This is a genomic window from Kribbella koreensis (assembly GCF_039525325.1).
Taxonomy (GTDB): domain Bacteria; phylum Actinomycetota; class Actinomycetes; order Propionibacteriales; family Kribbellaceae; genus Kribbella; species Kribbella koreensis.
On the sequence record NZ_BAAAHK010000011.1, the window covers coordinates 226,739 to 283,857 of the forward strand.

At 67.2% G+C, this 57,119-nt stretch carries 53 protein-coding genes (2 of these 53 running past the window's edge); 27 read left to right on the plus strand and 26 right to left on the minus strand.

Translation table 11 applies throughout. The annotated features are described in order from the left end of the window. The 5 genes from ABD116_RS23040 to ABD116_RS23060 all read right to left on the minus strand — a co-directional run. Nucleotides 1–359 carry the 5' portion of a hypothetical protein gene (locus ABD116_RS23040; protein ID WP_343973799.1) on the minus strand. The gene continues 223 nt to the left of window position 1, outside the view, so 359 of the gene's 582 nt are visible here — the first part of the coding sequence; its start codon is at nt 357–359; its stop codon lies off the left edge, out of view. Next, a complete protein-coding gene (locus tag ABD116_RS23045) occupies nt 356–2,593 on the minus strand; it encodes a type IV secretory system conjugative DNA transfer family protein (protein ID WP_343973802.1) in 2,238 nt (745 codons plus the stop codon). Before ABD116_RS23045 ends, ABD116_RS23040 begins: the two co-directional genes overlap by 4 nt. After that, on the minus strand, nt 2,590–3,105 hold the full coding sequence (locus ABD116_RS23050; protein WP_343973805.1) for a Pycsar system effector family protein: 516 nt from the start codon (nt 3,103–3,105) through the stop codon (nt 2,590–2,592). Before ABD116_RS23050 ends, ABD116_RS23045 begins: the two co-directional genes overlap by 4 nt. Beyond that, the gene (locus ABD116_RS23055) at nt 3,105–3,467 is read right to left on the minus strand and encodes a hypothetical protein (RefSeq protein ID WP_343973808.1); all 363 of its coding nucleotides are present in this window, start codon (nt 3,465–3,467) and stop codon (nt 3,105–3,107) included. The genes ABD116_RS23050 and ABD116_RS23055 overlap by 1 nt, the downstream gene beginning before the upstream one ends. A 107-nt stretch (nt 3,468–3,574) precedes the next feature. Next, the gene (locus ABD116_RS23060) at nt 3,575–3,811 is read right to left on the minus strand and encodes a helix-turn-helix domain-containing protein (protein ID WP_343973811.1); all 237 of its coding nucleotides are present in this window, start codon (nt 3,809–3,811) and stop codon (nt 3,575–3,577) included. Nucleotides 3,812–3,926: 115 nt separating this feature from the next. Between ABD116_RS23060 and ABD116_RS23065 the strand changes: the two genes are divergently transcribed. The 12 genes from ABD116_RS23065 (at nt 3,927) to ABD116_RS23120 (ending at nt 18,165) form a co-directional block, all read left to right on the plus strand. Then, entirely contained in the window at nt 3,927–4,274 is a 348-nt protein-coding gene (locus ABD116_RS23065; RefSeq protein ID WP_343973814.1) for a GntR family transcriptional regulator, read from the plus strand. A 367-nt stretch (nt 4,275–4,641) separates the two neighbouring features. Next, nucleotides 4,642–5,895: an NsdA family TPR-like regulatory protein gene (locus ABD116_RS23070; protein WP_343973817.1), complete on the plus strand. Its 1,254-nt coding sequence runs from the start codon at nt 4,642–4,644 to the stop codon at nt 5,893–5,895. Continuing rightward, nucleotides 5,896–6,759 (plus strand): hypothetical protein, encoded by an 864-nt coding sequence (locus ABD116_RS23075; RefSeq protein ID WP_343973820.1) that lies wholly within the window; start codon nt 5,896–5,898, stop codon nt 6,757–6,759. A gap of 183 nt (nt 6,760–6,942) precedes the next feature. Continuing rightward, nucleotides 6,943–8,502, plus strand: coding sequence for an ATP-dependent nuclease (locus ABD116_RS23080; protein WP_343973823.1), 1,560 nt, complete (start codon nt 6,943–6,945; stop codon nt 8,500–8,502). 756 nt (nt 8,503–9,258) lie between these two features. Next, the gene (locus ABD116_RS23085) at nt 9,259–10,932 is read left to right on the plus strand and encodes a hypothetical protein (RefSeq protein WP_343973826.1); all 1,674 of its coding nucleotides are present in this window, start codon (nt 9,259–9,261) and stop codon (nt 10,930–10,932) included. Nucleotides 10,933–11,463: 531 nt separating this feature from the next. Continuing rightward, the gene (gene smpB / locus ABD116_RS23090) at nt 11,464–11,964 is read left to right on the plus strand and encodes an SsrA-binding protein SmpB (protein ID WP_343973956.1); all 501 of its coding nucleotides are present in this window, start codon (nt 11,464–11,466) and stop codon (nt 11,962–11,964) included. A 145-nt stretch (nt 11,965–12,109) separates the two neighbouring features. Then, nucleotides 12,110–13,276 (plus strand): imelysin family protein, encoded by a 1,167-nt coding sequence (locus ABD116_RS23095; protein ID WP_343973829.1) that lies wholly within the window; start codon nt 12,110–12,112, stop codon nt 13,274–13,276. Next, nucleotides 13,273–14,685 carry an iron uptake transporter deferrochelatase/peroxidase subunit gene (gene efeB / locus ABD116_RS23100; RefSeq protein WP_343973832.1) on the plus strand — a complete coding sequence of 471 codons (1,413 nt, stop codon included), beginning with the start codon at nt 13,273–13,275 and terminating at the stop codon, nt 14,683–14,685. The genes ABD116_RS23095 and efeB overlap by 4 nt, the downstream gene beginning before the upstream one ends. A 24-nt stretch (nt 14,686–14,709) precedes the next feature. Beyond that, on the plus strand, nt 14,710–16,353 hold the full coding sequence (locus ABD116_RS23105; protein ID WP_343973835.1) for a phospholipase C: 1,644 nt from the start codon (nt 14,710–14,712) through the stop codon (nt 16,351–16,353). 85 nt (nt 16,354–16,438) lie between these two features. After that, complete coding sequence (locus ABD116_RS23110) at nt 16,439–17,011, plus strand: hypothetical protein (RefSeq protein WP_343973839.1); 573 nt, start codon at nt 16,439–16,441, stop codon at nt 17,009–17,011. Continuing rightward, nucleotides 17,004–17,360, plus strand: a complete 357-nt coding sequence (locus ABD116_RS23115) for a YciI family protein (protein WP_343973842.1) — start codon at nt 17,004–17,006, stop codon at nt 17,358–17,360. The genes ABD116_RS23110 and ABD116_RS23115 overlap by 8 nt, the downstream gene beginning before the upstream one ends. 88 nt (nt 17,361–17,448) lie before the next feature. Next, a complete protein-coding gene (locus ABD116_RS23120; protein WP_343973845.1) occupies nt 17,449–18,165 on the plus strand; it encodes a hypothetical protein in 717 nt (238 codons plus the stop codon). Nucleotides 18,166–18,224: 59 nt separating this feature from the next. Here ABD116_RS23120 and ABD116_RS23125 read toward each other — a convergent pair whose 3' ends face one another. Then, nucleotides 18,225–18,506, minus strand: coding sequence for a hypothetical protein (locus ABD116_RS23125; RefSeq protein ID WP_343973848.1), 282 nt, complete (start codon nt 18,504–18,506; stop codon nt 18,225–18,227). A gap of 154 nt (nt 18,507–18,660) precedes the next feature. Here ABD116_RS23125 and ABD116_RS23130 point away from each other — a divergent pair, with 154 nt between their 5' ends. Genes ABD116_RS23130 through ABD116_RS23140 form a run of 3 tightly spaced genes read left to right on the plus strand, consistent with a single transcriptional unit; the run spans nt 18,661 to nt 20,499 of the window. Beyond that, on the plus strand, nt 18,661–19,344 hold the full coding sequence (locus tag ABD116_RS23130) for a PadR family transcriptional regulator (protein WP_343973851.1): 684 nt from the start codon (nt 18,661–18,663) through the stop codon (nt 19,342–19,344). Beyond that, the gene (locus ABD116_RS23135; protein WP_343973854.1) at nt 19,341–19,745 is read left to right on the plus strand and encodes a DUF1707 SHOCT-like domain-containing protein; all 405 of its coding nucleotides are present in this window, start codon (nt 19,341–19,343) and stop codon (nt 19,743–19,745) included. Before ABD116_RS23130 ends, ABD116_RS23135 begins: the two co-directional genes overlap by 4 nt. A 25-nt stretch (nt 19,746–19,770) precedes the next feature. Continuing rightward, nucleotides 19,771–20,499, plus strand: a complete 729-nt coding sequence (locus ABD116_RS23140; protein WP_343973856.1) for an LmeA family phospholipid-binding protein — start codon at nt 19,771–19,773, stop codon at nt 20,497–20,499. A 5-nt stretch (nt 20,500–20,504) separates the two neighbouring features. Here the strand turns inward: ABD116_RS23140 and ABD116_RS23145 are convergent, their stop codons facing one another. Beyond that, on the minus strand, nt 20,505–21,440 hold the full coding sequence (locus ABD116_RS23145; RefSeq protein WP_343973858.1) for an alpha/beta fold hydrolase: 936 nt from the start codon (nt 21,438–21,440) through the stop codon (nt 20,505–20,507). Between the two features lie 78 nt (nt 21,441–21,518). Here ABD116_RS23145 and ABD116_RS23150 point away from each other — a divergent pair, with 78 nt between their 5' ends. Then, entirely contained in the window at nt 21,519–24,269 is a 2,751-nt protein-coding gene (locus ABD116_RS23150) for an ATP-binding protein (protein ID WP_343973861.1), read from the plus strand. 49 nt (nt 24,270–24,318) lie between these two features. Then, nucleotides 24,319–24,597: a hypothetical protein gene (locus tag ABD116_RS23155; RefSeq protein WP_343973864.1), complete on the plus strand. Its 279-nt coding sequence runs from the start codon at nt 24,319–24,321 to the stop codon at nt 24,595–24,597. Between the two features lie 10 nt (nt 24,598–24,607). Here ABD116_RS23155 and ABD116_RS23160 read toward each other — a convergent pair whose 3' ends face one another. The 5 genes from ABD116_RS23160 to ABD116_RS23180 all read right to left on the minus strand — a co-directional run bounded on the left by ABD116_RS23160 (nt 24,608) and on the right by ABD116_RS23180 (nt 32,485). Beyond that, the gene (locus tag ABD116_RS23160; protein WP_343973867.1) at nt 24,608–25,615 is read right to left on the minus strand and encodes a DUF2278 family protein; all 1,008 of its coding nucleotides are present in this window, start codon (nt 25,613–25,615) and stop codon (nt 24,608–24,610) included. A 27-nt stretch (nt 25,616–25,642) separates the two neighbouring features. Further along, entirely contained in the window at nt 25,643–26,392 is a 750-nt protein-coding gene (locus tag ABD116_RS23165; protein ID WP_343973869.1) for an SDR family NAD(P)-dependent oxidoreductase, read from the minus strand. A 390-nt stretch (nt 26,393–26,782) separates the two neighbouring features. Then, a complete protein-coding gene (locus ABD116_RS23170; RefSeq protein ID WP_343973871.1) occupies nt 26,783–30,388 on the minus strand; it encodes a CARDB domain-containing protein in 3,606 nt (1,201 codons plus the stop codon). Between the two features lie 110 nt (nt 30,389–30,498). Further along, entirely contained in the window at nt 30,499–31,497 is a 999-nt protein-coding gene (locus ABD116_RS23175; RefSeq protein WP_343973874.1) for a hypothetical protein, read from the minus strand. Nucleotides 31,498–31,657: 160 nt separating this feature from the next. Continuing rightward, complete coding sequence (locus ABD116_RS23180; RefSeq protein WP_343973877.1) at nt 31,658–32,485, minus strand: SAM-dependent methyltransferase; 828 nt, start codon at nt 32,483–32,485, stop codon at nt 31,658–31,660. A 286-nt stretch (nt 32,486–32,771) separates the two neighbouring features. Here ABD116_RS23180 and ABD116_RS23185 point away from each other — a divergent pair, with 286 nt between their 5' ends. From ABD116_RS23185 to ABD116_RS23200, 4 genes are all read left to right on the plus strand, one after another. Continuing rightward, nucleotides 32,772–34,208, plus strand: a complete 1,437-nt coding sequence (locus ABD116_RS23185; protein ID WP_343973879.1) for a polysaccharide lyase 6 family protein — start codon at nt 32,772–32,774, stop codon at nt 34,206–34,208. Nucleotides 34,209–34,275: 67 nt separating this feature from the next. Then, entirely contained in the window at nt 34,276–34,815 is a 540-nt protein-coding gene (locus ABD116_RS23190) for a dihydrofolate reductase family protein (RefSeq protein WP_343973882.1), read from the plus strand. 18 nt (nt 34,816–34,833) lie between these two features. Continuing rightward, a complete protein-coding gene (locus ABD116_RS23195) occupies nt 34,834–35,619 on the plus strand; it encodes a class I SAM-dependent methyltransferase (RefSeq protein ID WP_343973885.1) in 786 nt (261 codons plus the stop codon). A 28-nt stretch (nt 35,620–35,647) separates the two neighbouring features. Beyond that, nucleotides 35,648–36,247, plus strand: a complete 600-nt coding sequence (locus tag ABD116_RS23200) for a TetR/AcrR family transcriptional regulator (RefSeq protein WP_343973888.1) — start codon at nt 35,648–35,650, stop codon at nt 36,245–36,247. Here ABD116_RS23200 and ABD116_RS23205 read toward each other — a convergent pair. Further along, nucleotides 36,216–37,241, minus strand: a complete 1,026-nt coding sequence (locus tag ABD116_RS23205) for a GntR family transcriptional regulator (RefSeq protein WP_343973890.1) — start codon at nt 37,239–37,241, stop codon at nt 36,216–36,218. The two genes, ABD116_RS23200 and ABD116_RS23205, sit on opposite strands and share 32 nt — an antisense overlap. 177 nt (nt 37,242–37,418) lie before the next feature. On the opposite strand from ABD116_RS23205, the gene ABD116_RS23210 reads away from it, so the two are divergent. Continuing rightward, complete coding sequence (locus tag ABD116_RS23210; protein WP_343973892.1) at nt 37,419–39,641, plus strand: polysaccharide lyase 8 family protein; 2,223 nt, start codon at nt 37,419–37,421, stop codon at nt 39,639–39,641. Here ABD116_RS23210 and ABD116_RS23215 read toward each other — a convergent pair. After that, on the minus strand, nt 39,619–39,981 hold the full coding sequence (locus ABD116_RS23215; protein WP_343973895.1) for a YciI family protein: 363 nt from the start codon (nt 39,979–39,981) through the stop codon (nt 39,619–39,621). The genes ABD116_RS23210 and ABD116_RS23215 overlap by 23 nt on opposite strands. Nucleotides 39,982–40,067: 86 nt before the next feature. Between ABD116_RS23215 and ABD116_RS23220 the strand changes: the two genes are divergently transcribed. Continuing rightward, on the plus strand, nt 40,068–40,619 hold the full coding sequence (locus ABD116_RS23220; protein ID WP_343973898.1) for a GNAT family N-acetyltransferase: 552 nt from the start codon (nt 40,068–40,070) through the stop codon (nt 40,617–40,619). On the opposite strand, the gene ABD116_RS23225 is transcribed toward ABD116_RS23220, so the two are convergent. Together ABD116_RS23225 and ABD116_RS23230 are read right to left on the minus strand one after the other, a co-directional pair. After that, entirely contained in the window at nt 40,582–41,361 is a 780-nt protein-coding gene (locus ABD116_RS23225; RefSeq protein WP_343973901.1) for a class I SAM-dependent methyltransferase, read from the minus strand. The two genes, ABD116_RS23220 and ABD116_RS23225, sit on opposite strands and share 38 nt — an antisense overlap. 38 nt (nt 41,362–41,399) lie before the next feature. Next, the gene (locus tag ABD116_RS23230; protein WP_343973904.1) at nt 41,400–42,329 is read right to left on the minus strand and encodes an SDR family oxidoreductase; all 930 of its coding nucleotides are present in this window, start codon (nt 42,327–42,329) and stop codon (nt 41,400–41,402) included. A gap of 97 nt (nt 42,330–42,426) precedes the next feature. On the opposite strand from ABD116_RS23230, the gene ABD116_RS23235 reads away from it, so the two are divergent. After that, entirely contained in the window at nt 42,427–43,095 is a 669-nt protein-coding gene (locus ABD116_RS23235; RefSeq protein WP_343973907.1) for a TetR/AcrR family transcriptional regulator, read from the plus strand. Here ABD116_RS23235 and ABD116_RS23240 read toward each other — a convergent pair. Continuing rightward, nucleotides 43,092–43,463: a nuclear transport factor 2 family protein gene (locus tag ABD116_RS23240; RefSeq protein ID WP_343973910.1), complete on the minus strand. Its 372-nt coding sequence runs from the start codon at nt 43,461–43,463 to the stop codon at nt 43,092–43,094. The two genes, ABD116_RS23235 and ABD116_RS23240, sit on opposite strands and share 4 nt — an antisense overlap. A gap of 245 nt (nt 43,464–43,708) precedes the next feature. Between ABD116_RS23240 and ABD116_RS23245 the strand changes: the two genes are divergently transcribed. Further along, nucleotides 43,709–44,383, plus strand: coding sequence for a helix-turn-helix transcriptional regulator (locus ABD116_RS23245; protein ID WP_343973913.1), 675 nt, complete (start codon nt 43,709–43,711; stop codon nt 44,381–44,383). Between the two features lie 22 nt (nt 44,384–44,405). Here ABD116_RS23245 and ABD116_RS23250 read toward each other — a convergent pair whose 3' ends face one another. The 8 genes from ABD116_RS23250 to ABD116_RS23285 form a co-directional block, all read right to left on the minus strand. Next, nucleotides 44,406–45,257 carry an HAD family acid phosphatase gene (locus ABD116_RS23250; RefSeq protein ID WP_343973917.1) on the minus strand — a complete coding sequence of 284 codons (852 nt, stop codon included), beginning with the start codon at nt 45,255–45,257 and terminating at the stop codon, nt 44,406–44,408. A gap of 59 nt (nt 45,258–45,316) precedes the next feature. Continuing rightward, nucleotides 45,317–45,589 (minus strand): DUF4242 domain-containing protein, encoded by a 273-nt coding sequence (locus tag ABD116_RS23255; protein WP_343973920.1) that lies wholly within the window; start codon nt 45,587–45,589, stop codon nt 45,317–45,319. A gap of 113 nt (nt 45,590–45,702) precedes the next feature. Beyond that, nucleotides 45,703–48,201, minus strand: a complete 2,499-nt coding sequence (locus tag ABD116_RS23260) for a helix-turn-helix transcriptional regulator (RefSeq protein ID WP_343973922.1) — start codon at nt 48,199–48,201, stop codon at nt 45,703–45,705. Further along, nucleotides 48,202–48,705: a GNAT family N-acetyltransferase gene (locus tag ABD116_RS23265; protein WP_343973925.1), complete on the minus strand. Its 504-nt coding sequence runs from the start codon at nt 48,703–48,705 to the stop codon at nt 48,202–48,204. Nucleotides 48,706–48,722: 17 nt separating this feature from the next. After that, nucleotides 48,723–52,334, minus strand: a complete 3,612-nt coding sequence (gene metH / locus ABD116_RS23270) for a methionine synthase (protein ID WP_343973927.1) — start codon at nt 52,332–52,334, stop codon at nt 48,723–48,725. Nucleotides 52,335–52,518: 184 nt separating this feature from the next. Next, nucleotides 52,519–52,932 carry an RpiB/LacA/LacB family sugar-phosphate isomerase gene (locus tag ABD116_RS23275; RefSeq protein WP_343973930.1) on the minus strand — a complete coding sequence of 138 codons (414 nt, stop codon included), beginning with the start codon at nt 52,930–52,932 and terminating at the stop codon, nt 52,519–52,521. A gap of 42 nt (nt 52,933–52,974) precedes the next feature. After that, nucleotides 52,975–53,508, minus strand: coding sequence for a TetR/AcrR family transcriptional regulator (locus ABD116_RS23280; protein ID WP_343973933.1), 534 nt, complete (start codon nt 53,506–53,508; stop codon nt 52,975–52,977). Further along, nucleotides 53,505–54,938, minus strand: a complete 1,434-nt coding sequence (locus ABD116_RS23285) for an MFS transporter (RefSeq protein WP_343973936.1) — start codon at nt 54,936–54,938, stop codon at nt 53,505–53,507. The genes ABD116_RS23280 and ABD116_RS23285 overlap by 4 nt, the downstream gene beginning before the upstream one ends. A 154-nt stretch (nt 54,939–55,092) precedes the next feature. Between ABD116_RS23285 and ABD116_RS23290 the strand changes: the two genes are divergently transcribed. Together ABD116_RS23290 and ABD116_RS23295 are read left to right on the plus strand one after the other, a co-directional pair. Further along, complete coding sequence (locus tag ABD116_RS23290) at nt 55,093–55,524, plus strand: cupin domain-containing protein (protein WP_343973939.1); 432 nt, start codon at nt 55,093–55,095, stop codon at nt 55,522–55,524. Beyond that, on the plus strand, nt 55,524–56,414 hold the full coding sequence (locus ABD116_RS23295; protein WP_343973942.1) for an NAD-dependent epimerase/dehydratase family protein: 891 nt from the start codon (nt 55,524–55,526) through the stop codon (nt 56,412–56,414). The genes ABD116_RS23290 and ABD116_RS23295 overlap by 1 nt, the downstream gene beginning before the upstream one ends. Here the strand turns inward: ABD116_RS23295 and pdxR are convergent. Continuing rightward, a protein-coding gene (gene pdxR, locus ABD116_RS23300; protein ID WP_343973944.1) for a MocR-like pyridoxine biosynthesis transcription factor PdxR crosses the window boundary here: on the minus strand, nt 56,381–57,119 show its 3' portion. Its footprint extends 710 nt past the window's final position; 739 of the gene's 1,449 nt are visible here — the last part of the coding sequence; its start codon lies beyond the right edge, outside the window — the gene reads right to left on this strand; the stop codon is at nt 56,381–56,383. The two genes, ABD116_RS23295 and pdxR, sit on opposite strands and share 34 nt — an antisense overlap.

Sequence of the window (57,119 nt, forward strand, 5' to 3'; positions counted from 1 at the left end):
ACCCCGATCGGGCCGTCGCTGCCGGACGGGGCGTACGCAACGTTGACGCGCTGGTGCAGTTCGAGGCCGGCGCACTCGGCCATGAACACCAGTGCGTAGTCGCGGATGCGCTGCTGGGCGTCGAGGCCGAAGCCGAGCTGCTCGAAGCGCTCCGCGGCCTGCTCGGCCACCGGCAGCGTGAACAAGCCATGCAGATTCTGCACCGCCTGCTCTGCGACCCGGCGGGCAGCGGCCCGTACGGCAGCCAGGTCACGGCGCAGCGTTGCCAGCTGGGCGCGCTGAATCACGATCGTGTTCTCGCGGACTCCGCACGCCGTGCAGTTGGGCGTGGCATGCCGGCCGGTGCGTCGGCGGCTCATCGCTGCACCTGCCGATCCGCTGGCTCCTCGGACGCGACGGAGCGGGCGGTGTCGCGGTCGGCGAGTGCGGCGCGGGCGGTGCGCATCGCGCCGGCCAGCCGTAGCCGTGCCACTAGCTCGCGGGCCGGATCGTGCGAGTCGAGCCAGCCAAGCGCAGTAGCGAACCCGCCACGAACCCACGCGTCGAGCTGCTCGGCGGCAGCGAAACCGCCGTCGCGGAACGCGGCCACAGCGGTGACGAGTCGGCCACCGGCCTTGAGTTCCAGCGCTTCGCCGTGCCGGGTCACCCATTGCACGATCGGCCTGTTGTGGAACCGCTCGCGGCGAAGGTCTTTTCGGGTCCACGCCATCTTGACCCGACCGATCGCGGGCGGCATCCCCCGCCGGATGATCAGGGCCTGACCCGTGCGCAGCTGCGCGACCTGGCCCGGCGTGAGCACCGGCACGTGCCGGTCGCTGATCGACTTGGCGCCGCTGGGGTCGCGCGTCGCGGCGACTTCGAGGCGCTGCCCGCACAGCGTCGACCAGAACTGGAGATCGTCCTCGGCGGCACACCCGGCCATCACGACCTTCGTGGTCACGTTGGTCATCAGCGCATCGGCGGCGGCCTTGCCGAACCGCTCGATCAGCTGCGCCCTGGACTGCACCGAGATGTGCATCGTGATCCCGCGCGACCCGAAGTCACCCGACCACTTGTCCAGCGGGATCAGGCAGATCAGGGCCGCCTCGTCGAGCACCATCGTGAGCTGCGGGTCCAGCCGGCCACCCGGCATCCGGACCGCGATCGCCTTCGCCTGCCGCGCGATGTGCGCGGTCAGCGCGGTCACCAGCGGCGCGGTCTTGCGATCGTCAGAGCCCAGCAGGTAGACCGTTCCCCGCTCGTCCAGCAGCCGCTGGACATCGAACGCGACCCCGCCCGGTGCCGCCGAAGCAGCCGCCGCGGGCACCGACAGCCACGACAACGCGGGCATGATCGTCGTCGAGATCGACGAACGCGTCCGGTCGTTGTTGGTGAAAAACTGAGTGGCCTGCTGCTCAAGCCCGGCCGCCTTCGCGACCCGCAGCTCCCACAACACGTCGTCCTTGCCCGAGTCCGGGTGAGCAACCCACCGCTGCACGTCGTGCATCGAGTAGCCACCCAACGCCGCAGCGTGCAGCAGCGCCGTCAGGGCCTGGCGGGCCAGATCGACCCAGTGCTCGGCGTCCTCGGACTTCGAGCCAGTACCGTCCAGCAGATCCGACGCGCGATCCATCGCGGTGGCCGCCGACTCACAGCCGGACAGCGGGTCGAACGTGATCGTCGAACCCTCATCGGTCAAACCGTCCGGGTCGAACACGTACACCGGGCCACGCTTCGACCGCTGCCCGCGCGTCACGGTCAAGATGTCGGTCTTGGTCGACGTCGCGATCACCGCGCCCGGAGCATCCAGCAGATGGTTCATCACCAGGCCGGTCTTGCCAACTCGAGGACCCGCGAACGTCGCCGTGTGGTCCTCCGCGCTGGAGCGAACCTTGACCCAACCGACGGTCGCGATCGTCGCGCCCAGCTCGGTCAACGGCACGAAGCGCCTGCGCCATGCCGGGACCTCGGCCAGGGACGGGCGGACCTGCTTGGCGTTCTTCCGCAGCATCCGCGCCGACGACGTGCGGTACACGTCGCGACCCGACGCGAGACCATCCGTGACCCGACCCGCGCGCCCCAGCTTGCGCAGCAGACCCCGCGAACTCGACTGCGACCGCAGCCCCCACGTCACCGTCACCGCCAGCACCACGACGGCCATAAACAGCGGCTGCCACCACCGTGCCGACACCGCGACGGAGTCCGGCAGCGCCCGCAGCACCAGGCTGGCGAACACCAGCCACGCGGCCGTCGCGACCCCGGAGCCGAGCCGTCCGTTGACCGCGACCAGGCCCAACGTGACCAACAGCAGAACGCCGCCAGCGATCAACCATCCCGCGGTACCGCCCGGCGCCTTGAGCCGCAGCGCAACCGCGCCGGCCAGCAGCACCCACAGGGGCGTGGCAATCAGAGCGCCGTGCATCAGCCGCCAAAACAGCAACCCGGCGGTCACCAGACCCACGGCACCGGTAGCCGCAGCCCAGTAGCCCACCTCGGTCAGCAACGGAGACCGGTCAAACCACACCGCCGCCACTCCCCCGACCAGCAGCACCATCATCACGCCCGCGAACCGCGGCGCCATCGCACCCTCGGTCGTCGTCGGCCGCCGGTTCATCGCGCACCACCGACCAGCACACCGACCACCGCAAGCGTCACACCCAGCACAGCCGCCAGGAACGACACCCGCAGCCACTGATGCTTGGTCCACGCGATGTCCGCCAACCGCTTCGCGTGATGACAGATCGCCACCAGCGGCTCAACAACGGTGTCGTCGTCGGCCGCAGGCGACAGATGGTTGGCCACGAGTTGCTCGACCGACCGGCGGCGCACCGCGCCGAAGTACAAGAACTCCCCCGGCAGCAACGCATCCGCAGGCCGATACACCCGCGGAATCACCACCAGCAACGCCGAACCCAACGCCACCGCCAAACCAACCAGCGCTACGCCGAACATTGCGCGCGTCACGGCCGGCGCCGCATCCGACTGCGAGACCAGCGTCAACACCACCGCAGCCAGCGCGGTCTCCACCGTCGCCGCGAAACCCGCCTTCGTGTCCGCCCGATCGATCGCCGCAGCCGCTGAGTCATGCAGCCGCCACGCCAACGCGATCGCCGTCTGCTCGCTCATCACGCCTCCCCCGTGACAGGAGCCGCGTAGTCCTCGCCGGTGGGAATAGGGCGGGCCGTGAAACGCAGCTCGACTCGGGGGCCACCAACACGGCGGGCAGCCGAGTAGCCACCACCCGGCTGAAAGGCAGCCGATACCCCGAGCGCGAGCGCGGCGGCCTCCACCTCGCGCATCTCCTCCGAAAACGACTCACCGATCGGAAGACCAACCGCCGACACGAACGGCAGCGACAACTCCGGGTGATCCGCCACGAAAGCGGCCAGCTCGAACAACCCACGGATCAGTTCCGCGCGCTCGGCCTGAACCTCCAACATCCCAAACCGCGGCACCCACTCCGTGCCGCCCTGCCCCTCGTCAGTCATGCTGTAGACCTCTCGAACTCGTACCTGAGTGATGGGAGAACCGGCCCTGTTCTGGTTGGCGCCTGTGCGGGGCCGGTCTTTGATCTGCGGTGCAGCTGCGTGGCGACTCATCCGAGTGCCAGCAGCTCTCGCCAGTCCTTCGCGTCGATGAGCACCCCCCGCTTCAACGCCTCAGCCGCGAGTCCTTCGAGCGCGCCAGCGGGCACGAAGATGCGGCGGCCGACCCGCATGGCCGGAAACTCGCCCTCCCTGATGGCGCGGTAGAGGCTGAGCGAAGAAATCTCAAGCTCGCGAGCCGCGTTCGCGACGGTGAGCCATCGCGGGTTCTCAGTTGACTCCGTCATGCCTACCTTCTTTCGTGAGTTAACTAGACTTGTCTAGTCTAGACTAGCTAAGTAGTTCGCATCAAGAGTTCGGCTAGTCATGGCTAGGTCACCTAGGCCGGACTAGAGTTCACTCATGAAGTTGGATGAGACCGCCTCAGTGCCGGCCTACGAGAAGGTCGCCAATGCGATCCGAGCCGCCATCGCGGACGGCGAGTTGGCGCCCGGCGAGCAGTTGCCGTCCGGTCCAAAGCTTGCTGAGCAATTTGGCGTCGCACTAATGACCGTGCGGCGAGCGATCGAGACGCTCCGCGCTGAAGGGCGCCTCCGCTCATCCCACGGAGTTGGCGTATTCGTTGCGGCTGGCGACGCCAAGGAGAGTGAACTGGACACCCTCCGAGCCGCGGTCGAACAGCTAACGAAGCGTGTCGACCACCTGGAACAAGAGACAGGCGTTGCCAGGCCGAACGCGCAACCAGAGTGACTTCTTGAACTCCGGATTCCTCTTGTCTCCATGAGAACTAGTGAATACTGGTGATCGCGGAGCGGCCATGAACCCAACCGCACTCAACCGCACTTCGATGTATTGGCAGATTTCTGGGGAGGCCAATGGTGACGACGGGCGCCAGCTGGACGGGCGGGCAGGCGACCGCCCTCCGCATCGCTCTGCGGTTGACGGTGGACGAGTTCGCGACACGCCTCGATGGGTTGTCTCCGCGGGGCCTTGCGAAGTGGGAGCACCAACCGGACGTTGAAGCGAGCATGGACACTCAGCGCGATCTCGACTACTTGCTGCGCACGGCAACGCCTGACGAGCAGGCCCGATTTGCGAGTTTGTGGGGAGACCAGCAGTGACGCTGGTCGCCAGCTGGACTGGCGCGCAGGCAAGCGCCCTCCGCGTCGCTCTCCGGCTGACGATGGACGAGCTCGCCGCTCGGATTGGCGGGATGTCCCCGCGGGGCGTCGCGAAGTGGGAGCACCAGCCGGACGTAGTGCCGAGCATGGTCAGCCAGCGCGACCTCGACTACATCCTGAGCGCCGCTTCGCCTGACGAACAGGCGCGATTCGCAATACTGATTCAGGAGCTCGCGCAGCCAGTGCCCCAGAACGGGTTGACCGACCGTCAGGTGGTTCGAGCGACGGACCTCGTCGTTACGCTGACGCCGACCGGCAGCTCGTTCGCCAAACCCACCAGTGACACCCTCTCGTGGTTTGAACAGAACCTTCGCAACCAGTACACGGCTGACAACCTGCTCGGTCCACGTGCGCTCATGCCTCTGATGACCGAGTACGTCGGCACAATCGAGTCGATGCAGCAGAACGCTAACGGTGCCGTTCTCGCCCGACTGCTTCGCATCGGCGCCGGCTATGCCGAGTTCACGGGATGGCTTCACCAGGACGCCGGCGACATACGAGGAGCAACCGCCTGGGCCACTCGCGCACTCGAGTGGGCGCAGGGTGGCATGGACGATCGGATGACATCCTTCGTGATGATGCGGCGAGCGGCTGCGGCTCTGACCGCTCGACACGGGGCCTATGCTGTTCGGTTTGCTCAATCGGCGCAACGATTCGATTCGCCAGAGACCGGCCGTATCCGGATCATCGCGGCCGTGACAGAGGCGCACGGTCACGCGATCGCAGGTGACGGCGGGGAATCCGACCGCGCTCTGGACACTGCGGCCGGGCTACTGGAGAAGTACAACGGCGAGATCCTGGACGGTGATCCGACTGCAGACCGCTACTGCGAACTCGGCTTGTACACAAAGATCGCACGTGCGAAATGTGTTCTCGAGCTTGGCCGAGGCAACGAGGCTGTAGACGCCTTCACGGACGTCATCGGGAGCCTGCCTGCGGACTACCACCGCGACCGCGGGCAGTACCTCGGTTCGCTAGCACAGGCGCACATCCTTGCGGAGCAACCAGAATCGGCAGCTGCGGCTGCCGAGGAAGCCTACGGAATTGCGATCGCGACCGGCTCGACTCGTACCCTCAAAGATCTCCGTCGGACGATGCCCTCCGGGCTGGCTCCGTGGTCCCACATTCCCGGGGTCGGACGATTTTGTGCGATGCTCGCAGCGGTCGAACCAGAGATTGGCGGAAGCTAAGTGTTCTCACTCTCCACGGACGCAGCACCAGGCCGGCCGAACGAGGACTTCGTCGTTGTCACGCCTGACCTGGCCATAGTTGTCGACGGCGCCGGCGTGCCGATGGGCGGCTGCCACCATGGCGTCGCCTGGTATGCGCAGCAGCTCGGTGCGCGCACTCTCGCAGCCCTGGCTGGCCGGCCGGACCTTCCATTGATGGAGGGCCTGCACGAGGCCTTGGTGGCGGTCGCCACGTCGCATGCCGACACCTGCGATCTGACCGACCCCGGAACGCCGTGTGCCGCAGTCGGCATTCTTCGGATCGGTCCAGAGACCGTGGACACGCTCGCGCTGTCGGATGTGACGGTAGTGGTCGAGAACGGGGATGGTCCGCAGGTCACCTGCGATCTCCGGATTGAAGAGATCTCCGGGACTGAGCCGGATGCCGTTGCTGGACTGCTGTTCAACACACCTGAGCACAAAGCAGCCCTGACCGCGCTGGTGAGCAACCAGACTCGCACTCGCAATCGGGCTGATGGCTGGTGGGTTGCCGCCGCCGAGCCAGAAGCCGCCCGTCACGCAGTTGTAAACACGTATGCCCGCGGCGACATCCGCAGACTAGCGATCTTCTCAGACGGCGCTACCCGCCCCGCCGATCAAATGGGCCTCTACACGTGGTCGGAGTACTTGGACCTGCTCGATAATGTCGGCGCGGCCGGCCTCATCGCCCACGTGCGCGAGATCGAAATTGCCGACCCAGACGGCGCTCGTTATCCCCGGACGAAGCGCCACGACGACGCGACCCTCGCGACCTGGCGCGCCAGCCTTTCAACTCGTTCAGAGTCACAGTTGTCATCGCCAGAGTTGATGTGGCAAGCAACTTAGCCTGGGCGTGGTTGCGCTCATCACCGCATGGCTTCTGCTACGCGCCTAACGGCAGAACGCTTTCGAGCCATACACCGCCCTCAACCAGGACGCCGTCGTGATGGAGCACTTCACAGCGCTGAAAGAACCGGCGACGACCGTGACCGCGTCACTTTCGTATGTCGATCCTGAGGAGCCAGCGAAATGTTGATCAACTCCGTGGAGATCCGATCTTTCCGATCGATCAAGGACTCCGGGCTTCTCGAACTCGGCCCGGTAACAGTACTGATCGGGCGAAACAACTCGGGTAAATCAGCGCTACTACGGGCGATCTACCTGGTCCAGTCGGGCGCACACTTTCAGGAGGAGGATCGCCGCCTCCGCGAGAGAGGCGACGTTCAAGTACGACTCGGCCTGGCTCAGCCTTACGCATCGCCAGTGAAAGCCGTATATCGCAACGATGGACCTCCTCCAATCGACCTGGCGCTCGAGGTTACTGTGCCGCCAGCGGGTACGCCCGCTGTCCACGCAACCTGGCTGCAGGGAGCGGCTAGGAACAATATCTCCCCTCTGCCGTCGGCCAGGCCACATCACCTCTTCGTGCCGGTTTTCGCGCGCCGCAAGCCCCTCAGCAGCTACGACAGCAACGTCGACATCGATAAGTCGAGAAGCGTCGCTGTGAATGACCACAACCTGACGGCTTGGATACACTCCCTGACAGGTGACCACCCCGAGAGCCGACGATTTCGCGACCTCGTCGGCCAGGTTCTCGGCAATGAAACGTCCGTGAGTACGTTCCCCACACAGCACGGACAGCAACCGGGCCTAGCTGTCAGCCAGTACGAAGGCATCTCCCTAGACCGCATGGGCGAAGGCATAAGTGGCGTGCTCACTATCCTTGCCGAGTTGGCCAGCCCCGGTCCCCGCGTCCTGCTGATCGAAGAACCCGAGAATGACCTCCATCCCGAAGCCCTCCGAGAGTTGTTGCGCGTCATCATCGAGGCAGTGAATGAGCACGCCTGCCAGGTCATCGTTTCCACGCATAGCGACTTTGTTCTTCGTACCCTCGGCTCCACTCCTGGCGCAATAATCTACAAGAGCAGCCTGTCGCTGCACCCGGGCGACGGTCTGCCGACCACCGAATACACTCGCCTCCGCAGCGCCATCGAACGACGCGATGCGTTGGCGGACCTCGGTTACGACGTCACCGACCCCGTCGGCTGGCTGATCTTCGAAGAGAGCACGGCCGAGCGGTTCTTCCGGGAGGTCCTGATACCCTTTTTTGTTCCCCAGCTCGCTGGGTTCAGGACGCTCGCAGCCGGCGGCACCGGCAAGGTCAAGAAGATGTTCGAAGACCTACGTCGCTTCATGCTGTTCGTGCAGAAAGTCGAGGATTCAGAAGCCGAGCCGGAGCCCAGAGCGTGGGTCATTGTTGATGGAGACCAGTCCGGGCACGAGGCTGTCGCGGAGCTCGCTGGCAAATTCGAGCGCTGGCCTTCGGACCGCTTCGTGACACTCAGTGAGCCAACGATCGAAACCTACTACCCCGACTGCTTTCAGGAACGTGTCAAGGCCATCGAAGACGCACGTGCGGCCGGCGCGGATTGGAAGTCAGTTCAGGAGCAGAAGGGCGCGCTCGTCGTCGATGTCTGCTCCTGGTTCAGTGACACAGATGGCGCCAAGTCAGAAATCGAAGCGTCCGCGGGTGAGCTGATCGACCAATTGCGGATCATCGAAACCAGGCACCGTGAGCTCTACACCTAGGGCTGGCGGTCGACGGCCTGTGTGACCACTATGCGCGGGCGTCACGCGTGGTTCCGGACCCTGGACAAGTACCTCGAAAGGGTGGATGGGACCTCCCGGCTGCACCGGCGCCCTGTCGTAGGTCCCGCAGTGGTCGGCATGAGCGCGGTACGGGCGGCTGTCGATTTGCCGGGCGAAGCGTGGGCGCCACCGGGAGCCACAACCCGTTCGCACGTCGTTTGTGGCGCGCTGACGCTGGCAATGATGTGTCTCGATCTTGGTCGACATGCACGAACGAGGCCAACAAGCACTGTCAGCTCTCAAGCCGTGACGACAAACTCCACAAGCGCCAGAGCGCGGTACAAGTGGTTGCCCAGACCGCCCCGATCACTCCCGCGACCGCTGGTTGGCCCAGGACTGCCACCGTGATCAAGGCACCCAGGCACAAGATGTTCCCACCAAACAACAAGTACGTGAGGTGAGAGAAACGTCGACCGACGGTCGATGCTGAAGCGGAAGGTGGCCGGAGTGCATGGACCTCTTCCGTGTCAGCCGAGCCGGCGCTCGTCTTCGCCGTCTTACTCGCCCGGCGCAGGCCGTTCGTCGTATCGTTCACGTAGACGCCGCCTCTTCAGTAGGTGTCGCTGCGGGCCCTTCGTGGCCGCGAGGGGCCCGCAAACCTTCCAGATAATTGTCACCTACGTAGAGGCTCGCCGTCAGAACTCGCCAAAACTCGCCAACGTCGGCCACACACAGAGGAGTACCCCGATGCTTCGGATGCCCGACGAGGAAGACTTGCCGCCAGGCCCTGCGCGCGACCTCTCGCAGGAGCTCTTCAATCTCTACCTGCGAGCCGGGACCCCTTCCACACGTCTAATCGCCAAGATCATCGCGGACCGCGACCTCGCTGGGGCCCTTCGTCGTGACGCCATCCGCGAGGCGATTCGAGGGTTGCGCGTACCGCGATGGGAAAACCTCGAGGCACTGGTAGTCGTTCTCGTCACGCTACAGAGGACCTTTCACGAGCAACAACAGGTCGATCAGGTTATGAGCCGGATCAACAAGCTTTGGCTGCAAGCCATGAGCGCCCAGCAAACGACCAGCCGACGCCGGCCTCCTCGCGGGGCGCCTCCCGTTGACCTCGACGCTCCCCCGCCTTCCTTGGAGCCGCGCAACTCTGATCCGGAGCCAACTGCAGAGCTGAGTCGGCTGATCGGGCGCAACACCCCTGAGCGCGAACTGTTGACGGACCCCGAGATGGAAGAGAACCTGCCCGACCCATTCGCTCGGCCCTCACCCCTTCACGGGATGCCCGAACCAGGCCGGACGCTCACCTCAAATGCGGACTCCTCCAGTGCGACACAACGAGGCTCTGAAGCCAGTGGCGAGAACGCGTCGCACGGCCCGTCGAATGCGTCTACCTCGACGGAAACACACCAGCCAACAGTACGAAGGATATTGCGACCGGCCGGCGATTCGCCTGGGTCCCCCATCGACCAGCTAGCTAAAGAGCTAGATGACCTCTCCCGCGGCCGAGGCATCCGGGCGCCTGACGTCGGACGTCGACTGGGGCCGGGTTTGACAGCATTACTCGGCTATAGCGACATTGACGCCATGTCCCAGATCAGCGGACGAAGGCAACAATCACTCCAGGCCGAAATCCAAACGCTGCTACTAGACGCCGCTCAATACCTGCCGCAAGAGACTCAGGATGTATTTCTCGCCAGCCTTTCGGTTACTGATGAACAGGAGCTTCTGGCACGGCGTCTTGACACGTTGGGCACCGCATCGGGCCGTGGCAGAAGAACTATGATCCGCCGCCTTAGAGAGGCAAATCGAGCTGTTGCGCAAGTCCTCACTCGTAGACTCCGTCCTTCTAGCGACACTAATCCATTCGCAGAGCGCGGGTGGTTCATTGACAGAATCGAATCACACGCTGCCGTTGGATTGCATCGCATTCGATTGACCACTAGAAGCGATGTCAAATTCACCCACGACGGCGTCAAGGTACTCGAGGAGTCGATGTTCCTTAATGCGACAGCAGATGTGACGGTCGAGCCTCTAGAAGGAGTCGACTTCCTCGAAGTTGAGCAGCTGTCGGCAACCGTGAAACGCATTGCCATCCATCTCCCGCAGTCGTTTCACACCGCGGAGACTTATCGATATGGCCTCGCTGCGACCATTCCCGCCGAGCATTTCCGGCCATATAATGTCCTGGTGCCAATTCGTCGCACGCGATCTTTCCATGCAACGGTGTCGTTCGATTCTGACGTGGATGTCGATAAAGTTTGGACATACAATGGAGTGTTGCCGCCGCTTATTGAAGACGGCGCGCCTGTTGATCCGAGGTCAGTCGCCGCTGATCACGGGAAGTTCGTCGCCGCTGAGTGGCCAACAGTCCGCCAGGGTCTCGCCTACGGAATCGGCTGGAGCTTGAAGGCGTCACATTAGGCCGGTCGTCCATACTGAAGCGCAAGGCCTGCCTCGAGTTGTCGTAAGTCGCGAGATCAGGTTTTGGCGGCAAGCAGCAGGGCCTCCGCCAACTGACACGCGAAACGATCCCTGAAAAGCGGCGTTAAACCGCGCCACCTGGCTCGCTCAGGACTAGTGCTGGCAGCCTCGCCAGAGTCGTCTCCGACTCCCTAACCTGAGGGTCCGATGCACTGACCCCATGCAGCTCTCGGATACACCCGTATCCGAGTCCCGCCAGCGTACGGCGGATCACAGTTCGCGGGGACCTATGTCAGGCGCGCGAGCACCCCTGGGCGCCGTGGTCGTCAACAACGGATCTTGCCTGGGAACACCCGTGGGAACACACGAGAGATCACTGACGCTCACAAGGCACAGTGCCGCCAATCTGCTGATATTGCCCTGACGCCTAGAGAGCGCTCAGAGAAGCCCATGGTCACGGCAGCGCTCGGTTTCCTAAACCGTGCGTCGCAGGTTCGAATCCTGCCGGGGGCACCCTCTGCGACCACCCCTCTGCCGAGGCAGAATCGGGGTGTGAAGAAGCCTGAGACCGATCCTGTGATTGCCCGTAATCGCAAGGCTGCCCATGAGTATGAGCTGGGGGAGTCTTGGGAAGCCGGGATTGTGTTGCAGGGGATGGAAGTCAAGGGGTTGCGGGCTGGGCGGGCTTCGTTGGTGGGTGGGTTCGCTCAGGTCGAGGATGGCGAGATCTGGCTGCATGGGGTGCATATTCCGCAGTACTCGCAGGCTCGGTGGTTCGAGGGTGGGTCGCGGCGGAAGCGGAAGTTGTTGTTGCACCGGGCACAGATCGACAAGATCGAGCGGAAGGTCAACGAGAGCGGATTGACCATCGTGCCTACGGTTCTGTACTTCAAGGACGGGCGGGCGAAGGTGGAGATCGCGCTGGCCCGGGGGAAGAAGAGCTGGGACAAGCGGAACGCGCTCGCGGAGCGAGAGGCGACCCGCGAGGTCGAGCGCGCGGTCAGCCGGCGACTGAAGGGTCGCAAGGACTGATACGGGACCACTTGCCTGGGTAAGGCAAACGGTGGGTTACCCGGAGGCCAACATCCTGGAGCACTGACATCTGTCATGGGGTGGCCGTCGCCGGGTGGCTTACTGTCAGCGGTGATCAACCGTTTACCCCTCCCCCGGAGCCCTCGTGCCGTTTGTCGTGCGCTTGCGCCCCGCTGGTGCGTTGGCCGTCTGCGGGATCCTGCTGGTCCTGTCCGGGTGCTCCGGGCACGACTTGGCAGGTGAGACGCCGACTGTCACCGTGTCGCGGGGGAACTGCGGTACCGGGTGGAAGGATCCGCACAGCGGGGCGCAGACCGTTCAGGTCAGCAATGTGGGGACGGTGACTACCGAGGTCGACCTGATTGATCCGGCGACCGGTGGGGTGTACGCCGAGGTGGAGGGGCTTGCACCGAACACCAGTCGGCCCATGCAGCTCAACCTCGGGCGGGCGTCGTATGCGTTCCGGTGCTTGGCGGAGGACACCGATGCGGTGACTGGGCCGGCTATCCAGATCACTGATGGTCCTCCCCCACCGGTGCCGGCCGTCCTGCCTGTCACCAGCCAGGACCTGAGTGGTGCTGTTACGGAGTACCGGGGGTATGTCGGCGCGGGGCTCGGGAGGCTGGCGGGTGAGGTCAGCACGCTGGTACTGACGTTGCGGGGCGGGGATCTGGGGGCATCTCGGGCGGCGTGGTTGAGCGCGCATCTGGCGTATGAGCGGCTGGGGGCGGCGTACGACACGTTTGGCGACTTCGCCGATCAGATCGATGGGATGCCGGATGGGTTGCCTGCAGGGGTGCGGGATCCGGGGTTCGGTGGGTTGCGGCGGATTGAGTACGGGCTGTGGCATGGGCAGTCGCCTCGATCGCTGGTGGCTGTCGGGACTCAGCTTGCTGCTGCTGTCGCTGGGCTTCGCGAGGACTTCCCGAAGGAGCGGACGGATCCGAACGATCTGCCGCTGCGCGCCCACGAGATCATGGAGAACGCGCTGCAGTTCGAGCTGACTGGGCAGGCCGACCAGGGCGGCGGCACTGGGCTCGCCACCATTGGGGCGAACTTGGACGGCACGCAGGCGGTACTACGTGCGCTCGCGCCGGTCATGAGCACGCGGTACTCCGGCTGGCCGCAGGTAGCCACGTGGATCGCGACCACCCGACGCCTGGTCGCCAAGGGGCACCGGCCGGACGGCACCTGGATCGCACCCACCGCGCTGGACCAGCAGACCCGTACACGCCTCAACGCCGCCGTCAGCCAACTGGTGGAAGTACTGGCGCCAATCGCTGCCATCGGCGACGTCAGGAGAACCTCATGAGCACCCCCGACGACCAGCCGGCCGGGGACCGGCCCGGCACGGTGCGGCCCGGCACCGGGCACTCCGGCACGGGGCGGTCCGGCGCGACGCGCCCCAACCCGGAGCAATCCGGCGCGGAGCGGGCGGGCACGGGACAGTCCACCTCCGGGCGGGCCAGCGGGGCGACGTCGGGCGCGGGGCGGGCGGGGACTGGTCGGCGGGCGTTTCTGCGGGGTGCGCTGACGGCTGGGGTTACTGGGGTTGCGGTTGGGGCGGGTGCGGGGGCCGGGAATGCCCGGGTGGGAAGGGCCGACGCGGCGCCGGCGAGCGATCCCGTCGTGCCGTTTCATGGGGTGCATCAGGCTGGGGTTACTACGCCGGCTCAGCCGCAGGCCGTTCATGTGTCATTTGATGTGCTTGCCCAGAATCGCGCTGAGCTCACCGAGCTGTTCCGGACGTTGACCGACAGGGCCCGCTTTCTCACCGCCGGTGGGACGCCGCCGGATCCGGGGATCTCGGCGCCGCCGACCGATTCCGGCGTACTCGGGCCGACAGTTCCTGCCGACCGGCTGACGGTCACCGTCGGCGTCGGGGCCTCGTTGTTCGACGATCGGTACGGGCTGGCCAACCGCAAGCCATCCGGGCTGACCCGCATGACCACCTTCCCCAACGACCACCTCGATCCCGCCGAGAGCCATGGCGACCTGAGCCTGCAGTTGTGCGCCGACAACCGCGACACGGTGGTGCACGCATTGCGCGACATCGCCCGGCACACCCGCGGCGCGATGCAGGTCCGGTGGCGGTACGAGGGGTTCACCTCACCGCCCCGGCCCGCAGGCACTCCCCGCAATCTGATGGGGTTCAAGGACGGTACGTCCAACCTGGACATCGACGACGCGGCCCTGATGGACAAGCTGGTGTGGTTGCCGCCAGCAACCGATCAGCCGTGGGCCGAGGGCGGCAGCTACCAGGTCGTACGGCGAATCCGCATGCTGGTGGAGTTCTGGGACCGGGTCTCCATCAACGAGCAGGAGAACATGTTCGGCCGGCGGCGCGACACCGGCGCCCCGCTCGACGGCAACGACGAGCACGACGTACCGAACTTCGCCGCCGACCCGATCGGCGCGGCGATCCCGCTGACCAGCCACATCCGCCGGGCGAATCCGCGCACCCCGCAGAGCGACGAAAGCCGCATCCTGCGCCGGCCGTACAACTATGACCGTGGCGTGGACAACGTCGGCAACCTCGACATGGGGCTGGTCTTCGTCTGCTACCAGCGCGATCTCCAGCGCCAGTTCGAAACCATCCAGAAGCGGCTGGCCGACGAGCCGCTGGTCGATTACATCCAGCCGGTGGGTGGCGGCTACTTCCTCATTCTGCCCGGGGTCCGGGACTCCGCCGACCATCTCGGCCGCGGGTTGCTCGCATGAAGTGCTTCACCAAAGGAGGCAATTGTGGTCCTCAAACCTCGTACCTGGAGTAAACGAACCCGAACGGCGGCGATCACCGGCGTCGCCGGGGCCGGCGTGCTGGCGCTGGTCGCCGCGGCCGGTCCCGCCTGGGCCGGCGACGGCTGGTGGCATCACGATGGCGGCGACCATCCCAAGCCACCGGTGACCGCCAGTACGCCGATCAAGCACCTGGTCGTCATCTTCGACGAGAACATCTCGTTCGACCACTACTTCGGCACCTACCCGAACGCTGCCAACACCGACGGCACCAAGTTCCAGGCGGCCCGCCACACGCCGCACATCAACGGCCTGACGCCGACGCTGCTCGAGCACAACCCGAACCAGTTCAACCCGAGCCGGCTGAGCCACGAGCAGGCGATGACCTGCGACCAGAACCACGGCTACGGCGCGGAGCAGAAGGCGTACAACGGCGGCAAGGCCGACAAGTTCGTCGAGTACACCGAGACCGACAAGTGCACCGGCCAGCCGATCCTGTACGGCGCGCCCGGCCTGGTCATGGACTACTACGACGGCAACACGGTCACCGGGCTGTGGAACTACGCCCAGCACTACGCAATGAGCGACAACTCGTACAGCAGCAACTACGGTCCCTCCTCGCCCGGTGCGATCAACCTGATCTCCGGTCAGACCCACGGGATCTACGCCGTCGACTCGGTCACCGGCAAGAAGGTCACCGACGCCTACACCGTCGCGTCGCCGGACGCGAACGGCGTCGGCACGATGATCAACGACCCGGACCCGGCGTTCGACGACTGCTCGGACAACAACCACACGTCGAAGAACGCGCTCGGCGTGATGACCGGCAAGAACGTCGGCGACCTGCTGAGCAAGCAGGGCGTCACCTGGGGCTGGTTCCAGGGCGGCTTCCGGCCGACCAGTACCGCCAACGGGTACTCCGTCTGCGGCGCCACGCACCAGAACGTCGGCGGCAACACAGTGGTCGACTACAGCCCGCACCACAACCCGTTCGAGTACTACCAGTCGACCAGCAACCCCAAGCACCTGCCGCCGACCTCGGTCGCCAAGATCGGGCAGACCGACCAGGCCAACCACCAGTACGACCTGACCGACTTCTCCGCTGCCACGAAGGCGGGCAACCTGCCGGCGGTCAGCTTCCTGAAGGCTGGGGAGTACCAGGATGGCCACGCCGGCTACTCGGACCCGCTGGACGAGCAGCACTTCCTGGTCAACACGATCAACGAGCTACAGAAGTCCAAGGACTGGGCCTCGACCGCAGTGGTCGTCGCGTATGACGACTCCGACGGCTGGTACGACCACGTGACGCCGCCGCTCCGCAACGGTTCCGCGGACCCGGCCAACGACCAGCCGGCACTATGCGGCGGCAAGCCGGCCGCTGGCGGGTACGCCGACCGCTGTGGCTTCGGTCCGCGGCAGCCGCTGCTGGTGATCAGCCCGTTCAGCAAGACCAACTACGTCGACCACAAACGGACCGACCAGACCTCGATCCTCAAGTTCATCGAGGACAACTGGCGGACCGGCTCGATCGGCGATTCCTCGTACGACGCCCGCGCCGGCTCACTGACCGGCATGCTCGACTTCCACCACCGCCCGAACCCCCGGCCGGTACTGCTCAACCCGGCCACCGGGGCCGTCACCAAGCACTGACACGCAAGACCTCGGGGCCGGACGATTCGTCGTCCGGCCCCGAGGTGTTGTTCGGCCGCCGCCGGGGGTTCGGGAAGATAGCCGCATGGACGAGGACTCTCTGACCGAGCAGGCGAACCTGACGGAAGCCGACGCCGAGCGCGTCCGGCAGGAAGTCGAGAGTGCCGCCGCCGACCCGGCGGCCCAGGAGGAGTGGATCCGGCAGTCCAATCTGGTCTACGGCGGACTGGCGGCTGCCGGGCTGGTGGTCGTGCAGCCGTTCCTGACCGAGGACCCGCTCGACCTGGCGGCGACGGTGTGCGTCGTCGCGTTCGCGGTCTCGATCCCGTTGCTCGCCGCGCTGCTGGTGCTGAACCGGCAGGAGTCCTTCCGGCGCCGGACGAGCACGTCGGCGCTCGTCGGGGTGGCGAAGGCGGTTGCCCAGGGTTCGGCGTTCGTCGGGCTCACGGCAGCCTTCTGGCACATCTCCCTCGGTGCGGGCATCGTGTTCCTGGTGATGGGGTTCGTGGCGGTCGGAGTGCACTCCTCGGGTTACGTGCAGCTCGAGTACGACTCGAGGTTCCGCTCGAGATTCCGCCGTATGTCGGATCGGGGCACCGCCGTTCGTGGTGATGGTGCAGGGGCAACTGTTGCCCCGAGAGGAGACGACAGTGACTGAGTATCTGATCACCTTCAACGACGAGTGGGTGCCCGAGCACACGCCCGAGCAGATCCAGGCGAAGTCGGCCGCGGTGAAGCCCGTAATCGACGAGATGAAGGCGGCCGGCGTCTTCGTCTTCAGCAACGGCGCCCTCGACGCCTCGACCGTGCTCTGCAGCGTCACCGCCCAGGACGGCCGGCCGGTCTTCAGCGACGGCCCCTACGTCGAGTCCAAGGAACACCTCGGCGGCTTCTGCGTCATCCGCGTCCCCGACGACGAAACCGCCCGCCACTGGGCCGGCCGCCTAGCCGTAGCCCTCGACTGGCCCCAAGAACTGCAACGGTTCCCGCCTGCCGTCGGAGGCTGAACCGGGTTTTTGCAACAAAGTGCAGAATCGGGGCTTCCGTCTTGAATTCCTTCGCGTCTGAAACCAGCCTTCAGTCTGACCCGGGCAAATGACCGAACGACTTCAGAAGGGCTTCACTATGCGCCACCGCATCATCGCGGCACTCGCAGGGACAGCACTCGTTTGTGTCGCCGGGCTCCAGGCCGCTCCGGGGATTGCCGCTTCAGGAAAAGCACCCCAGCCGACGCTGCACAACGCAGAGTTCTCGGTCGGCGTGGACGGGAAGACCACCACCCGGATCGACGGCAAAGTAGCGACGGCCGCACCCGGCAAGGTACTCACCAATTACTACAACGGCTGGAGATTCCAGAACAAGACGATCTGCCAGGACAACAACATCGGCGCCACCTGGCCGATAGAGGCGGCCGGCAACGCCTTCGAGTCGGGCACGGTCAACCCGGTACTCACCTATGCCGGGCCGGGCTCGAACTGTCCGGCCAGCATTCCGCCGTACCAGGTCATTCACTACTCCGTTTACAACGCCAACGACAACAGGTGCTCCAAAGCGACCGGCCAATGGACCGGCGATGCGCCGAAGATCTGGGCGACCGAGGTCGAAATCCAGATGAACAACTACTACCCCAGTTGCAAATCCTCCGCGCAGCACCTGGCGAACCATGTCTCGAGGATCACCGGTCAGGCGCTCGGCCTGGCGGAGTTCACCGAGACCAGCGGTAACCCCTACATCATGAACACGGGCAACGCCAATATCTACAGTTATGCCGGGTCCGGCGACCGGACCAATCTTTACTGGCTCTACAACTGACCGAGCAGCCGGACAGCGGACCGGCATCGTCGCTGGATTGACGATGCCGGTCCGTTCGGTCAGCGGCCGGTGAGGTCGTTGAGTTTGTCGGTGGCCGTGTTGGTGAGGCCTTCGGTCGGTACTTCGATGCCGGTGGCGTCGGCGAGTTGGTCGCCGGCTGTGTTGGCGTGGTCCTGGGCCTGGTCGGTCAGGCCTTCGGCCTGGTTGGTGAGGCCTTCGGCGGATTCGGTGGCCTGGTCGGTGACGCCGCCGAGGTCTACGCCGGTGGCTTCGGTGACCTTGTCCGTCGCGGATTGGAGGAGTTCGGACGCCTTGTCCTTGAGGCTGTCGAAGAAGCTCATCTGCTGACCCTTCAGTCGTTGTCGGCTAGGAGGGGAGTCACCGACCGTAGCAAGGCAGGGTAAGAGGTTGCTGAGAGCTGACGATCTCCTTGGGTGGTGGCTGTTCGCGATATATCGTCGGATTATCGTGATGGCTCGGTAAGGAGTGGTTGGGATGACGGGTTCGGCGTTTGTCGGTGGGTGGCCCGGGTTCGGGCGGCTGGATTGTGATGGGTTCGAGCAACTGAAGGAAGAGCTGCGCGCGGCGATGACGGGGCAGCGTGGCCGGCGCGGTGGGCAGCAGACGTTCGGTGGGCATCCGTTCGGCGGGCAGAACCCGTGGGCGATGTTCGGCGGGCCGCAGTGGGGTGGCGGGCCGCGTGGGTTCAGCAGGGGCCCGAAGGCGCGGCGGGGCGACGTACGGGCGGCGATTCTCGCAGTACTGGCGGAGCAGCCGATGAATGGTTACCAGATCATTCAGGAGGTCGCCGAGCGCAGTGGCGGAGCCTGGAAGCCCAGCCCTGGTTCGATTTATCCGACCTTGCAGCAGCTCGAGGACGAGGGGCTGGTGACGGCCGATGCGGCGACCGGGCGGCGGACGTTCACGCTGACCGACGAGGGTCGCGCCTACGTCGCCGAGCACGCCGACGAGGTCTCGGCGCCCTGGGAGGCGATGTCGGCGCAGGACGACGACGAGAACGGGCTGAAGCCGATCCTCGGGCAGGTCGCGACGGCGATGTGGCAGATCATGGCCGCCGGTTCGGCCGAGCAGCAGGCCAAGGCGCGGGACGCGTTGATCACCTTGCGCCGCACGCTCTACTCCATCCTCGCGGATGACGACGACGGTGACCGGTCATGAGCGGATACCTCCCCGCCAGAGGGTCGCTGCGCATCGGTGACGCCGAGCGCGACACCGCCGTCGAGCAGTTGAGCGAGCACTTCGTCGCCGGCCGGCTGACGCAGGAGGAGTTCGAGGAGCGCAGCGACCAGGCGACCAGGGCCCGGTACGCCGATGAGGTCGAACTCCTCTTCGCCGACCTCCCAGAACTGGAGTCGGCCAACCCGGGCCACCCCAGACGCAAAGGCCGCCCCGGCCCACCGCCCCCGCTGATGTTCATCCTCCCCGTGCTGATGATCGGGCTGGTCGCCTCAGCGGTGATACTGGCAGCGCCCTGGTTGCTGTGGATGCTCTTCTGGGTCGCCATGATCAGCGGACCCGTCCGCCACCAGCGCTGGCACCAGGGCGGCCGACGGGGTTAGGACCCGGACACTAGGCTCTGCCTGCATGAGCTCCAGAAGGCCACGCCGGGCACTCCGCGCGCTGATCGTCGTCTTGTTGATCCTCGCCGGCCTCGCCGTCGCCGCCGACCGGATCGGTGAGTCGCTCGCCGAGGGCCAGTTGGCCAAGTCGGCGGCCGACGAGGCAGCGAAGTACGACGTCACCGCGGCCGAAACCAAGGTGGAGATCGGGGGCTTCGGCTTCCTGCCGCAGTTGGCCAGGAGCAAGTTCGACCAGGTCACGATGACCATGCGCGAGCCGGAGATCGAGAAGATCGCGGCCGAGGACCTGACCGTCGACATGCACGGCATCCACGTACCCCGCGAGGCCCTGACCGGTGACCGGAGCGCCGCGGTCACCGTGGACCGGGCCGACGTCAAGCTGCGTCTGTCCCCGTCCGCGCTGGCCAGACTCACCGCGAACACCAGGGGCATCGACAAGCTCACGCTGCAGACCGTCAGCGGCAACCTGGTGGCCAAGGCGACCATCCAGGGCCTGAACGTCTCCGCGACGGTACGGCCCGAGGCGCGCAACGGCCGGATCGGGCTGGTGGTCGACGAGAGCACCCTGCAAGGCATCCCCGAGCAACTCCGCGGCACGGTCGGCGCGATCCTGTCGCGCGGCATCGTCGTACCGGAGCTGCCCTTCAAGGCCAAGCTCCAGCAGGTCGCGATCGAAGGCCAGTCCATCGTCCTGACCGCGGCAGCCACCAACCTCCAGCTCTCCGGAGCCTGAAAACCTTACAAACCGCGGGCCGCAAGGGCAGCTATCGCAGTGGCGATCTCGGCTGGGTTGGAGATCAGGGTCAGGTGGTTGGCATCCGGAATCAACGTCGGCGCCGGCGCACCGATCCGGTCGGCGGTCTCGGCGGCGTTGCCGCCGTTGGTGTCTCGAGCGCCGAAGACGACCGACGTCGGGACCGGTACGTCGCGAAGCTTCGCCAACCGATCAGCTGCGACTGCAGGGATCCCGCCCGACGTCATCTGCCAGACGGCCTGTTCGGCACCCGGCTGACGAAACGGGCGGACCCACTGCTCGACGTCCATCGGCGGACACGACGCACCGCAGGTGGACTTGTAGATCCGTTTGAGCAGCCAGTCGGACCCCAGCACCATCCGGAACAGCGTCGTCCGGTACGGCGGCACGATCACGCCCGTCGGCGGCCTAACGCCGGGAAGCGGCAGCCCGTCGCCGTCGAGGAACATCAGCCCGCCGATCCGGCCCGGCTGCTCCAGCGTCGCCTCGGCCGCGATCCCCGCGCCGAGCGAGTGCCCGACCAGCACCGGCCGTGGTTGCCCAGGGCCCCCAAGATGCATCGCATCCAGGAAGCCGAGCAACTGCGCCGCGAGATGCTCGACCGTGTACGGCGCCTTGCGCTCGCTGTACCCGTAGCCGGTGACGTCGTACGCGTAGACCCGATGCGTCTTGGCCAGCAACGGCACCAGGCGCGACCACGTGTCGACCGACTCCACCGAGCCGTGCACGAGTACCACCGGTGTGCCAGTCGTGCCCCAGCTGTCGTAGCGGGTGTTGACGTCACCCGCCTGCACGAACTTCAGCCCTTCCGGCGCCGGCTCCGTGCCGCCGGTGAAGGCGTTGTACGTCAGTGAGCCGGCCGTGACGACCAGGAGGAACACGACGATCGCGATGAGAGCCCGCCGCAGGAACCGTTTCACCGGCCAAGTCTGACCGACCACGCAAGCGGAGGTTCACTGGGCTTCCCGAAGTACCGGGGGTTAGGTGATGCTGAGCGGATGGGGATAGTTGGGCGGGGGCGGGAGCTCGGTGCGCTGCGCGGGTGGCTCGATGACGCGCGCGGCGGCAGGGGCCGGCTAGTGGTCTGTGGGGGCGAGGCGGGGATCGGGAAGACCCGGCTGGCTCAGGAGTTCGCGGGGATGGCGCTGGCGGCCGGTACTGCTGTCTCTTGGGGCCGTTGCGTCGAGGGAGAGGGCGCGCCTGCCTACTGGCCGTGGCGGCAGGTTCTGCGCGGGCTGAGGGTGGACGCCGACGAGGTACTCGCGGGAGATGACCGCTTCGGCCTGTTCGAGGCCGTTACTGAGGCCATAGCGCAGGCCGCGGGTTCGCAGGGGCTGGTGATCCTGCTGGACGACGTCCACCGCGCGGATGAGCCGTCTCTGCTGGTACTACGGCATCTCGCGGCCCAGGTGAGCGACTTGCCGGTACTAGTCCTCGCTACCCATCGCCTAGGTGAGCCGGGGAGCGCACGCGTGCTCGCCGAACTGCCTGCCGAGCGTCTGGAGCTCCGGGGGCTCGATCTCGGAGCTGTGCGGGAGCAACTGCCGATGGCCTCGGCGGAGCAAGCCGAGCAGGTCTTCCAGGTGACCGGTGGCAACCCGCTGTTCGTCACCGAAGTCGGGCGGGCGATCGCCGACGGCTCGTGGCAGCCGGACCGGCCGCCGCGGTCGGTGCTGGACATCGTTGCGGGCCGGCTCGACCGGGTCAGTGGCGACTGCCGGCGGATGGTGCAGGCGGCGGCGATCGTCGGGCGGGACTTCCAGCTCACCACAGTTGCTCCGGTGCTGGACCTGACCGTTGAAGACTGCTTGCCACTCGTCGACGAGGCCATCGCCTTCGGTTTCCTTGATCAGCCGGGACGGTTCAGCCACGCGCTGACCCGCGATGCGGTGGCTGCTTCGCTCGGTACCGCCGAACGGGCCGCCCTGCATCGCGGGATCGCGGAGGCGTTGGAGCGGCAGCACGCGGGCGACCTGAGTGAGCACCTGGTGGAGATCGCTCGGCATCGGGCGCATTTGGCGCAGTATGGGGAGGGGCCGATCGCGCAGTACTGGTTGACCCTGGCCGGCGACGAGGCGGTCCGGCGGCTGGCGTACGAGGAAGGTGTGCGGCTCTATCAAGCGGCCTGGGAGATCGCACCTCCAAAGCCTGATGAACGTTGCGCAAGGCAAATAACTCTTGGACGAGCGGCCCGGCTGGCCGGTGATCTGCCGACTTGCGTCAAAGCGGCAACCGAGGCCGCGGCGGCCGCGATGGATGACGAACAGCGGGCCGAGGCAGCGCTCGTCCTCGAGGCCGTCCCTGACCCTGGGATCAACACGGTCGCCAAGCGCCTGTGCGAGGAAGCCATGGCCGGCCAAGTGACCGATGCGACCAGGGCGAGGCTGCTGGCCCAGCGCAGCCACCTCGCCTTCTACGACGGTGAACAGGACCGCACGGACGAACTCAGCCGAGCAGCCCTCGGCCTAGCCCGCCAGGCACACGCCGACCAGACGACTGTCGGCCAAGCGCTCGTCAGCCAGGCACTCGCCGAGCAGGCGCTGGCTGATGCACTGCATGCCCGGCAGGAGGCTTGCCCAGGACCGGCCGGGCGCGCCGAACGGTTGCAGCTGGCAACGGAGATGCTCGAGCTCGCCCAGCGGACCAGCAATCCCCGCGCAGCCATGTGGGGTGAGCTCTGGCGGCTGGACGCCCTGATCGAGAGCGGTCGACTGGCAGCAGCGGCAGAGGATTTGCCCGCTCTGGAGGTCGCGGTCGAGAGAGTAGGCGGCCCGGTCAGCGCCTGGCATCACGACCGCGTCGCCGCGTGTATCGCCCAGGCTCGCGGGCGGTACGACGAGGCTGCCACGGTTGCCCGGCGCGGGTTCGAGCGGATGCGGGTGATCGAGAAGGCACCGGCCACCGGCGCGTACTTCGCCTTGCTGGCGGCGCTGGCCGGTCACGTCGGGGTCAGCCCGGAGGTCGCCCGGCAGGCGTTCGACCCGCCGCCCCGGTTCGCGACGATGGCTCATTTGTCGCGTGCGTATCTCCAGACCTGTGCAGGGCTCACGAGCGAGGCGGCCGCGTCGTACCGGCAGGCCGGCCCGCTCGACACCTGGTCGCTACCCGTCTTCTTCACCCTGCCCGGGTATGTGTACGCCGCCCTCGCCTGCGCGGGCATCGGCCGGTACGACGACCTAGCGGAACTCCTGCGCCGGCTCGAACCGTTCCGGGGTGAGCACGCGGTCGGCAACGGCGTTGCGTACCTGGGTCCCGTTGAGTTGACGGTCGGCCGCGGGGCCGCAGTACTCGGTCGGCTGGACGATGCCGTCGAGGACCTGACCGCTGCGGTCCACCAGGCTGGGTCTGCGGGTGCGCCGGGGTTCGTCGCCGAAGCGCAGTACCACCTCGCCCGGACTCTCCTCGAGCGCAACCGTCCTGGCGACCGGGCGCTGGCCGAATCCAACTCGCGCGATGCAGCGCGGTTGATCAGCGCCCTCGGGATGACCGCCTACCAAACACCGAGCCAGGAACCTGTGTTGAGCACGCGAGAGACCGAGGTGGCGGCCCTCGTCGCCGAAGGCCTCACGAACCGGCAGATCGCGACCCGGCTGGTGCTGTCCGAGCGGACCGCGCAGAACCACGTCCAGCACATCCTCACCAAGCTCGGCTTCACCACCCGCAGTCAGATCGCCACCTGGGCGACCCGCGGGCAGTTGAGTACCGCGATGAGTGATTCGGCGGATTCGCGCAAGCCGGCCGGCTCCTAACTTGATCCGTGTGGCCGCAACCGCAGCCGCCCGAACAAAGGAGCCAGCCATGCAATGGATCGCGATCGCCACCCCGCCGTTCGCCTCGATCGACCAGTTCGACAAGGTGATGGAGCACGTCGGCGCCGAGCCCGAGGGCCTCCAGGCCCGGTACGTCGGTACGGCACCGGACGGCCTGCGCGTCGTCACCCTGTGGGAGTCCAAGGACGCCGCCGACCGCTTCTTCGCCGACCGTCTCGGGCCGGCGCTGGCCAAGGCGCTCGGCCCCGAACCGGCCGGTCAGCCCACCGTCGTCGGGGTCGACGTCGCCCGCACCTACACCCGCTGACCCGCGCCGGTCAGAAGACGAGCGAGAAACCCTCCTCCGCCACCTGCTCCTTCGTGTAGGAGATGCCGTCGACCTTGAGGCCGTTCGGGTCGAGGAGGGTCAGGGTGCCACCCCGGTTGCCGAGCTGGACGGGTGCCCGCAGAGCGATCCGCAGCGCATCGCCGGCCGGCAACTCCATCGCGGGCAGAGACATGCGTTGGCCCAGCCGGTCGACCAGAGCCCAGTCGTGGAGGTCGATCAGCGCGGCGCCCGGGTTGAGCAGCGTGACCGTCTCGGGCTCGGGAGCCGGGCCGATCGGGTTGACCAGCGCGGCGATGATGCGCAGCGTGCGATGCGGGTCGGTCGGGCCCGGAATCGGTCCCGGCTCACCCGGCAACGCATGGCCGGTCGTGTCGTCGGTGTGCCAGGTCTGGCTCTGGAAGGCGAGGAAGATCGCCACCCACTGATCGGCGAACCGGAACAGCAGCCCGCCGTCCTGCCACACCCCGTCGTCCTTCGTGAACGATCCGCTGTTGCCCTGGTTCATGTGGATGTCGTGCACACCGTTCCCCGGCGAGAAGCCGAAGATCTTGTCCGGTACGCCGCTCTCCGGCCCCCATCGCTCGCCGATCGCGTAGATCCGCGCATCCGGGTCGGCGAGCGCGCGAGCGGTGAAGAACTCCAGCCGGTCGGCGAGATCGTTGTCCGGCCCGGGCGCTGTCGCCGGCATCGGCCGCATCTGCGCCCGGTCGAACAGATTGCCCCGGATGTAGTCGAGCGCCGCTCCCCCACTGACGCTGTCCACGTCGCTGAACCCATCGGGAACGGTCCGCAGCACATCCAGCACCGGATGCTTGAAGTCCTCCACCGCCAGATAGAGCAACTCCGACGGCGACTGCTGCGACAACACATTCACCGCCACCCGGTACTCCGTACCGCCGCCCCGCACGTGCACCTGGAAATGCGGCGAGTCCACCCCGCCCTCGGCCCGCCGCCCGATCACGGTCCCCACCAGTACGCCGTACCGCTTCAGCGCCATCGTTCGTCCCTCCCCCACAGAGCGGGTTCAGTCGGTGAACCCGTTGGAGAAAAGCATCGCCGTAGTACCGGCATCTACAAACAGCTCGACCCCGGTGATCGCCCGGGCCTCCGCCGACAACAGGAACGCGACCGCATTGCCGATGTCGATCGCCTCGACCGCAGCCGGCAACATCTGCTGCTTGGCGACGAACTCATCCAGCACGTGCTCGTTCCCCCGGACCTCAACCGCCCCCGGATGCACGATGTTGCACCGAATCCCGCGCCGCCCGTAGTCCCGGGCAATCCCCCGGCTCAACGCAGCCAACGCGGCTTTCGTCCCGGCGTACAAGGTGAACGTGTCAGCCGCCCCCGCCGAATGCACCGACCCGATATTGACGATGCTCCCCCCACCGCCCTCCACCATCACCGGCACAACTTCCCGGATACAGGTCCAAGGCCCCCGATAGTTGATCCCGTTGACCCGATCGAACTCCTCCGGAGAAGCCTCCGCCCCATCCCCGCGCGATCCCACCCCCGCGCTGTTCACCAACCCATCAATCCGCCCGAACTCAGCCACCGTCGCGGCCACCACACCCCGCACCGACTCCACATCGGTGACATCGAGCTCCATCGCCACCGCTTCCCCACCCGCGGCCCGCAACTCATCCGCAACACCGACAGCCGCCGCCAAGTCCCGATCCGCAACCACCACGGTCCACCCCTTGGACGACAGCGCCCGGCAGATCCCGTTCCCGATCCGCGGCCCGCCCCCACCCGTGACGATGCAGACGCTCATATCCCAGTACTCCCCTTCGCCGATGGTCCTCGCCATCCTCCCCGAGGCGCCGCACTGGAACGCCGAGCCCCCCGAATCGGTTGCCGCGGCAGCGAGCGGCTGGCCATGCATACCCAACTCGACAGGCAACCGCTTACCCCCAGCGTGTCGGGCCGATTCGCCGGAGTTGTGCGTGCATGGCGATGCGGGTTGGCCACTTTGTGCTCGACGTGAGTGAATCCGTCGCCGAGGGATGCTCAGGCGGAGCACTAGGTGCTGCAGGCAACTGGTTTGGCAGGCTGATGGGGGGTGTTTCGGTCCAGTCGCAGGGCGGCCGCTGCGACGCGACCAGCGCAATCCGAGGCCCCCGGATCCGGCGGGCAGGCCGGGTCCGGGGGCTGGCGAACGGGGTTACTGGCCCGTGAAGACGAAGCTCGAGCCGGGTTCCTTGAGGATGTCGCCGTCGCGGGAGTTGGTGATGACGACTCCTGTGAGGTTGGCGTTGCCCCGGGCGCCGCCCATCGCGAGGATGCCGGAGCCGTTGTTGGACTTGTCGATGCGGACGTTGGTGATGGCGACGTTCGGCATCTCGCCGCCACCGGTCTTGAACTGGATTCCGTCGTAGGTGGAGTCGTAGATGTCGGTGTCGCGGATGGTGACGCCGGGGATCGGGAGGTTGGACGGGAACAGGGTGATCGCGCCGAACTCCTGGTCCTCGTTCCAGAACGCGCCGCCGGTGCGGTACAGGCCGTTGTTCGCGATCAGCGTCGTGCCGGAGAACGGCAGCGGGTCGTGGTCGGTCGCGAGCATGATGCCGGGGTAGTTCATCGTGTCGTAGATCAGGTTGTTCTCGATCTTGTTGCCGTAGCCGCCGTAGATCGCGATGCCGTTGGCGCGCCAGGGCAGCTGGACGGTGTTGTTGGTGAACGAGTTGTCGTGGCCGATGTCGACCGACTGGTCCTTGACGTACTTGCTGGCCCAGACGGCCATCGAGTCGTCACCCGTGGTCCGGAACGACGAGTTGAAGACCTTGGAGTTGCGCGACCCGTTGGCGAAGTTGATGCCGTCGGCATAGATGTCGCGGATCCGCATCCCGCTGAACTCCAGGCCGTCGGCCGGGCCCCACAGGTCGGGGATGTTGTCGTAGTCGCGGCCGACCCAGACCGCGACGTTGGCGTGCTCGATCCAGACGTTGGTGATCTTGGTGCCGGTACCGAACCTGCCGTTCAGCCCGACGCCACCCTCGGCGTTACCGTCACCACCCCGGATCCGGCCGGACCCGAAGATCGCGATGTCCGAGATCTGCGTGAACTTGTCGATGTCGAAGCCGAAGTTGCCTTCATGCGGGTGGTTGATTCCACCGGCGTTCTGCGGCTCGATCGTGGAGTAGAGCTGCGAGTACCACATGCCCGCGCCGCGAATGGTGACGTTGCTGATCCCGACCTGGTTGTACTGACCCCGGTTCAGCGGGTCGTCGGTGAGGATCTTCTTCTCCTGCCGCCATTGGCCGGTCGGGATCCACACGCAGCTGATCACGCCGTTCTGGTCATCGGTGACGGCCCGCTGGATCGCGTCCGCGTCATCGATACCGTCACCGGCGATCGCCCCGTACTGCGTGATGCTGGTGCACCCCGCCGGCTGGGACAACGCGGGCGCCACCTGCTCCAGGTCGATCATGTCGACGATGTAGTACGACGCGGTGTCACCCGAATCGCGCTGCAACTTGAACTTCGTACCCGCCGGGTAGGACTGCGACAGCAACGCGTGCGACTCGTCGAAGAGCCGGCGCGCGTCACCACCCGGGGTGTTGGTCAGCGACTCGGGACCGTCGCTGGTGCCGTAGAGCCAGCTGTAATGCGACGACAGGTTGAGCTTCTGCGCGAACGTGCCGTTGACGTAGAGGCTCAGTGTCGCGTCGATGCCCTGACCGTTGGCCGAGTCGGGGATCGAGTTGCGCACGACGATCGAGTTCGTCTGGTTGGTCGAGGTGAACTCGACGTACTGCCCGGTCGAGTTCAGCCGGACCGACTGCCGCCCCGACGACTCGGTGGCGAAGTTGGTGTGGCCGAAGGTCCGGAGTGCGTCCGTGGTGAGCAGCGTGCCGGTGTAGTTCGCGGCCTCGGCCTCGTACGAGGTGTACGGGACCGCGGCGCCACGGCCGACGACGATCGCGCGGGACAGCGAGTTGTTGGTCTCGTTGGTCTCGGCGACTGCGTTGGTCGAGTCCGCGGTCGCGGTGAGGGTCGCTCCCCCGCTGGTCGCGGTCCACGTGCCGCTGATGGCGACGTTGGAGGTAGCGCCGGCGGCGATTGCTCCGGTTGCGCCGGTGAGGGTCGCGCTGCCGACGGTCAGTCGCGTCGTACTGGCTGCTGCTGACGACGTACCGCGGTTGTTGACGGCGACCGTGAAGCTGACCTGGGCTCCGACGGCCGGGTTCGGCGGGTTGGAGGTGATGCTCAGGACCTGCAGGTCGGGACCGGGAGCCTGCGACACCACCAGTTGAGTCGCGGCGGTGAAGGTGTTGTTGGTGTCGTTCTGCTCGACGACGGCGTTGGTCGGGTCGACCACCGCCGACACGCTGTACGTGCCTTCGGCGCGGGTACCGGCGTTGTACGAGACCGTCGTCGATGCACCGGCGGCGAGAGCGCCGACTGCAACGGTGCCGACGACCGTGCCGCCGAGGTTGAAGTTGAGCGAGCTGGCCGGGGCCGCTGCCGTGCCGATGTTCTGTACGGTCGCCGAGAGCGTGATCGGGGTCGACTCACTCGGCGAGGCCGGGGTCCAGCTGGCCGCGGTGACGACCAGATCCGGGTTCGGGGCCGGCGTACCGATCACCTGGAGTTCGGCGACCTGACCACCGGGGGCGCCGGTGTTGCTGAAGACCTGCAGCCGCAGATCGGCGAGGCGACCGGCGACCGGGATCTCGACGGTGTTGCCCGAGGCCGGGCTGAAGTCGTAGTTGGCGCGCGCCTTCAGAGTGGTGAAGGTGGTGGCGCCCTGGTCACGGCCGAGCACCTCGATGCTCTGCGTCCGCGGTCCCCAGGCCTGGTCCGGGTTGAGCTTCACGACGACCGAGCTGACGTCGGCGTTGGCGCCGAGCTTGACGGTCAGCGTCGACGGGAAGCCGTTGGACTCCCAGTAGGTGGCGACGTTGTTGTCGTTGGCGTTGGTCGCGACGAAACCGAAGACCGACGAGGACGCCTCGATCGGCTTGCCGCTGGCGAGGTTGGTACCACCGCCCTGACCGGTACGCCGGACCCGGTTGCTGTCGCCCGACTCGTTGCCGGCCGCGTCGCGGGCGCGGACGAAGTACTCGACCGTCGCCGTCGCGGGCTGCGACTCGGTGAAGGTGAGCACATTGCCGGCGACCGTGGTGACGGCGGCGTTGTTGCGGTAGACGGTGTAGCCGGTGACGCCGACGTTGTCGGTCGACGCGCTCCAGGCGAGCCGGATCTGGCCGGAGCTCGGCTCGGTGAGCGCGAGATTGCCGGGCACGCTCGGCGCCTGGGTGTCGCCGCCGGTGTCCGGCCCGTAGAGCTCGAACTCGGACAGCTGGCCGGCCGCCCAGCCGGTGTTGCCGGTGATGTTCAGCCGGACGTACCGGGTGGTCGCGGCCGGGAAGGTGATCGTGACGGTGTTGGCACTCCCGGGCGCGAAGTTGTAGCCCGCGCTCGCCACCAGGTCGGAGTACGTCGTGCCGTTGGTACTGCCCTGGACCGCCAGCGTCTGAGTGCGGGCGCCCCAGCTTGCGGGGAGTTTCAGAACGACCCGGTCGACCGCGACAGAGCTGCCAAGGTCGGCCCGGATCCACTGCGGGAAGGCGTTGTTGGTGCTCTCCCAATAGGTGTTCTGGTTGCCGTCGCCGGCGTTGGTGACGGGGTAGTCGCCGAGCGAGCTGTTGGCGGTCAGGGTCTTGGTGAGGACCGCCGTGGTGGCGGCCGAGGCTGCGGGGGCGGTCGGCACGAGGCCGATGACGATCAGGGCGGCCACGACAAGGCCGCCGAGCATTCGTTTCATAGGTGTCCTCAGGGCGGAGGGGCGGGATCTCAAAGTTGCAGAGATTTGCAAGCTTTTTGCGAGACGGTAGCCAAAGGTTGCAGTCCCATCGCCTCTACGTCAACGGCTCGTCACTGGCGGAATACGAGATCTCCGGTCATTCGCTGCCAGCTCGTCTGGTCGGACCAGAGCGAGGTGGGCGCCAGGTATGGGCGGAGGAGGGCGGTCAGGCGGGGGTCGGCGCGGTTGCGGAGCTCGGCCGTGGCGAGGTACCGGGCGGTGCCGGCCAGGAGGTCGGCGAGCTGGATGCGCGGGTCCGTGCGGGAGTCGAGCATGGTCATGCCGCGGAGCGGTTCGGGGCTTGGGGAGACCACTTTGAGCAGCTCGCCGACTCGAGCCACCCGGTGTCGAGTCAGCGCGCTCTGCTCGTCGTGGAGGATCGTGATCTCGGAGCCGTCGGCGGTCCACAGGCGGGCCGTTTCGAAGAGTGCGGGGATCAACGGCTCGAGCGGCGGCGGTACCGGCGAGCGGTCGTCCTGGAGTTCGGTGAGGACGTGGAAGAGCTGCGGGCGGGCGTCGCGGAGCGGTTGCATCAGCGGGTCGAGTCGCTCGGAGCGCATCCCGTCGAGCGTCTGCAGGAAGTGAGCGACCCACGGGCCGTCGATCAGGCGGTAGCGCTTGTGGCGCATCATCTCGACGAAGGTGTCGAGGAACGCGCGCCATCGCGTCGTACCGAAGACGACCGGTCCGGCGCGGTGCAGGGTCCGGGCGACGGGACGCAGGTCGAGCGCGAGGCTGGTGCCGGCGGCGTACGTCGGTTCGCCGATCAGCAGGTCGACCAGGCGGGTGACGGTGAAGTACGTCTTGTCGGTGAGGTGCACGGTCGCCTGGCCGTTGAGCGTACCGAGCAGCCACTCGACGGCGATCCGGTTGCGGAGGAGTTGGCCGGCCTTGTACTCCGTGGCGGAGTACCGGTGGAATCGGGTACGGATCAGGGCGGCGTACTCCGCAGCCGTCTCCTGGTCGAGATGCACGCCTGCGTGGGTGATGAGTTCATGGCCGGGATCGAGCATGTTCGTTCCGGTGAATCCGGATTCGTCACAGGCGATCTCGAGATGTCGCGACGACATGGGGCTCCCTGGGAAGGAAAAACTGCACGCTTGAGGGACCCGGCGACTAAGCAGGGTCGTCGATCACGCGATGGAACGCGGATCAGTAAGCGGCAGCAGCCTTCGCAGCGGACATGCAGCCATCATCGATGGAGCAGATGGCTGGGGCCAAGCTATTTGATCAGGGCTTACGGGCGAGGCCGGCCATGATCAGGTGACTGGCGCCCGTAGGACTGGCGGTCGGGGACGGCCACCATTCGCCGAGGCTGACCAGCCCTGGGTCGAGCAGCTCGAGGCCTTCGAACAGCGTGGCGATCTCGTCGGGAGTGCGGAACGTGACGGCCTTGAAGCCGAGCCGCAGCTTCTCCTCCACGCCGGTGGCGAACTCCGCCCGTCGACTCCCGTCGCGCGGGTTGCACGGATGCGTGAGCGCCAGATACGACCCGGAGGGCAGCGCGTCCAGGTAGCCCGCGACGATCTCCCGGGCGGCCTTGGTGTCGCGGATGTGGTGCAGTACCAGGCACTGGATCACCGCGACCGGCCGGCCGAGGTCGAGCGCGCCGGTGATGATCGGGTTGGCCAGCACGGCCGCAGGGTCGGACAGATCGCCCTCGGCGAAGAAGCTGTGCCGGTCGTCGGCGAGCAGCGCCTGGCCGTGCCGGATCACTGTCGGGTCGTTGTCGAGATAGACGACCTTGGCCTTCGGGTTCACCCGGGCCGCGATCTCGTGCGTGTTGTCGGTGGTCGGCAGGCCGGAGCCGAGGTCGAGGAACTGGACCACGGCCGCCTCGCGGAGCAGCCGCTCGACCACCTCGGCGAGCCAGCGCCGGTTCGCCTGCAGCAGTTCGGGCATCTCCGGCGCGACCTTGAGCACCTGCTGGGCGAGCTGGCGATCGGTCTCGTAGTTGTCCTTGCCACCGAGCAGAAGGTCGTACACGCGGGCGTCGTTCGGCCGCTGCATGTCGACGTCTGGCGCGGTTCTGCGCCGGCCGCCGGTCCCTTCGTCCATCTCCACCCGCCCGAATCAGAAAATCGCAATTACCGGAGGCTATCGCAGCAATTCGCTCTGTACACCGCCAGCACACCCTTACCGGCGATCTGCCCGCGAACTGCCCCGCGCTGTCCCACACCTCCTACCCGGCGGAACGCTGATGGAACCTCGTTCCGGCCCACGGGACATCCCTCGCCGACACTCCGGCAAACGCTTGCCGAAGGCGTTTGGGCCACCCCAGACTGAGCCACTGGCCGACACCGTCGGCCGATCACCCGGATCACCGCCCCGACCGGAGGACACCATGGACCGCAGGACATTCCTGACCAGTACCGCCCTAGGCGCCGGCCTCGCCGTCGCACTCCCCACCGTCGCAGGCGCGGCCTTCACCCAGGCCCGCGCAGTACGGGTGACCACGCTCGACCAGCTGCGCTCGGCGATCGCCGCGGCCAACCCCGGTGACACGGTCACCCTGGCCAACGGCAGTTACGCGGTACCGTCCGGCAGGCCGATCGCGATCCAGGGCAAGCACGGCAACTCGACCGCCTCGATCATCGTGCAGGCCGAGTCGGTCGGCGGCGTCACACTGACCGGCAGCCAGGGCTTCACCTTCGCCGACTCGTCGTGGGTGACGGTCAGCGGATTCAAGTTCCGGCAGACCACGATGATCGACCTGCCGACCAGCTGCACCCATCTCCGGCTCAGCCGCAACGACATCCAGCTCGCGAACACCGAAGGTCTCAACTGGCTGATGGTCCGCTCGGACTACTCGAAGGTGGATCGCAACCACTTCCACAACAAGTCGTCGCTCGGGGTGTTCCTGTGCGTCGAGGGACCCGGGACGTCCGGGATGGCGCGCGGGGTGCACATCCTGCGCAACTACTTCTCCGACCACACCTTCGGCGGCTCCAACGGCGGTGAGCCGATCCGGCTCGGGCTGAGCGGCCGGTCGCTGAGCGATGCCGGCGCGATCGTCGAGCAGAACCTGTTCGAGCGGGCCAACGGCGACCCGGAGGCGATCTCGGTCAAGTCGTGCAGCAACACGATCCGGGACAACACGGTTCGCAACAGCCTCGGCGGGATCGTCCTGCGGCACGGCAGCCGGTCCCGGGTCGAGGGAAACTTCCTCCTCAACGGCACCAACGGGATCCGGATGTACGGCAACGACCACCTGGTGGTGAACAACTACGTCGAGAAGGTGACCGGCGCCGGGATCGTGCTCGGCAGCGGATCGGTGCGCGACGACAAGCCGAGCGATTCGCCGGAGAGCCGCAAGGGCAACGACGCCCCGGACCGGGTGACGATCGCGCTCAACACGGTACTTTCCTGCGGTACCGCGATCGCCGGCGAGACGATGCGGACGCTCCCCCCGCTGGGCTGCACGATCTCCGACAACCTTCTGGTGGGTGACTCGGGTCGTCAGCTCGTCGACATGCCGTATCAGCAGGGAATCACCTGGTCGGGCAACCTGCTCTGGGGCGCGGCCGGCAACGGCAACATCCCCGCGTCGGGCTTCAGCCGCAAGGATCCCTTACTGGCAACGGGATCCGACGGCGTCCGGCGGCTGACCTCGTCGAGCCCGGCGATCAACGCGGCCAGCAGGACGTACTCCACCGTCACCCGGGATCTGGACGGCAACGCCCGGTCGGGCAAGGCGGACGTCGGCGCCGACGAGTACGGCACGGCCGCGCCGATCAACCGCCCGCTGAACCCCGCCGATGTGGGCCCGCAGTCCGCCTGACCTCCTGCGATGAGTTTTCCGGCGCTCGCTCGTCTTCATGAATCCAACGGAGATTCCTGGAGGAGAGATGGCGAAGGTGCTCTACGCGGTGACGATGTCGCTGGACGGCTTCATCGCCGGCCCGGCCGGTGACATGCAGTGGATGACCCCGTACCTCGGTCCGAACCCCGAGGTACGGGACCTCATCGGGCAGATCGGCTCGCTGCTGGTCGGCCGGCGGACCTTCGACGGCGACGACCCGAACAAGGGCCGTCCCGGCGAGGGCAAGGCTTTCGGCGGCGGGTGGGACGGACCGCAGTACGTCGTCACCCATCGTCCGCCGGAAAGCTCTTCTGCCGACCTGTACTTCGTTGACGACTTCGCGACCGCGTTGGCACAGGCGAAGGAGGCGGCGGGCGACAAGTACGTGAACGTGCTCGGCGCGGACATCGCCCGGCAGTGTCTCGAGGCAGGCGAGCTCGACGAGGTTCTCACCTGTGTCGCACCGGTCATGCTCGGCGACGGCACCCGCCTCTTCGACCAGCCTGGCGGGCACACGGTGAAGCTCGAACGGGTCAGCGCTACGGAGGTACCACTGGCGACAAACCTGTGGTTCAAGGTGACCTGACGAGTTAGCTTCGTCGGCATGGATGAGAAGCAGCAGATGCTGCGGAACCAGCAGGCCTGGGATGCGCAGACGGGGGCACATGTCGAGTCGGAGTTCTATGACGTCGCGTCGTTCAAGGCGGGCAAGAACTCCTTGCGGCCGTTCGAGCAGGAGGCGCTCGGTGACGTCAGCGGGCGGTCGTTGCTGCATCTGATGTGCCACTTCGGGCTGGACACGTTGTCGTGGGCCCGGCTCGGCGCTCAGGTCACCGGCGTGGACTTCTCGGCCGAGTCAATCGCCACCGCGACCGCGTTGGCGCAGGAACTGTCGCTCGACGCGAGATTCGTGCAGGCCAACGTCTACGAGCTTCCGGGCGAACTCGACGGCGCTTTCGACTTCGTCGTGATGACCTACGGGACCTTGATCTGGCTACCCGATCTGGACGGCTGGGCTCGTGCGGCGGCCAGGTGCCTCAAGCCGGGCGGCACTTTGTTCGTCGCGGACTTCCATCCGATCGCGATGCTGTTCGACGACGACCTCGCCCTGGCCAGGTCGTACTTCCGTTCCGGACCCGCCGAGCGCGAGGTCAAGCAGACGTACGCCGGTGAGATGGACCAGCCCCACATCCAGACCACCTGGCCGTGGACTGTCGGCAGACTCGTCACCGCCCTCGGCCAAGCCGGACTGCAGGTCACTCGCGTGGACGAGCTACCCCTCGACCTGCGTCAGCGCCATCCAGCGATGGTCCAAGGCGACGACGGCTTCTGGCGATTGCCCGGCGATCCGATCCCGCTCCTGCTCGCGTGCCAGGCGATCAAGCCATGAGGTAGTTAGTGGCATTAACCTAGGTCGAGTGAACAGTGCAGGCAAACGGCCCAGCGGACAGCATCACGGGGATTTGCGGCGGGTGCTGGAGGAGGCTGCGCTCGAGTTGGTGGGCGAGGGTGGGCCGAAGGCGGCGACGTTGGCGGAGGTCAGTCGGCGGGCGGGGGTGAGTGTCGCGGCGCCGTACAAGCACTTTGCGGATCGGGATGCGTTGCTGGCGGCGCTGGTGCAGAAGGGGTACTCCGAGCAGCGTGAGCGGTATGTCGCGGCGATGGAGGGGGCGCGGGATCCGGTGGCGAAGCTGGCGGCGTTCGCGCGGGCGTACGTCCGGTTCGCGGCGGAGCGGCGGGCGATGTTCGAGTTGACCTTCTCGGCGGGGCTGGACAAGGCGGCCTATCCGGAATTGCTTGCTGCTGGCAACGAGCTGTTCGGAGTACTGCAGGAGCCTGCCCGCAAGGCTCGGCCGACCGAGGCGGCGTCGCGCGAGCTGGTGCTGTCGGTAGCCGCGGCGGCGCACGGGTTCGCCGTGTTCGTGCTCGAAGGCGTCCTGGCCGAGGTCGACGAGGCAGAGAAGCTGGCAGAGTCGGCCGCGCGTTCTATCGTGCAGCCGGCCCGGTCGACTCCCTGACGACGAGCCGCGGCACGAGCGACACCTGCCGGCGCGGTGCCTCCGGATCGGCCAGCCGGGCACGCAGCAGCTCCACCGCGATCCGCCCAACCTCAAGTTTTGCAGGGGAAACGGCGGTCAGCGGCACTTCGGACAGGTCGGCGACCTCATCGTCGTAGCTGATCACCGACAACTCCCCCGGTACGTCGATGCCGCGAGCGAGCGCCGCATTGAGCAACACCGTCGCCTCCCGATCCGCGAAGCAGATCACCGCGGTCACCCCGCACCGCTGCACCTCGTCGAGGAACTCGTCAGCGCCGGCCGTGCTCCAGCGTTCGCGCGAGTCGATCAAGACGGGCACGTCGCCGAGGCCGGCCCTGACCTGCGGGGCAGTGTGCGGGCTGACCCGTTCCAGATAGGCGATCCGGGTATGTCCGAAACCGCGCAGATGCTTGAGAGCAGCCCGAGCACCCGCCGCATGATTGGTCCCGACGAACTCATGCACCGTCGCCGGATCCTCCAGCCCCCGCTCGACGAGCACGATCGGCAGCTCCAGCTCCTCGAGCTCCGCCAGCCCTGACGGACCATCCGGCGCGAGGATCAACCCGGCCGCGCCCGCGCCGATCAGCCCGTCGACGGCCAGCCGCTCCTCGGCGCTGTCCCACTCGGTACTGCGCAACAACATCTGCGCACCCTGCTTGGCCAGCTCGCGCTCGATCCCGACGATGATGCGCGGGTAGTAGTACGTCATCGACGGCACCGCGACCCCGATCAGCGGCCCGCTCTCGTTGCTCGCGATGTACATCCCCGAGCCCTGCCGCCGATAGACCAGCCCGTCCTGCACCAGCAGATCGACCGCCCGGCGCACGGTATTGAGGCTGACCCCCTGCTCCCCCGCGATCTGCTGTTCGGTCGGCAACTTCCCACCCGGCCACCGCAGCTCGGCGATCCCCCGCCGCAACTCTTCCGCGAGATGCCGGGCCTTCTGCCCCCGCACAGCCTCCGACGCACTCATCGGGCTGACTCTAGCGGCCCGCCCCTGGAAATTCATTAGCATGAATCCATTGACGAAGAGAATGACTTGCCAGAGACTCATGCGAACAGCCCTCCTCAGTGATCCGCCTCTCTGAAGGAATCCGCCATGCTGAACCGCCGTACGTTCCTGGCTGCCGGTAGCGCTACCGTCGCAGCGATGTCTCTCGGACTCCCGAAAGCAGCCTTCGCCGCCCCGGCCGACTTCGCCGCGCTGCGTGCCAAGTGGGCCGCCGATCTGACCGGTGGCGCGTCCCTGGACCCAGCCGACCCCGACTACGCCGCCGCGCTCACCCGGCTCGACAACGCGGTCAAGGCGTCACTGGCCAAGCTCGACCGCTCCACCGACCGCAAAGCCGTCTTCATCGACTACCCGCTCACCCAGGACCCGTCGATCGCCAACACCTACGTCCGCCTGGAGCAACTGGCCACCGCCTGGACCACCCCCGGTTCGGCGTACCACTCGAACGCCTCCCTGCTGGCCGACATCCAGGCAGCCCTGGAGTCGATGGACCAGCTGATCTACAACCCCAGCACCGTCGAGTTCGGCAACTGGTGGTCCTGGGAGATCGGCGCCACGCGCCCCCTCGCCAACACCCTGGTCCTCCTGTACGCCGAACTCCCACCAGCAACCCGCGAGCGCTACTGCGCAGCGATCGACCACTTCGTCGAAGACCCGTACTGGATGTTCCCGCCCGAGCGCGGCAAGGTCCTCTCCACCGGCGCCAACCGGGTCGACCTCTGCCAGGCGATCATCGTCCGCGCCCTGGTCACCGACGACGAGGCGAAGCTGACCCACGCCCGCGACGGTCTCAGCGACACCTGGCAGTACGTGACGACCGGCGACGGCTTCTACCGCGACGGCTCGTTCGTCCAGCACACCTGGGTCGCCTACACCGGCACCTACGGCCACGTCCTGCTCAGCGGCATCGGCAAACTCCTTGCCCTGCTGGCGAATTCGCCCTGGCAGGTGACCGACCCCAAGCGCCAGATCCTCTTCGACTCGGTCGCCAAGGCGTACCTCCCGGTCGTCCACGACGCCCGGATGATGGACTTCGTCCGCGGCCGCGCCGTCTCCCGGTACAACGCCTCCGACCACAACGACGGCTACACCGCGGCCGAAGCCATCCTGCGCCTCGCCGCCGGCGTCGACACGGCACTGGCCACCCAGTGGCGATCCGCGGTGGCCGGCTGGCTGCAACGCGACACCTTCGGCAACATGTTGTCCGGGGCAACGATCCCGAGAGTGGCCCTGGTGAAGTCGCTCCGCGGCGTGACCCCGGCACCCGAGCGCGACGGACACACCCTCTTCAGCAGCATGGACCGCTCGGTGCATCGCCGCTCCGGCTGGGCGTACTCGATCTCGATGGCCAGCCGCCGGATCACGTACTACGAATGCGGCAACGGCGAGAACGAGCTGGGCTACCACACCGGCTCCGGCATGACCTACCTGTACGACAAGGACAACGGCCAGTACGCCGATGCCTTCTGGCCGACGGTGGACCGCACCCGTCTCCCCGGCACCACGGTCGACAGGCTTCCGCTGCCCCCGAAGGCCGGCGGCGAGTGGGGCGCGCCCCGGCCGACAACAGCCTGGGTCGGCGGCAGCACTCTCGACGGCTACGCCGCAGTCGGCCAAGACCTGGAGGGACCGCTCTCCCCCATGCGAGCCCGCAAGTCCTGGTTCTGCCTCGACGAGTACGTCGTTGCGCTAGGCGCCGGCATCACGGGCACCAGTGGCTACCCCGTCGAGACAGTGATCGAGAACCGCAACCTGCACAGCGCCGGTACCAACGCCCTGACCGTGGACGACCTCAGCCTCGTACCGGCGCTGGGCGACTCCGCAACGGTCAGCAACGCCAAGTGGGCGCATCTGGATGGCGTAGGCGGCTACATCTTCCCCAGTGGCTCGACGCTGCAGCTCCGCCGCGAAGCACGGACGGGCTCCTGGCGCGACATCAACACCGGTGGCACCACTACGCCCATCACCCGTCGGTACCTGACCATGTGGCAAGACCACGGCGTCAACCCGAGCGGAGCGGCGTACAGCTATCTCGTAGTGCCGGGAGCCTCAGCAGCCCGCACCAAGCAGCTGTCCAAGGCTTCCGGCCTGCTGGTACTGCGAAACACCGCCTCCGTGCAGGCAGTCACCAGCCTGCGGCTCGGCATGACCATGGTGAACTTCTGGCAGCCTGACCGGTTGGGCGACCTCCAAACAGACACGCCCTGCTCAGTGATCGCCCGGCTGAGGGGCCGCACCATCGAGCTTGCCGTCTCCGACCCGACCCAACTGGCCACCACCATCCAGCTGACTGTCCTCGGCAGGAAGATCACCGTCGATGTCGCCGGCGCCGCCGGCGCTACGCGCTATCTGACGCTATAGCGCCACCCATGATCGGGCGGATCTCCACTGCCAGGCCGTCGATCCGTACGTCGGGCAGCAGCCCGGCCAGTTCGAGCGCGCGATCCAGCTCGTCGACGTCGACGAGGTAGTACCCGCCCATGTACTCGTCCCGCAACGGCCCGGTCGACACCTCACGTCGACCGTGCCTGCTGCGGATCACCGTGCTCCGCGAGGGGTCGGCGAGCGCCTGCGTACCGACCAGCTCGCCGGCCTCGGACGCGACCCGCTCGAACTCGCCGCGCCCGGCGTGCACCGCCTCGCGCTGCTCGGTCGTCAGCTGCACCCCGGCGTCGGCCTGCAGAACCAGCAAGTACTTCATCGCCCTCCTCCGTCCCGGTCCGCGCGTTGCGGCCCTCACCACATGTACGCGGCCGATCGGCCCTTCTTGACATCCATACTTGGTGGATGATCACGACCGAGCGACTCGAGCTGCGCCGTTTCCGGCCTGAGGACGCCGAAGCCTTCTCGGCGTACCGGTCGGTGCCCGAGGTCGCCCGCTTCCAGTCCTTCACCGCGCCCTTCAGCCTGGAGGAGGCCCAGCGGACGGTGGCCAGTTACGCGGAGGGTGATCCGTTGCAGGCGGGCTGGTTCCAGTACGCGATCGCGCTGGACGGATTGCTGATCGGTGACATCGGGCTGAACACCTTCGACAACCTGATGCAGGCCGACATCGGCTACACGCTGGCCCAGGAGTACCAGGGCAAGGGCTACGCGACCGAGGCCGTCGGCGGGCTGCTCGAACACCTCTTCACCGTGCGCGAGCTGCATCGGGTCTCGGCGGAGGTCGACGCCCGCAATGTCGCTTCGGCCCGACTGCTCGAGCGGCTCGGCTTTCAGCAGGAGGGGTTCCGGCCGCAGAACACGTGGTTCAAGGACGAGTGGACCGACGACCTGCTGTTCGGGCTGCTGCGCAGCGACTTCAGCTCGTACCGCGGGCAGCCCAAGCACGAGCGGTGAGCTCGATGGAGCCGTCGGGGTTGGCCGGCAGCCTGGACTCCACCAGATGCCGGATCGCTGTTTGCGTGTTGGGGTGCAGGCTGCGGAGATAGGCGGGTCCGGGCCCTTGGCCACCGAGGAACGGCGTCCAGTACGCGTCAAAAGACTCGAACACGGTCGGTACGACGATCGCGCGGGTCTCGATGTCGCTGAAGCCTGCCTCGGCGAACAGCCCTTCGAGCCCGGCCGGATTGCAGAACGGGAAGGTCCGCCCTTCGTCCCGCTCCCGATCGTCCGGTACGACGTCGGCCGCCGCCTCCCAGAAGTACCGCATCAACTGCATGCCCTCGGCGTAGTCCCACACGTAGACACCGACCGTCCGGCCGATCTGCCGCATCCGGCGCAGGGCGTCCGGCCGGTCCGGGATGAAGTTGAGCACCAGCCCTGCCACCACCACGTCGACCGCTCCACCGACTGCGTCCGTACTCAGCTCGGCCGCGGGCAGCACCTCGAAGCGGGCCCGCTCATCGGTCACCGCGCCCCGGGCGAACCCGATGAAACCCTCGGACGGGTCCACCCCGACCACTGCACTCGGCTCAGCTTGAGCAAGGACCGCAGTCGTCAACGCCCCGGTCCCACACCCCACGTCGAGCCACCGCAGACCTGCGGGCTGGTCCAGCCACGCCACGAACTCGGCTGCGACCAGTCGGCTCCATCGCCCGACATACGACTCGTAGATCTCCCCCTGCGACCACTGACTCATCTCCGCACCATAGGTCGGTGCGGCCCGCTCGGCCAGCCTCAAGCGACTCGGCTGGGCAGCGAGACGCCGGTGAGGCGCTCGGCCTCGAGCCAGAGGCGTGCATTGGCCTGCTCGTCGAGGGACCGCCGCGGCGCCTTGGCCAGCTTGGTCGGGCCGACCAGCCCGAACCACTTGCTCGGACCGTAGTACGCGCCGGCGACTGCCTCCGGGCTGGTCGCCGCGTACAGCAACGGCTCGGCGCCTTGCTGGGCTTCCTGGGACGGAAGCGGATTGACCCGCTCGAAGAGCCTGACGGTCAAGGGCTTCTTGTCCAGGCCGAGGGTCGGGCCGGTCGTCTGCAGGTTCGTCCGGGTGAAGCCGGGGTGGGCCGCGTTGCTCATCAGGTTCCAGCCGCGGTCGTGGGCGATCGCGGCGAGTTGGTGCGCGAACATCAGGTCGGCGAGCTTCGACTGGGCGTACGAAGTACTGGGCCGGTAGCTCTTGTCCCATTGGAGATCGTCGAAGTGGATGCGGCCGAAGTTCGCCGCACCGCTGGCCATCGTCGCCACTCGCGGTGCGGGCGCGGCCAGTAGCAACGGCAGCAGCCGCAGCGTCAGCGCGAACGGGCCGAGGAAGTTGCTGCCGAACTGGAGCTCGAAGTCGTCGGAGGTCGTCATCCGCGAGGGCGGGGCCATCACGCCGGCGTTGTTGACCAGCAGATCGATCGGGGTGCCGTCCGCGATCATGCCTTCGGCGAACTCGCGGACCGAGTCGAGGTCGGCCAGGTCGATCCGGCGGACCTCCAGCTGGGCCTGCGGGTGCTGCGCCAGGATCTCCGCGCGGGCCGCTTCGCCCTTCGCCGGCGTCCGCACCGCCATCACGATCCGGGCGCCGGCACCGGCCAGCCGCCGGACCGTTTCCTTGCCGGTACCACTGTTCGCGCCGGTCACCACTGCGTACTTGCCGGTCTGGTCCGGGACGTCGTACATGGGCTGCTCCTTCGTAAAAGACTGGCGGTCTGTTACGAACGAAGCTATCAGACCGATGGTCTGATGACAACAGACCAGCGGTCTGTAGGATGTGGGCATGACGACTTTCCAGCGGGCCAGGAGCGAGGAGCAGCGGGCCGTCCGGCGGCAGGCGATCCTCACCACCGCGGCGGCGATGCTGGCCGAGATGCCGGTCGCCCAGCTCAGCCTGAACGAGCTGAGCCGCCGCGTCGGGCTGGCGAAGTCGAACGTCCTGAACTACTTCGACTCCCGCGAGGCGGTCCTGCTGGAACTGCTCGACGCCGAGACGCACGCGTGGATGGACCAGCTCGACGCGGAGCTGACCGCGACCGTCGACCCGGCGGCAGCGATCGACGACCGCGCCGCCGCCCTGGCCGACGCGATCGTCACGACGCTGGAGTCACGGCCGATGCTGTGCGCACTGACCGCCGCGCAGGCCGCCGTCCTGGAGCACAACATCTCCGTCGAGGTCGCGGCGGACTTCAAGCGCGGCTCGATCGCGAACTACGCGGTCATGATCCGCCACGTCCTCGCCCACCTCCCCGAGCTGGGCGAGGACGGCGCCGGCCGGCTGATCGCGGCGACCGTGATGCTGACCGGCGTCATCTGGACCCACTCCCACCCCTCGGCCGCGATCATCGCCGTCTATGAGACCGACCCCGAGGTCGCCGCCTTCCGGATCACCTTCGCCCCGACCCTCCGCGAGGCACTGCAGACGATCCTGGTCGGCGTGCTACCCCGCTAGCACTCCAGCGGCTCTTCGAAGAAGACCGGGCTCTGGTCGATGAAGACGCGGAAGTCGGTGATCAGGCCGGCCTCGTCGACCGTCCAGATCGAGACCGCCGGTACGGTGACGTCGCGACCGTCCAGCCGGGTGTAGGTCACGCTGGTCTCGGCGATGGTGGTGTCGTCGACTGCCCATTCGCGCAGCAACTCGTGCCTCAGCCCCTGCACCAAAGTGAAGAAGATCCCCTGGGTCGCGACGATCTCGTCCCGCCCGTCGGCCGGCTCGCGGTTGCCGATGGCGAACCGTGCCCGCGGTGCGAGCAACGCCCCGATCCCCTGCACGTCCTGCTTGTCGACGAGCGCGAATACGCTTTCTGCTGTTGGCATCCTGGCTCCCCCTGTGGTTTGTTGCCATCGACGCTACCGATCGGGCACGGGTCCGGCCACGCCATATTTGTGGGGTTTTCCGGTGAACCCGGACGCATGTGACCATCAGTACATGAACCACGCCACACGGTCCCGGGTTCAGCGAGCTGATCAGGGGGCCGCGGCACAGCGCAGTACTGAGTGAGGCGACCGGCGGTGACCTCAACCGGAGCAGGCGTTATCGCGAGCTGCTGTCGCCCAACGGCGTGCGCGGCGAGCTGCGGGTCACGTTGGTTGCCGACGGCTCCTGCTGGGGGTGCGTGTCGTTCTTCCGCGAGGCCCCGCACGACTTCACTGCCGACGAGCGCGATTTCATGCATGGGATGTCCGCCGTACTCGGGCGAGCCTTCCGCCGATCGGGGATCCACGCCAGGCCCACAGCTCCGGGCGCCGAGCTCTGGCCGGGAGTCCTTGTCCTGGGCAACGATCGGGAGATCGTCTCGGTCACCCCACCGGCCGTCGACTGGCTGCAGGAGTTCGGGTACTACGGAGCGCCAGGCCGCGACCCCTTGCCCTTCGAGGTCGTCAGCCTGGTCGAACGGGTACGGGCGACCGCCGGGGACGCGACCGCGCGGGTGCTCGGTGCCTCGGGCCGCTGGATCCAGTTGCATGCCTCACCGGCCGGGTCCGGGCAGGAGGTGGCCGTCGTCCTCCAGGCTGCGCCGAGCGTGTCGATCGAGCCGCTGATCTCCGCGGCGTACGGGCTGACCACGCGGGAGCGGGAGCTGATCGAGCTTGTTCTCCAGGGCTGTGGGACTCGCGAGATCGCGGAGCGGCTGATCGTGTCGCCGCACACCGTGCAGAGTCACCTGAAGTCGATCTTCGGCAAGGTGGGCGTGCGCAGCCGCCGGGAGCTGGTGGGACGCGTCTTCGCGCCGTGAGCCCCCGGCGGCCGGCACGCTCTCAGGGCAGGTAGTAGTTCGGGTTCGGCAGCTTGAAGGTTCGGTCGGCGTAGCCGCCCTTGAGGTCGCTGAACTGGTCGCCGAAGTTGGCGACGATGTCGTAGCCGAGCGACTCGATGTGGGCCCGGGTGGCCGACTTGTAGTGGATCGTCGTGCAGGAGCCGTTCGGGTCGCCCGCGCAGGCGGCCTTCAGATAGTCCGGGTACTCGGCGACCGGCGGCTTGGTGAACAGGCCGTCCTCACCGTCGCGCAGGCCGGTCGGCTTCGGGTAGCCGGCGTCGACGCCGATCCCGTCCTCGGTCAGGTTGCCGAGGGTTGCCTGCTCCTGAGCCGCGCCCCGCCCGGTCAGGAAGAAGATCGCGTAGCCCTCGCGCTCGGCCGACTTCACCATGTCGACCATGCCCGGGACGGCCGGGAAACGCTGTTCGGTCACGAACGTGCCGTTGGTACCGGGGTTGAACGCCCAGTTGCTGGCGATCTCGTAGTTCCAGGTCGCCAGCGACGTGTCGTCGACGTCGAGCAGGATCGCCTTGGTGCCACGCGTGTGGTGCCGGCCGGCGAGGAAGCGGGTGCCGTCCTTGGCGACCGAACTGGCCTCCTTGGCGTAGTTGCTGTCGGCGGCGAAGGTGCCGGTGCCCAACGGGTCGCCGTAGTAGTTGCGGAGCTGCTGCCGCAGTACGTCGATGTTGGTGACCTGCTTCTCGGACCGCGGCGTCGACGTCTGGATGGCCGGCTGCTGGGCTGCCACCCCCGCGGAGTACGCCACTCCGCCGGCCACGGAGGCGACGGCGAGAGTGGCGACCCCGGTGAGGATCAGCCGGCGCGACGGAAGGCGCCAGGAACGGTTGACCATGATCTCTCCCAAGTACGGGCTCAAATGCTTGCAAATGCAAACTAACCCTGGGAGAGCCGTCAGTGGTAGAAGTACGGGTCGAGGACCCGGACCTCGGTGATCTTGGTGACCGGCAGGCCGGTCGTCACGGCCGCGCTCCGGATCGCCTCCGGGGACGGGCCGTCGTAGATGCAGTACGTCGTCTTGTGGTCCGGTGACACGTAGGAATGCACCCAGGTCACGTCGTGCTGCGCGTTGCCGTCGACCACGTTCAGGCACGACTTGGCGCCACGGTCGTCGGTCGGGATGGTGAGGCCTTCGGGAAAGCTGCGCTCCACCAGGTAGCGGGTCATGGCAATACCTTTCTTCGTTGTCCGGAGGCTGGATCGCCTCCCACGAAGAACTCTGCTCGGCCGGGGCCGCGTGGCCATCGGGAGCAGCTCCCTATGTTCGGTGGGTCAGCTCCCTATCTTGTCCGCCGCACCCACTGAGCCGCCTCCTGCCGTGACGAGACGCCGAGCTTGCCGAGGATCGACGACACGTGGTGATCGACCGTCTTCGGAGAGATGTGCAGGCGGGCGCCGATGTCCACGTTGCGCAGGTCCTCCGCCAGCAGGGCCAGTACTTCGGTCTCGCGATCGGTCAGGTGAGCAGGGTTCTCGCGGGTGGTCGCGCGAGGCCTCCGCGGCAGCCGCTGGATCCCGCTCTCGCGCAGCTGCTTGGCGACCACTTCAGCCGTCGACCAGGCACCTAGCTGCTGCAGGCCGAACAACCCATCCACCTGCTGCTCAGGATCCTCGCTCGCGGTCAGGGCCAGCGCAGCCTCGTAAGGGCACCCGACCTCCTGCCACATCTCCTCATTTTTGTAAGGCTGGGCGACGTACTCCGGTAGCTCCGTCTCGACCCCGCCGAGCCGCAGCAACTGGGCCAACTCCCCCACTGCCCACGGATGCTTCAGCTGCACCGCGTGCTCGTAGGTCTCGGCAACAAGCCCTTCGATCAGCTCAGGCTTCCCAGTGAGCCACGCGTGCTCGGCCAGCCCCGCAGCAGCCGGCCACAGCCGCTGCAGATCCCCTGTCTGTACTGCGAGCTCCCACCCGCGCTGCAATGGCGTATCCGCGTCCGGGTCCCCACGTCTGGCCCGCAACCGGCCAAGCACGACATTGGCCACGATGTACGACGGCACGTGTTGCGTATGCGCAGCGAGAACCGCAGCCGCCCTGGCCCCCGCCTCGGTCCAGTGGCCACGCTCGAACAGACTCCGCGACTGCCAGGCCTGCACGTAGCTCCCGGAGGCATCCAGGTCGCGGTCTGAGCAGTACTCGGCGGCTGCTGCGAGCCAGTGGTCGGCCAAGTCGTACCGCCGAACCTCACCGGCTCCGGACCCGAGATTGGTCATCGCTGACGCGACGCCCATCTGATCACCGGCCTCCACCGCCGCATCCAGGCTGGCCGTCAGCACCGCGACAGCACGCTCAGGATCTGTCAGCCAGTGAGCGCTCCCGACCGCGTTGAGCGCACGGCCCAGTGCTTGGGTGTCGCCGAACCGCTCGGCATACTCCGCTGCTCGCGTGCCCAGGGCGATAGCTCCGGGCATGTCCCGACCGAGCATGAGCAACCTCGCCAGGGCCGCGTAGGCCATCGCCAGCCCTGGACCCGGCGTACCGGCTTCGGCGAGGGAGACTGCTTCGCGTGCCATCGCGTGGGCCTCGGCATTGCGGCCCGCCTTCCACAGCACGTGCGAGCAGCGGGCCATCACTGTGGCCTGCTTGCCGACCTCTCCCAGTGACGCCCACAGCTCGGCAGATCGCTCCGATGCCTTGATCGACTCGGCTAGGTAGCCACTGTTGTCGCAGGCCTCGGCACTGTCTCGCCATAGCGAGGCCTGCAACTCGACGGATGCTCCACTGACGTGCCGCAGCGCTCGGGCGTAGTGGTCGGCCGCCTGCCGATACGCGCCGACCTCTGCTGCTCGCTGGGCGGCCAGTGGCGCGTACTTCAGAGCAGCGGCACGATCCCCGGCCGCCTCCGCGTGGTACGAGAGTCGTGCGGGGTCCACCTCGTCCAGGCCGGCCAGGTAGTCCAGTACCTCGCCATGCAGCACGGGCAGCCGCGCGGGTGATACATCGGACTCGATCGCCCGCCGGGCCAGCTCATGGCGGAAACGCACGGTCTGCCCTTCCAGCAAGAGCATGCCGGACTCGATGCACTCCTCAACGCCCTTACCTGCGAGGGCAAGCTCGGCCCGGTCCGGCACCAGCGAGACGATGTCCAGGACCGCCCTGGCCTCCCGCCCAAGGCGAGCCGCTCTGGCCAGTACTGCGTCCCGCACGGTGGCTGGTAGCTCTTCGCCGGGCGCACTGAGTGCCTCCGTGACGAAGAACGGGTTGCCGTCAGTCACTGCGAACAACTGGTCGGCATCCAGGCCAAGTGGCTCGGCCAGCTCAGCCACTGCTGCTGGGGTCAGCGCGGGCACTTGCAACCGGCGTACCGGCCGGGCGGTGGCCAGGTCGCCCAGGACTCGGCGCAGGGGGTGGTCGCGGCCGACCTCCTCCGAGCGGTAGGTGACGATGACGAGCGCGGGCAGCTCGTCGATGCGGCGACCGACGAAGAGGAGCAGGTCGAGCGTTGCCTCGTCTGCCCAGTGCGCGTCCTCCACGACGGTCACCGACGGTCCGGCGGCCAGCAGGTCGAGGAACGCGGTGAAGAGCGTGTGCCGGTCAGCTCCTGATGCCAGTAGGCCGGCCAATGCGGAGTCGTGGCTCGACCTCGCGATGTCATGCAGTGGGCCGAGCGCTCGCGGCGTACCGAGAGCATCGCAGAAGCCGTAGCGGACCAACGGCTGGTCTGCGCAAAAGGCACGCACCAGGGAGGTCTTGCCGATCCCCGCCTCACCGGAGACGAACACCATCGCCCCGGGCTCAACCTCCCCCAGCGCCGCCAACAGCGCCCCACGCTCCAGCATCTAGACCCGCTTCACGTACCTGTGGCAAGGCACCGGGATGGCGTCGCCGTCCGTGGTCGCCGGGTAGTCGAAGGCACCCGCATCCACCCACCCACTGCGCTCGTAGAAGCGCCGCGCCCGCCCATTCCCCGTCGCCACCGCAAGCCAAGCTTCGTCATACCCATTGGCTTCGACCTGCCGCTCAGCCTCCGCGATCAGCAACCCAGCAATCCCAGACCCGCGATGCTCACCCGAAACATAAACCTGCTCAACCTCATCACCAACAACCATCACAAACCCAACAGGCTCACCGCCCCCCGCCTCCCCGGCCGGCTCAGCCCCGACGACCGCAACGGTCGTGTCCGGGATCCTGGCCGGCACCCGCTCCCAGAACGACTCCTTGGTGCGGACCGCAACCAACTCCTCCGGCACATTCCCCAGATGCCCGTCCCCCCACCCGGAGTACCAAATAGAAGCAATCGCGTCAGCATCCCCCGCCGTCGCGGCCCGCAGCGTGACAGTCATCCCGTCACTGTAAATCCTCAGTCCGGGTCGTAGGCCAGGTTTGGGCGGAGCCAGCGTTCGAGTTCTTCGAGGGGCATGCCGCGTCGCTGGGCGTAGTCGGTGACCTGGTCTTTGCCGACGCGGCCGACGCTGAAGTACTTGGCGGCGGGGCTGGCGAAGATCAGGCCGCTGACTGCTGCGGCTGGGGTCATCGCGAACGACTCGGTCAGGCCGAGGCCTAGCTGGTCTGCCTCGAGCAACTTGAAGAGCAGTTCCTTCTCGCTGTGGTCGGGGCTCGCCGGGTAGCCGAGGGCCGGGCGGATGCCGCGGAAGCGCTCCGCGTGCAGGTCCTCCAGCAGCGGCTCCGCGTCGGGCTCGAACCAGCCCTTGCGGGCCTCCAGGTGGATCCACTCGGCGAACGCCTCGGCGAGCCGGTCGGCCAGCGCCTTGACCATGATCGCCTTGTAGTCGTCGTTCTGGGCCTCGTACTTCGCCGCCAGCTCCTCCGCGCCGTGGATCGCCACGGCGAAGCCGCCGAGGTGGTCACCCGCCGGTGCGATGTAGTCCGACAGGCACCGGTTCTCGCGCCCCTCGGGCTTCTGGGTCTGCTGCCGGAGCATCGGGAAGGACGCATTCAGGTCGTCGAGGATGATGTCGTCGCCCTCGCTGTGCGCTCGCCAGTAGGCGTAGGCACCCTTCGCGGTGAACGAGCCGTCCGCGATGATCTGGTCGAGCATCGCGTTCGCGTCGTCGAACAGCTCGCGCGCGACGGGCTGCTCCAGGATGGCCGGGTACTTGCCCTTCAACTCCCAGGCCAGGAAGAGGAACTGCCAGTCGATCATCGCCCGCAGCGTTTCGAGATCGGGGGCCACCCGGCGTACGCCGATGAACTCCGGGACCGGAATCTCGCCGTAGTCGACGACCTCCCGATTCGCCCGGGCCGCCTCGACCGTCAGCATCGGCTTGCGCTGCTTGTTCGCGTGCTGCTCGCGGAGGATCTCCTGAGCGGCATGGTTGCTGATGGCAAGCTCTTCGGCCCGATCGTCGTCGAGCAGATCGGAGACCACCCCGACCACGCGCGACGCGTCGAGCACGTGCACCGTGGTGTTCTCGTACGCCGGTGCGATCCGTACCGCCGTGTGCTGCTTCGAGGTCGTCGCACCGCCGACCAGCAAAGGAAGCTTGAGCCCGCGCCGATCCATCTCGGCTGCCACCGCGACCATCTCGTCGAGCGACGGCGTGATCAGCCCGGACAGCCCGACGACATCGGCGCCCTCGGCGATGGCCGTGTCGAGGATCTTCGCCGCCGGCACCATCACGCCGAGGTCGATCACCTCGTAGTTGTTGCAGCCGAGCACGACGCCGACGATGTTCTTGCCGATGTCGTGCACGTCGCCCTTGACCGTCGCCAGCACGACCTTGCCCTGACCGCGGACGTCCTCGTCGCGGCCCTCCTGGCGGGCCAGCTCCTTCTCGGCCTCCATGAACGGCTCGAGGTAGGCGACCGAGCGCTTCATCACGCGCGCGCTCTTCACCACCTGCGGCAGGAACATCTTGCCCGCGCCGAACAGGTCGCCGACCACCTTCATGCCATCCATCAGCGGGCCCTCGATCACCTCGAGCGGCCGCTTGCGGGTCAGCCGGGCCTCTTCGGTGTCGTCCTCGATGAAGTCCACGATGCCGTGTACGAGCGCGTGCGACAGCCGCTCCTCCACGGTGCCCTCGCGCCAGGTCAGGTCGACCTCGCGCTTGGTGCCCTTGCCCTTCACGTTCTCGGCGAAGGCGACCAGCCGGTCGGTGGCGTCGTCGCGCCGGTCGAAGATGACGTCCTCGACCAGCTCCAGCAGGTCGGCCGGGATGTCCTGGTAGACGGCGAGCTGGCCGGCGTTGACGATTCCCATGTCCAGACCGACCTGGCCCGCGTGGTACAGGAAGGCCGAGTGCATCGCCTCGCGGACGATGTCGTTGCCGCGGAACGAGAACGACAGGTTCGAGATGCCGCCGCTGATGTGGACGCCCGGACAGCGCTCCTTGATCAGCGGGAGCGCGTCGATGAAGTTCTTCGCGTACCCGTTGTGCTCGGACATACCGGTCGCGACGGCCAGTACGTTCGGGTCGAAGATGATGTCCTCGGGCGGGAAGCCGATCTTCTGTGTCAGCAGGTCGTACGCCCGGCCGCAGATCTCCACCTTGCGCTCGACCGTGTCGGCCTGGCCCTGCTCGTCGAAGGCCATCACGACGGCACCGGCGCCGTAGTCGCGGATCCGCTGGGCGCGTTCGAGGAACTCCTCCTCGCCCTCCTTCAGGCTGATCGAGTTGACCACGCCCTTGCCCTGCACGCACTTCAGCCCGGCCTCGAGCACCGACCACTTCGAGCTGTCGATCATGATCGGGATCCGGGCCACCTCGGGCTCGGTCGCGACCAGGTTGAGGAAGGTCGTCATCGCCTGCTCGCTGTCGAGCAGGTCGGCGTCCATGTTGACGTCGAGCAGGTTCGCGCCGCCGCGGACCTGCTCCAGCGCGACATCGACCGCGGCCTGGTGGTTGTCGGACTCGATCAGCCGGCGGAACCGGGCCGAACCGGTCACGTTGGTCCGCTCGCCGATCATCACGAATCCGGTGTCCGGGCCGATCGAGAACGGCTCGAGCCCGCTGAACCGGGTCTGCTCGTACGCCGGGGCGACCGTGCGCGGCGGCAGCCCCTGGACCGACTTCGCGATCTGGGCGATGTGGGCGGGCGTAGTACCGCAGCAGCCGCCGACGATGTTGACCAGGCCGGACTCCGCGAACTCCTGCAGCATCCCGGCCGTCTGGTCCGGGGTCTCGTCGTACCCGCCGAAGGCGTTCGGGAGGCCGGCGTTCGGGTGGGAGGCGACGTAGGTGTCGGCGAATCGGGCGAGGTCTGCCACGTGCGGGCGCATCTCGGCGGCACCGAGCGAGCAGTTCACGCCGACGACGAGCGGCTTGGCGTGCTCGATCGAACTCCAGAACGCCTCGACGGTCTGGCCGGACAGCGTGCGGCCGGAGAGGTCGACGATGGTCACCGAGATCCACAGCGGCAACTCGGGAGCGACCTCGCGGGCGGCGGCGATCGCGGCCTTGCAGTTCAGGGTGTCGAAGATGGTCTCGATCAGCAGCAGGTCGACGCCGCCGTCTTTGAGCGCCGAGATCTGCTCGGCGTACGAGTCGCGGACCTGCTCGAAGGACACCGCCCGGTACGCCGGGTCCTCGACCCGCGGCGACAGCGACAAGGTGACGTTCAGTGGGCCGATCGACCCGGCGACGAACTTGCCACCGGCCTCGTCGGCGGCCTGGCGGGCCAACCGGGCGCCTTCGAGGTTCATCTCGCGCACCAGGGACTGCAGGCCGTAGTCGGCCTGGCCGATGCTGGTCGCGGTGAACGTGTTGGTGGTGGTGATGTCGGCGCCGGCGGCCAGGTACTGCCGGTGGACGTCGAGGATCACGTCCGGGCGCATCAGGTTGACCAGGTCCGGGTCGCCGGTGACGTCGTGGGTGTGGTCGAGGAAACGGTCGCCGCGGAAGTCCTCGGGCGTCAGGTTCGCGCCCTGCAGCATCGTGCCCCAGGCACCGTCGAGCACCGCGACCCGCTGGTCGAGCAAGGTCCGTAACTCGGTCTGACGATCCGTCACCGTCGGCCACCTCCAGAAGAGTTTCCGGAGGCGCCCTTACTCGGTAGACCCAGACCGAGCGTGGCGAGCCCTCCGGGCCCGTCGCAGCGCCTCTCGACCTGGACTTCGATCCTACTGATCGAGATGACGGAAGCAGAATCTTTGCCCGGATACTGAGATTACCCGCCAGTACCTGAGATGGCAGTTACAGCTCCCGGATGGCGTCGATGTTGCCGGCTTCCTCGGGATCCGGCTCGGGCTCGCTCAGAAACGCGGTCACACACTCGACCGCGACATCTGGCGCCAGCCGCTTGAGGCTGAGCGCCAGGATGTTCGCGTCGTTCCAGAGCCTCGCGCCGCGGGCGGTCCACGCATCGCTGACGGTCGCGGCGCGGGCACCCCGCACCTTGTTGGCCGCGATCGCAGTACCGGTCCCTGTCCAGCACATCAGTACGCCGAAATCGCACTCCCCCGCGACGACGGCCCGCGCCAGTTCCTGGGACATGGCCGGCCAGATGGTCGAGCCGGTCGGTGAGATCAGCTCGTGCTCCGACCGCAGATAGGTCAGGACTGCCTGCACGCATTCGTTGTCGTCATCGGAGGCAAACGCGATCTTCATCGGTCCAGCGTAGGCAGTCAGGTGGGTGAAACGGGCAGCCGCTCAGCCGATCAGGGCCTGGATTCCTGGGCCGTAGAGGTCGGCGATCAGGGACGGGTCGGCCGTGGCGGTCGGGCCCTCCTTGTCGACGGAGAGGGTGGCGCCGAGGCCCAGGAGATGGGCGACGATCAGTTCGGCGCGGATGGCGGTGTGGTCGCCGGTGAGGCGTTGGGCGTAGGCGTGGACGACCTGGTCGCGGAAGTGCTCGCGGAGGAGTTTGCGTTCGTCGCCGACGCCGATCGCGAAGATGACCCGGAGGAGCAGGTCGGTCTCGGTTTCGCGGCGCCAGTTGATCAGGGTTTCGACGGCGTGCCGGCCCAGCTCGGCGTCCGGCGCCGCCAGCAGGAGGGCGGCGGCGTCGCTGAAGTCGGCGACCCGGTCGAAGAGCGCCTCTTTGCCGCCGAAGTGCTTGATGATCAGCGAGGCGCTGACATTCGCGTCGGCCGCGATGCCGCGCAGGGTGACCGCGTCGTAGGGCTGGCGGGCGAAGGCGCGGCGGGCTGCCTTGAGGATGGCGGGGCGGCTGGCGCCGGTCACGTCGTACGGCCTGCCTCGGCCAGTTCGGGGTGCCTGGCCGGTACTGCGCGCCGCGCGGGGATCAGCAGCGTCAGGCCGACCGCGACCAGCGCGCAGATGCCCGCGATCACGAAGACCAGCAGGTAGGCGTGCAAGGTCGGAGCGGTGACTCCGGAGTGGGTGGCCACCACGTTGGTCAGCACGGTCACCACGATGGCGCTGCACACCGCCTGGCCGATCGTGCGCATCAAAGTGTTGAGGCCGTTCGCCGCGGCCGTTTCGGTCACCGGCACAGCATGCATGATGAGGGCGGGCAGCGCCGAATACGCCACGGCGGTTCCGGCCGAGACAACGGTCGCGCCGACCACGATCGCGGCCAGGTTCCCGCTGGTGAACAGGCGGACGAGGTACCCGAGCGCCATCAGCCCGGAGGCCACCGCGAGCGTGAATCGTGGCCCGCGAGCCTTCGAGATCCGGGCCGAGACGGGTGAGAGCAACACCATCGCGACGCCACCCGGCAGGAGGCACAGTCCGCTGACCACGATCGACGCGCCGAGGCCGTAGCCGGTCGACTTGGGTTCCTGGACGAGTTGCGCAGTACTGAGTGAGTTGGCGTAGAACGCGAAGCCGATCAGCAGCGCCGCCAAGTTGGTGAACAACACGGCCGGACGAGCTGACACTCGCAGATCGACCAATGGGGTTGCGCTGCGCAGTTCGTACCAGCCCCAGAGCGGCACGATCGCCAGCGCGGCGACGAACAGCCCAACCGTCTTGGGCGAGCCCCAGCCCCAGGCGCTCCCCTTGGAGACTGCGAGCAGGAGGCAGACGAGGAAGCCGCTCAGGCCGAGCGCGCCCAGGATGTCGAAGCGGCCGCTGCTGCGCAGCTTCGACTCGGGTACGACGAGCAGCACGGCTGCGATGTTGAGCAGGCCGAGACCGAGGCAGATCCAGAACATCGTGTGCCAGTTGAGGGACTCGACCACGAGCGTCGCGGCAGGGATGCCGAACGCGGCGCCGACGCCGAGGGTCGAGCTCATGATCGCGATCGACGGGATGACGCGCTCCGGCGGGAGCTCGTCGCGCAGGATGCTGATGCCGAGCGGTACGACGGCGACCGCCGCGCCCTGAAAACCGCGGCCGAGGATCAGTACCGGCAGCAGCGAGCTGATGGCGCAGAGCAGGGAGCCGAGGACCATCGATGCGAGCGCGATCAGCAGTACCTTGCGCTTGCCGTACATGTCACCGGCGCGACCGAGCAGCGGGGTGAAGACCGCGCCGGTCAGCAGGGTCACGGTGACCAGCCAGCTGACGTCGGCCGGCTTGCTGTGGGTCAGCGCGGGGAGCTGCGGCAGCAACGGCACGACGATCGTCTGCATGACCGCGACGAGCACTCCGCAGGAGGAGAGCACCGCGAGTACCAGGCGTGGGTGAGCAGCAGGACGGACGGTCAACTCGGAGGTCCTCACGGGCATTGGGGGTGAACGTTTGTTCACCCCCAATGCTAAACGATCGTTCACCTTTGCTGTCCGAAGGCTCAAGTGGTCCAGTGGAATGGGTTGGAAGTGGACCAGTCGAATGGTCCGGCGGCGGATTAGCTTGGCGAGCATGACGAACAAACTGACGATGCTGCTCGACATCGTGCCGCCGATGGTCCCGGCCGGCGCCGAGGTCATGACGATCACCAACGAACTCCCACCCGGCGACGCCGGCGCGGCTCCGCACCGGCATTCCGGACCGGTTTTCGGCTACCTGCTCGAGGGCGAGATCCTGTTCGAGCTGGAGGGCGAGGACCCGTACGTGATCAAGGCCGGCGAGGCGTTCTGGGAACCGGGTGGCGACGTCATCCACTACCAGGCCGCCAACAACCTCCCCGACCGCGAAAGCAAGTTCGTCGCGGTGATGATCGGCGTCCCCGGCGAACCGATGCTCACCTTCGTGGACGCCGAAGAACTGGAAGCGAGGCGGGATCGTCGCGGAGCGCCGCGGGATGGTTCGGGTGCCGAGCGGGCCGTTGGTGCGGAAGCTGCGGGGCACTGATGCGGGTGTTCTTGGCGGGGGCGACCGGGGCTGTTGGGCGGCTGCTTGTACCTGAGTTGGTGGCGGCGGGGCATCAGGTCACCGGGTTGATCCGGCGGCCGGAGGCTGCTGAGGGTCTGCGGAGCCAGGGTGCTGAATCGGTGCTCGCCGACATCTACGACGCAGCGGCGATCGCGGCTGCGGTTGCCGACGCTGCGCCTGAGGTGGTGATCCATCAGCTGACGGATCTGGCGAACCAGGACTACGCGGCCAACATGGAGATCCGCCGGACCGGTACCCGCAACCTCGTTGACGCAGCGGTCGCCGCCGGCGCGCGCAAGGTGATCGCGCAAAGCATCGCCTGGGCCTACGCCCCCGACGACGATGCCAGCGACGCCTTCACCCCCTCCCCCGCCACCGCGTCGGCTCCTGCAACCGAGGACACCCCGCTTGACCTTGGGGCTGAGGGGCCTCGGCGGTACACGGTTCAGGCGGTCAGGGTGTTGGAGGACATCGTGTCGGAGGCGCCTGAGTGGGTGGTGTTGCGGTACGGGCTGTTCTACGGTCCGGGCACCTGGTACACGAAGGGCGCGTTGATGGACGACGCGGTTCGGATCGGCAAGCTGCTGCCGAACGCGGATGTCACCAGTTTCGTGCACATCGAGGATGCGGCGAGTGCGGCCGTACAGGCTCTTGAGTGGCCGACCGGGCCGGTCAACGTCGTTGATGACGAGCCGGCGGCGGGCAGTGTGTGGGTACCGGCGTTTGCGCGGTCGGTGGGGGCGCCGGAGCCGGCGCCGGTCGAGTCGGAGCGCACGCCGTGGGCGCGCGGCGCGGACAACCACTATGCCCGGAAGCACTTGAAGTGGACTCCGCGCTACCCGTCCTGGCGCGCGGGGTTCGTTGCCTGAAGCACCTTGGTGAGGCGGTCGAGCGCCGTCCGCCAAGCATGCGGTGGCGGAGTGGCGTAACCGAGGACGAGCGCGGCCGGCTGCGAGTCGTCCTCGGTGTGCCAGTAGCCCATCGTGTGCAGGCCATGCACCGACAATCCGCCGTACTGCGCGACGTCGATCACCCTGCGCTCCTCCTCGGCCGATTCGAGTGGGAGCATCGCGTGCAGGCCGGCCGCGATGCCCTGCAGCGAATGGGGCCAGACGGTATTGACGCGCTCGGCGAGCTCGGTCCGGCGACGGCGATACTCCAGCCGGACCTTGCGGATGTGCCGGTCGTAGTCGCCACGGGTGATCAGATCAGCCATCACCAGTTGCTCGATCGCGGACACACCCGAGCCAGTACTGGTCATTGCCTGCAGCAACGGCTTCCGTAGTACCGGCGGAACAACCAGCCAACCGAGCCGGACACCTGGCGCAAGAGCTTTGCTCGCGCAGCCGGCGAAGATCACCCGGTCGGGAGCAAGCGCCTGCATGGCCCCAACCGGCTGCTGGTCGTACCGGAACTCACCGTCGTAGTCGTCCTCGACAACGAACCCGTCCTTCGCCCACTCGACGAACTTCATCCGCCGCTCAGGAGCCAGCACCGCCCCTCGCGGATGCTGATGAGCCGGCGTCAACACAGCCACCTGCCCTTGTACGCCGTCGGGATCCGCCCCCGACGCG

Excerpts from the sequence above, each read along its gene's own strand:
- ABD116_RS23180 (WP_343973877.1), bottom strand. The coding sequence starts at position 32,485 with ATGGACGAAGGGACCGGCGGCCGGCGCAGAACCGCGCCAGACGTCGAC.
- ABD116_RS23255 (WP_343973920.1), bottom strand. The coding sequence starts at position 45,589 with ATGACCCGCTACCTGGTGGAGCGCAGCTTTCCCGAAGGCCTCACCATC.
- ABD116_RS23060 (WP_343973811.1), bottom strand. The coding sequence starts at position 3,811 with ATGACGGAGTCAACTGAGAACCCGCGATGGCTCACCGTCGCGAACGCG.
- ABD116_RS23050 (WP_343973805.1), bottom strand. The coding sequence starts at position 3,105 with ATGAGCGAGCAGACGGCGATCGCGTTGGCGTGGCGGCTGCATGACTCA.
- ABD116_RS23275 (WP_343973930.1), bottom strand. The coding sequence starts at position 52,932 with ATGAAGATCGCGTTTGCCTCCGATGACGACAACGAATGCGTGCAGGCA.
- ABD116_RS23150 (WP_343973861.1), top strand. The coding sequence starts at position 21,519 with ATGGGGATAGTTGGGCGGGGGCGGGAGCTCGGTGCGCTGCGCGGGTGG.
- ABD116_RS23085 (WP_343973826.1), top strand. The coding sequence starts at position 9,259 with ATGCCCGACGAGGAAGACTTGCCGCCAGGCCCTGCGCGCGACCTCTCG.
- ABD116_RS23220 (WP_343973898.1), top strand. The coding sequence starts at position 40,068 with ATGATCACGACCGAGCGACTCGAGCTGCGCCGTTTCCGGCCTGAGGAC.
- ABD116_RS23120 (WP_343973845.1), top strand. The coding sequence starts at position 17,449 with ATGACCGAACGACTTCAGAAGGGCTTCACTATGCGCCACCGCATCATC.
- ABD116_RS23125 (WP_343973848.1), bottom strand. The coding sequence starts at position 18,506 with ATGAGCTTCTTCGACAGCCTCAAGGACAAGGCGTCCGAACTCCTCCAA.
- ABD116_RS23190 (WP_343973882.1), top strand. The coding sequence starts at position 34,276 with ATGGCGAAGGTGCTCTACGCGGTGACGATGTCGCTGGACGGCTTCATC.
- ABD116_RS23065 (WP_343973814.1), top strand. The coding sequence starts at position 3,927 with ATGAAGTTGGATGAGACCGCCTCAGTGCCGGCCTACGAGAAGGTCGCC.
- ABD116_RS23080 (WP_343973823.1), top strand. The coding sequence starts at position 6,943 with ATGTTGATCAACTCCGTGGAGATCCGATCTTTCCGATCGATCAAGGAC.
- efeB (WP_343973832.1), top strand. The coding sequence starts at position 13,273 with ATGAGCACCCCCGACGACCAGCCGGCCGGGGACCGGCCCGGCACGGTG.
- ABD116_RS23160 (WP_343973867.1), bottom strand. The coding sequence starts at position 25,615 with ATGGCGCTGAAGCGGTACGGCGTACTGGTGGGGACCGTGATCGGGCGG.
- ABD116_RS23185 (WP_343973879.1), top strand. The coding sequence starts at position 32,772 with ATGGACCGCAGGACATTCCTGACCAGTACCGCCCTAGGCGCCGGCCTC.
- ABD116_RS23295 (WP_343973942.1), top strand. The coding sequence starts at position 55,524 with ATGCGGGTGTTCTTGGCGGGGGCGACCGGGGCTGTTGGGCGGCTGCTT.
- ABD116_RS23045 (WP_343973802.1), bottom strand. The coding sequence starts at position 2,593 with ATGAACCGGCGGCCGACGACGACCGAGGGTGCGATGGCGCCGCGGTTC.
- ABD116_RS23205 (WP_343973890.1), bottom strand. The coding sequence starts at position 37,241 with ATGAGTGCGTCGGAGGCTGTGCGGGGGCAGAAGGCCCGGCATCTCGCG.
- ABD116_RS23215 (WP_343973895.1), bottom strand. The coding sequence starts at position 39,981 with ATGAAGTACTTGCTGGTTCTGCAGGCCGACGCCGGGGTGCAGCTGACG.
- ABD116_RS23235 (WP_343973907.1), top strand. The coding sequence starts at position 42,427 with ATGACGACTTTCCAGCGGGCCAGGAGCGAGGAGCAGCGGGCCGTCCGG.
- ABD116_RS23260 (WP_343973922.1), bottom strand. The coding sequence starts at position 48,201 with ATGCTGGAGCGTGGGGCGCTGTTGGCGGCGCTGGGGGAGGTTGAGCCC.
- ABD116_RS23225 (WP_343973901.1), bottom strand. The coding sequence starts at position 41,361 with ATGAGTCAGTGGTCGCAGGGGGAGATCTACGAGTCGTATGTCGGGCGA.
- ABD116_RS23055 (WP_343973808.1), bottom strand. The coding sequence starts at position 3,467 with ATGACTGACGAGGGGCAGGGCGGCACGGAGTGGGTGCCGCGGTTTGGG.
- ABD116_RS23140 (WP_343973856.1), top strand. The coding sequence starts at position 19,771 with ATGAGCTCCAGAAGGCCACGCCGGGCACTCCGCGCGCTGATCGTCGTC.
- ABD116_RS23155 (WP_343973864.1), top strand. The coding sequence starts at position 24,319 with ATGCAATGGATCGCGATCGCCACCCCGCCGTTCGCCTCGATCGACCAG.
- ABD116_RS23135 (WP_343973854.1), top strand. The coding sequence starts at position 19,341 with ATGAGCGGATACCTCCCCGCCAGAGGGTCGCTGCGCATCGGTGACGCC.
- ABD116_RS23170 (WP_343973871.1), bottom strand. The coding sequence starts at position 30,388 with ATGAAACGAATGCTCGGCGGCCTTGTCGTGGCCGCCCTGATCGTCATC.
- ABD116_RS23230 (WP_343973904.1), bottom strand. The coding sequence starts at position 42,329 with ATGTACGACGTCCCGGACCAGACCGGCAAGTACGCAGTGGTGACCGGC.
- ABD116_RS23165 (WP_343973869.1), bottom strand. The coding sequence starts at position 26,392 with ATGAGCGTCTGCATCGTCACGGGTGGGGGCGGGCCGCGGATCGGGAAC.
- ABD116_RS23240 (WP_343973910.1), bottom strand. The coding sequence starts at position 43,463 with ATGCCAACAGCAGAAAGCGTATTCGCGCTCGTCGACAAGCAGGACGTG.
- ABD116_RS23265 (WP_343973925.1), bottom strand. The coding sequence starts at position 48,705 with ATGACTGTCACGCTGCGGGCCGCGACGGCGGGGGATGCTGACGCGATT.
- ABD116_RS23250 (WP_343973917.1), bottom strand. The coding sequence starts at position 45,257 with ATGGTCAACCGTTCCTGGCGCCTTCCGTCGCGCCGGCTGATCCTCACC.
- ABD116_RS23290 (WP_343973939.1), top strand. The coding sequence starts at position 55,093 with ATGACGAACAAACTGACGATGCTGCTCGACATCGTGCCGCCGATGGTC.
- ABD116_RS23210 (WP_343973892.1), top strand. The coding sequence starts at position 37,419 with ATGTCTCTCGGACTCCCGAAAGCAGCCTTCGCCGCCCCGGCCGACTTC.
- ABD116_RS23110 (WP_343973839.1), top strand. The coding sequence starts at position 16,439 with ATGGACGAGGACTCTCTGACCGAGCAGGCGAACCTGACGGAAGCCGAC.
- ABD116_RS23175 (WP_343973874.1), bottom strand. The coding sequence starts at position 31,497 with ATGTCGTCGCGACATCTCGAGATCGCCTGTGACGAATCCGGATTCACC.
- ABD116_RS23195 (WP_343973885.1), top strand. The coding sequence starts at position 34,834 with ATGGATGAGAAGCAGCAGATGCTGCGGAACCAGCAGGCCTGGGATGCG.
- ABD116_RS23130 (WP_343973851.1), top strand. The coding sequence starts at position 18,661 with ATGACGGGTTCGGCGTTTGTCGGTGGGTGGCCCGGGTTCGGGCGGCTG.